The organism is Prevotella amnii CRIS 21A-A, assembly GCF_000177355.1.
In the GTDB taxonomy this organism is placed as follows: domain Bacteria; phylum Bacteroidota; class Bacteroidia; order Bacteroidales; family Bacteroidaceae; genus Prevotella; species Prevotella amnii.
This window is the reverse complement of sequence record NZ_ADFQ01000098.1, coordinates 1-57,532: the sequence shown is the minus strand read 5'-3', so window position 1 is coordinate 57,532 and position 57,532 is coordinate 1. Positions and strand designations below refer to the sequence as shown.

Below are 57,532 nucleotides of genomic sequence, written 5' to 3'. Positions count from 1 at the left end.
ATTTTATATACTTTACAGCACTATAAAAAGCAAACAGGAGAAAGAACAATATAAAAAAAAGAGACAATATCAAATTGTCTCTTTGATGCGCTCCAGGATGGGCTTGAACCAACGACCCCCTGATTAACAGTCAGGTGCTCTAACCAACTGAGCTACTGAAGCAGAATACTTATATCCTTTAAGCGATTGCAAAGGTACAGAGTTTTCTACTTTCTACCAAACTTTTTAGCAAAAAAATATCCTTTTAATGTGTTTTTTTCTAAAATGGATAATCAAAAGGTAGGTATCACAATATATATATGTACTTTTGCAGTACATATACCTATCACAATACACAATAACACAAAAATATGGTTTTGGTAAAGAAAAATATTAAATTATGAGAAAATATATTATATCATTAACATTATGCTTGCTTACACTCGGATTAGCAACTGCACAAACAAAAACAGACAAAGAGCACAACTTTAAAGTGGCTAAAAACATTGAAACATTTTCATCTATCTACAAATACTTAGATATGATGTATGTAGATACGCTAAATGCAGATGAGGTGGTAGGAAATAGTATTAACTATATGTTACGCTCACTCGACCCATACACTGTATATTACCCCGCTGAAAATGTTAAAGATCTTAACCTTATGATAACAGGAAAATATGCTGGAATAGGGGCTATAATACGATATGACTTAGCACTTAAACGCGTAACTATAGAAGAACCATATGAAAATATGCCTGCAGCAGAAGTAGGATTAAAGAAAGGAGATGTTTTGCTATCTATTGATAATATTGATATAAGAAACAAAGATACCAAGTTTGTTAGTGAACATCTGCGCGGAGACGCTGGCACAAGTTTTATTCTAAAGATTATAAGACCTACAAATAACAAAATAATAAAACTAAAAATTACACGTAAAATGATACAAATGCCAGCTGTACCATACTATGGATTACAGGAAAATGGTATAGGATATCTAAGCCTAAAACAATTTACTACCGAATGCTCTAAAGAGGTTAGAAGAGCTTTCATCGATATGAAAAACAAAGGAATGAAAAAGTTTGTACTCGATTTGCGTAACAATGGTGGTGGATCTTTACAAGAAGCTATAAACATCGTAAACATGTTTGTACCTAAAGGAATTACACTGGTTAAAAACTTAGGCAAACTAAAAAGTGCAAACAGAGAATATAAAACTACTGTAGAACCAATAGATACTGTTATGCCTATTGTTGTTTTAGTAAATGAAGAAACTGCCAGTTCAAGTGAAATTACAAGCGGCTGTCTACAAGATTTAGACCGAGCTGTAATATTAGGCACACGAACATACGGAAAAGGTTTGGTGCAAACTACTATAGACCTGCCTTATAATGGAAACTTAAAACTAACTACTGCTAAATATTACATACCAAGTGGCAGATGCATACAAGCCATTAACTATAAACATAATAAAGGAGGATACATGGAACACGTACCCGACTCACTTACAAGAGAGTTTCATACCCAAAAAGGACGTATAGTAAGAGATGGCGGAGGAATTAAGCCTGATATAGAAATAAAACCTGACTCACTACCTAACATCGCTTTTTATCTTGCATCTACAGGGCAAGATTCTACAGAGACTATGCATAACTGGGAAATGAAATACATTAAAAATCACCCTTATATAAGTGATGCAAAAACTTTCAATATTACAGATGCTGACTACAACGACTTCAAAGAAAGTGTTATAAAAAGTGGGTTTAAATATGATCGCGAAAGCAAAAAATATTTAGAACAGTTAGAAAAACTAACCAAATTTGAAGGCTATTACGAAGATGCAAAGCCTGAATTTGAAGCACTAAAGAAAAAGCTAAAGCACAACATAGCAAAAGACCTCGACTTTAATAGCAACATTTTAAGACAAATTTTAAGTGCTAACCTCGTGCGTGTGTACTATTATCAGCGAGGAGGAATAGAAAATTCTCTTCAGTGGGATAAGCAATGGAAAAAAGCTAAAGACATCTTAAACAACATCAAAGAGTACAACAACATTCTTAAAATAGCCAATTAACTATCATAAAAGACTTACTTTCATAGCATACTATAAAGCACCTCAAATGTGTAAATATAACCACATTTGAGGTGCTTTATTTGTCATAACAATAAACAAAAAAATATATATACAACACAAACGCTTACTCTTCACTGGCTTTTACAATAAAACATAATCCCTATACCACTTACATCATATAGGCTATTTGGTAAAATTACATGCTTTAGTAAGGCAGATTTTTTACTACCTTTACCAAGGGAAGCACCTTTTCCTTTAAGCACTATTATGGACTTCTCTTACAAATATCATAAACATCTACACCACAGCAACGTAGTTAACAGCTATACACCCATGAAATAATACCATAAAAATAGAGGCTTGCATCTAAAAATGCAAGCCTCCATAATATTATTTTAATATGAAGTTTTACTTCTGCTTTACAAAAGAATACTGCCCTGTAATATCATTGAAGTAAACAGTATAAGTACCTTTCTTGTACATTATATTATCATTACCTCCTGCTCCATAAGGGAATGTTTTACCACCCCAGTTATGAGCCCAGCTATTATCTGTAGCAAACTTTAATCCACCTTTATCAGGAGCATCTTCTTTAAGCTCTATGGTAGCCTTCCAATCATGGTTGTAATCTTTAGAACCTAAAGCTGTCATAGGAGTTTGGCTTTCTGGCTTCCATTGCTCTGCACCATAACTACCAGGAATAAACATCTTAGGATAAACAGATGTTGGAGCTGTACCCTTATACTCTTCTACTGTCAACTTCTCATTCTTAGTATCTAAAGTTACAGTATAATAGCCAGGTTTAGGTACCATTATATTACCACCATCTTTCTTCTTAAATTCACCAAAAGAACTACCCTGTCCAAACTGATCATCCCAATTGTTTAGATTCTTCTTTACTTTAAAACCTTTACCGTTCAAATATCCTGTCCAAGATATAACGCCTTTACCTGTCTTAGCATCATACTTATGATCGCCTAAAGGCAACAATGGGATATGATCACTCCAATTATGTTCACCAATACCATCACCTATCATATACCAAGTTTCAATAGGAGCTTTAGCAAGAGCTACATAATAAGGCTTAACCTTTATCATTATAGGCTTTGAAAATAAAGTATCACCTTCAAATACAGCAAAAGTACGAGCATAAAGGTCTAAGCTCCCAATAGGCTCCTTTTCAGAATAGCGCTTCAGTTCCTGAATAGCCTTAGCAAGCTCTTTCACTGCTACTGCATGATGTAATGAGTGAGTGTTTCCACCTACATTAGCATAATCGGCAATAACACTACCTTGATTATCTACCTTATCTGTAGCCAACTTCCATTTATTAGAAGCAGAAAACTGCATTCCATACTCTACTTCTGCCCTAAAACCATATTTTGGCTGCTCCCAAGTAAACTTTAAGCTGTCTTGAGTAGCTAAATCCACAACATAGTTAGCATATCCTGGAGTATTCAAAATAAACTCTTTAGGTGTTTGCAATGTAGGATTATCTTCCATATCCTTATCACAAGCAGAAAATAATGCAACACCTGCCAAAAGAGCTAAGGATGTTTTTAATATTGTCTTCATAATTAATTGTCTTTTAATGTTTAAAGTTATTTTATAAGCCATTATTAATAACCAGGATTCTGCTTAAGATTTTCAGCATTAGCATTTAGATCTGTAGTAGGTATTGCAAACAAATTTAAGTGTGCATCTATATTACGACCTTCCTTTACGCCGCCTTTCCATGCCCAGTTATAATTGTTATTACCACCATAGTATCCAAAACGAATAAGTGTTGTACGGCGTAACCCTTCAAAATAGAATTCTCTACTCCATTCATCACATATTTCTCTCATCGTATAACTATCCTTTTTCTCAGCATGAGCACGCTCACGCAAGTCGTTTAAATACTTAATACCATCAGCTGTAGGTGTATCATTATTAGCACGTGCTGTAGCTTCAGCATATATTAAATAAGCCTCAGCAGAACGCATTAAGAAGAAATCTGCATCTGAGAAAGTAGAACTAGATCCAGGAGTACCATCAGTTTTAAAGTTGTTAAATTTACAAACAGCATAACCATTAGTAAAGATTGCTACGCCATCTTTATTGTCTCCATTATCTAATTTTCTACCTTTTGCGTCGAAGATAGCACGGTCGTCTTTTGCTTTTTTAGGCATCTCACAAGCAGAAACTTCAGGTGCATTATCTTTTGGGAAAAACTTTTCTACAAGATCCTTACGCATACGGTTACCACCCCAACCTTGTGTTGTACCATTACCTGGTACTGATTCGCTCTTTACATGAACATTTGCATCGTTACAACCTGCTATTAAGAAAATAGTAGTAGCCCATGAAGTTGTCTTTAAACCATCTTGTAACACTGGTAATATGGCTTCTACAGATGAACCATTCTCGCCATTATCACCCATAAACAGTTGCTGATATGCCGTCCAACCATTCTTAGCTTCTCCAGTATAAAGTTTGTGAGGAGAATCAATTACTTTCTTAGCATACTCAGCTGCAGCATGCCAATCTGGTTTACCTGTATAAACTTCAGCATTTAGATATAAACGTGCTAACAATAACCATGCTGCTGTCTTATCTACTCTACCGTATTCAGGATCAGTAGATGTTTTTACTTTAGGCTCGCTTAGCTTTGGTTCTACCTCATTTTTGAGCTCTTCTAACAGCCATTTATAAAGCTCGGCACGCTCTACACGCTTTGGCTTTTCACTAGATATTTCTGTAGAAAATGGCACATTTCCCCAGCCATTTAGTAAATAAAAATATTCCAAAGCACGAATAAAACGTACTTCTGCTGTCATTGTAGCATCATGAGTTCCAAAATCTTTCAAATATTGATTACAGAAAGTAATACCTGTTGTCAATCGATAATAGAAACCACGGAGCATAGGGTGAGATGCATCATAGCTGTTAAAATTGAAGTTAGCAATACCTTCATCTCCCCATGCACATATAGCCTCATCAGTGGTAAGCTCTTCAGAATTGAATAGCTGACGTACAAATCCACTGGTACCACCATCAATACCATCTACATCGCAATCGCCAGTAGCACCACCATTACCAGCTAAGGCTAAGTTAGCATAACACTTATTGAAAGCTGCATCAGCACTAATCTTTTCTTTTGTTTTTAGGTTTGGATCTTTTGGTGTAACATTTAAATCACCTACACAACTAACCAATCCTACTGTCATCAACAAAAATGATGCAGAAAATATATGTTTAAAATTAATCTTCATAGTTATATTTATTTTTATTCTCTATTTTTTCTATAAGCTAATTAAAAATTCAAGTTAAGACCCATTATAATAGAGAATGGACGTGGATATAGATTGTTATCAATACCATTATAAACTTCAGGATCTATACCATCATATTGAGTTACAGTAAACACATTATTAGCTGTTAGATATACACGCCCTGATAGCTTATTACACTTTCTGCTTGGGAATAAGTTGCTAAAAGAATAGCCTAAAGTAATATTATCCAACTTTAAGAAAGATGCGTTTTGTACCCAACGATCTGACAAAATAGCTTTTGTATCATAAGACTGCCAGTTGAAAGGAACATTATAAGAAGGACGATTATAAAGAACTTTATCTTGGAAGAAGATGTTACTCTTAGCCATACTTTCTGCAGAAGAGAACATATCAGTATAAACATAATTACCAATACTTGCTCTAAGGGCAAACCCTAAGTCCCAGTTTTTATATTCTGCACGAGAAGCAAAACCCATAGTAACAGGAGCTGCAGGTGATTTATAATAATACTTATCATCATCAGTTATCTGCCCGTCTTTGTTACGATCGACAACCACACCTTCTATAGGCTTACCATTTTTATCATAAGCTTGTTGGAAAACATGGAAAGCATTGATAGTATTACCTACGTGTTGTCCTTGTATATTGTTAGCATTACCAGCCTTAATACCACCAGTAGGAACAAAATATTTAGGATCATTGCTACCATTAAGATTTAGTATTTTGTTATCGTTATATGTTATGTTGTAATCCATAGTCCAGTTAAAATCCTTCTGGCTTACAGCTAACCAATGTATAGTAGCCTCAATACCAGTATTACGCATAGACCCGATATTGCTCAACACAGTGTTTTTAAAGTTTTGTAAAGCAGCTACAGTAGTTACGTTTAGCAGATCGGTAGTTTTACGATAGTACCAATCAATAGTTCCTGTTAGGTGCTGTCCTAAGACACCCCAATCTAAACCAACATTATAAGAAGTAGTAGTTTCCCATTTCAAGTCTGGATTATAAGCTTCAGGACGAGCTAAAGATCCATCACCTGTTATTTTATAGAAAGAATCAGCACCTTTATTTAAACCATATACAGCAAAATAGCTATAATCTCCGATACCTTCTTGCTGACCTGTCTTACCCCAAGATAGACGTAGTTTTAAGTCGGATAACCATTTAGTATCCTTTAAGAAAGCCTCGTCTTTCATCTTCCAAGCAAAAGCGAAAGAAGGGAATAATGCCCAATGCTGTCTAAAGCGAGAAGATCCATCTTCACGAACAGTAGCAGTAAACATATAACGACCATCCATTAAAGAGTAGTTAGCACGTCCAAAGAAAGATACTAAGAAGTTTTCTGTTTCATATAATTTATTATTTTCATTTATCTTCTTCAATTCTGAGTCTTTAATATCTTTTGGATCTTTTCCACCATAAATTCTGTTTGTTCTTGGGTATATACCATAAAAAGAGCTTTTCTGATTATGCCAGAAATGTGCCCATTCATAACCACCCATAACATCAACATGTTGCTTTAGTTTATCATTGAAATCGTGGAAATACTGAGCATACATAGACAATTGAGAGTTAACTTTCTCTTGTTTTTCCCATCCATGTGAACCATAATAAACAGCCTGTGGAGAAGCAGGGTCAACATCTGTCCATTGCTTACCATACGCTTTATCTATACCTGCAGTAAGGTGTAAGCGCAAGTCTTCAAAGCCATGTACTTTATAGTCGATATCTGCACTACCTAAGAAGTCTCTACTAATAGCACGGTCGTTTTTAAGATCAAGAATAGACATTGGGTTTTTTGTACCCAAAAAATAACAAGTTTTAGCCCAAGTAGGATCATTTAAAGCATCACCATTATCTAACCATTGGAAATATCCTTTAAAGTTTTTATAATCATCAGCTTTTGACATTATAGCCTGTGTAGGATCAAACATACGTGCAGCGCCTATAGCATCACCATCAGCATAACGATTTCTTGTCCACATAACCTTTGCATTCAAGTTAACACGTAAATGGTCTTGAAAGAAAGAAGGGTTCAAATTAAGAGCCCCTGTAAAACGCTCAAAATTACTTGTCTTAATAACACCATCTTGATTAGTAAAACCTGTACTAACGCGGAAAGGTAAACGCGAAGCTATAGTGCCTGAAACAGCTACATTATGATCATGTCCTAATGCTGTGCGCTGTATTTCTCTCTGCCAGTCGGTATTAGCTTTACCTAAAACGCCATAAGCCTTGCTATCTTTACCAAAAAGCCCTTCAATGAACTTACGATATTCGTTGCCATCCATTACTTTAAGGTTATTATGTACCATACTAACCGTCATGCTACCATTATAAGATACCTTTAAGCCTTTACGTCCTTTCTTTGTTGTAATAATGATAACACCATTAGAACCACGCGAACCATAAATAGCTGTAGCAGATGCATCTTTTAACACATTGAACGACTCAATATCCTGTGGGTTAACCAAAGATAAAGGATTGCTAACACCCTTTATACCAGTTTGGTCCATTGCCACACCATCAATAACTATTAATGGATTGTTTGAAGCATTGAGCGAAGAGCCACCACGCACACGAATAGTAGCACCACTACCAGGTGCACCACCGTCACTAACGACATTCACACCAGCTACCTTACCTGCTAACATATCCTGTGGATTAACCACAAGACCTTTATTTTTAGCATCTGGTTTCAATGCAGCTACCGAACCTGTCAAATCACTCTTCTTAACAGCACCGTAACCGATAACCACAACTTCGTTCATCTGCTTAGCAACATCTTCTTTCATTACTAAATTAAGCCCATCAGAAGCATTTACATGCTGCTTTTTAAAGCCAATGTAAGAAATAGTAAGTGGCGTACCTGGAGCCACATTCAAAACAAAGTTACCATCGATATCGGTGGTTGTACCCTTAGAAGTACCATCAACAATAATTGATGCGCCTATGATAGGCTCACCAGAAGCATCTTTTACATGTCCCTTGATTGTTGATTGCGCAAAAGCGCTAGCAGAAATAACCAACCCCATTATTATGGAGGCTAATCTACTAGGAAAGTTAAACTTACCCTTTTTCATCTTGTTGTCTTTAAGTTATTGTTATTTTATTATTGTAGTAATCTTACTTAGACTGTAGTAGTAATAAGGATCATAAAAGATCTATATCTACTGCAAAGATATACAAGGGGGCAATATTAATATTCATTTTCATCTAACTATTTCTGTTTTTACATGTGCAATCGTTTGCATAGTTAAAATATAATAAAGCATTTGACATGCGTCAATGACTATAACTAATTTATGTATTTTTGTCATGGCTTTATGATAAAGCTCTAAATAACGCAGAACCGTATGACCAAACAGGCTAAAGTCACAATGAAAGATATTGCAAAGAACCTCGGAGTATCCGTGGCTACGGTATCGCGTGCTCTAAAAAACAATCCACGCATTTCAACGGAAAAGCGCGAAATGATAAAGCAATATGCTTACGAGCATAATTTCACTCCCAATATCTTAGCAGAAAACTTACGCAAAAACAGGCTTAAGACAATGCGTGTTATAGGTGTCATTCTGCCTCAATGTACGCATTATTATTTTTCTTCTATTCTTTCCGGCATAGAAGAAGTTTCCTTTCAACGTGGCTATTTGCTAATAGTAGCCCAAAGTAATGAAGACTTTGACAGGGAGGTTAGCATCTGCCAATCGTTTATAAAGATACAGGTATGTGGTGTTATCGTATCTCAATCGAAGCATACTACTAATGCTAATCATTTCAAACAATTATTAGCAAACGATATTCCTCTTGTGTTTTTCGACAGAATTAGTACCAGTATAAAGGCAAGTATGGTAGTAGTAGACGACTATATGGGGACGTTTACTGCTGTTACACACCTTATAAATACGGGTTGTAAACGCATAGCTTTTTATGGTACAACTGTAGATTTAGAAATAGGTAAGAATCGTTATAATGGTTATCACGATGCTTTGCGTAAGCATGGATTGTCTATAGATAAGGCTTATATTAAGCGATGCGACAATCGTGAAGATGCCGAAGCTATAACCCCTTCCTTGTTAAATCTTCCTTCTCCCCCTGATGCTTTCTTTGCAGTCAATGACGATACAGCCATAGGCATTCTTTACGTTTGTAAGCATTTGGGGTATAAGATTCCTGAAGATATTTCCATTTGCGGTTTCACCAATGGTCAGCGCGCTATAGCTTGCGACCCTATGCTCACGACAGTGGAGCAACGTGGAGTAAAAGTAGGTGAAGAGGCTGCTAACATCTTAATAGATAAAGTAGAAGGTATCATACCAAAAGACAGAGTAGAAAAGCGCATTATTCGTACTCGCTTAATACTTCGAGGAACGACAAAGCGTCTTAACGACTCTATTACAAACAAATAAGAAAACAAATATAATATAAAGAAAACAAATAAAACTATCATGAATCAGAAACCTAATCTTAGTTTTTGGCAATTATGGAACCTTAGCTTTGGCTTCTTTGGAGTGCAGATAGCATACTCTTTGCAGAGTGCTAATATCTCACGTATTTTTGCCACTCTTGGTGCCGATCCTCACAATCTTAGTTATTTTTGGGTACTTCCTCCTCTTATGGGTATCTTAGTGCAGCCCATAGTAGGTACTCTATCCGACAAGACGTGGACACGCTTTGGGCGTCGCATACCTTATTTATTTATTGGTGCAGCAGCCGCAGTTCTTGTGATGTGTCTGCTTCCTAATGCAGGTTCTTTTGGTATGGCTATAAGCACTGCGATGGTGTTTGGGCTTGTTGCGCTTATGTTTCTTGACACAAGTATTAATATGGCCATGCAACCATTTAAGATGTTAGTGGGCGATATGGTAAATGAAGAGCAAAAAGGGTTGGCATATTCCATTCAGAGCTTCCTTTGCAATGCAGGCTCTATAGTGGGCTTTGTGTTCCCTTTCTTCTTTACTTTTATAGGCATTGCTAACACTGCCCCAAACGGTATAGTTCCCGATTCGGTAGTCTATTCCTTTTATATAGGTGCAGCTATTCTTATACTTTGTGTATTATATACCACTGCGAAGGTTAAAGAAATGCCCCCTAAGGAATATGCTAAATACCATAATATAAATACAGAAGAGAATGAAAATAAGACTAATTGGATTACTTTACTAAAAAATGCTCCTGCCACTTTTTGGAAAGTGGGATTAGTACAATTCTTTAGCTGGTTTGCTTTTATGTATATGTGGACTTATACTAACGGTACTGTAGCTGCCAACTGCTGGGGTGTAAACATGTTAGCAAAAAACGCAACCAGTACTATTGGATATCAGGAAGCAGGCAACTGGGTAGGCATTCTCTTTGCCATTCAGTCTATAGGTTCGGTAGCTTGGGCTATGGTACTACCACAGTTTAAAAACCGCAAAACAGCTTATGGGCTATCTTTACTTATTGGGGCTGTGGGCTTTGCTATGACTGCATTTGTAAATAATCAATATTTTATGTTCGTTCCTTTTATCCTTATAGGTTGCGCTTGGGCTGCAATTCTTGCAATGCCTTTTACTTTCGTTACAAACGCCTTGGAAGGTTACGGACATATGGGTGCTTACCTTGGTTTGTTTAATGGAACAATATGCATACCACAAATCATTGCTGCACTAATGGGAGGTGTTCTCTTGTCAGCTGTAGGATCAAGACAAGACTATATGATGATAGTTGCAGGAGTAGCGTTAGCACTGGGAGCATTAAGCGTTAGCATAATAAAAGAACATAAAACAAAGAAATAAACTAAAACAACAGCTCATTTCTTATATGGCAAAAGATTATATTTTTTACATAAAGAAATATAGTTTACAACATAAAAAGATAAGCTCTTTAAAATAAAAATAGATTAAAAATAAAGGAAAAATAGATTAAAAATGAAAAGAAAATAAATTATTTTTCTTGTAGCATAAATATCTTTTATATATTTAAAAGGGTATTAAGCTTTACCTTAAAGGTAATATTTTACCAACAGGTATATAATCTCTTTAGAAACAACATTCTACTAACAACATAACTTAACAGCACAAGTAAAAAGAATATGAAGATACAATTTAATATAGAGTATAGCACTTTTTACGGGCAGGATATTATTCTCAACCTTGTTACTAACAAGCATAAAGGAGAATTAGAAACAGCCCAATACAGAATGCACACCACAGATGGATATCATTGGAGCGTAGAGATAAATAAAGACTTAACTCCTGATACCACCTTAGAATATTTTTATAGCTTAGAGGAAGGTGATAGAGAAACACGTCGTGAATGGGCAGTATTACTGCATCGTGTGGAATTTTCTGCAGAACAAGCCAACACCTATCACGTTTACGATCATTGGAATGTTATACCAGAGAATGCTTTCCTTTATAGCTCTGCAGTTACCAATTGCGTGTTTAACAAAGAGCAGGAAAAGGTTAAGAAGCAAAAGTATAACAAAACTATTACATTAAAAGTGCGTGCCCCACAGCTTGGGACAGGAGATGTGCTAAACATATCTGGCTCTAATCCTTTACTTGGAGCATGGAATGTTAAGAAGGCTTTGCCTATGACACAACATAATATCAACGAATGGGTTATAGACATTAATGCCACTACTCTGCTACCTGGCAGCTTAGACTTTAAGTTCTTTGTAAGTAACAAAGAAAAGAAAAACTATACTCTTTGGGAAAATCGCAACAACCGAACCATAGACGTGATGCCTATGGAAGATGGTCATACTGTTGTTATAGAACTGGAAGAGGCTGATTTTTCTATGCCTCCTGTTCGTGTTGCAGGCACGTTAGTACCCGTATTCTCACTACGTTCTAACAATAGCTTTGGTATAGGCGACTTTGGCGACCTAAAGAAAATGATAGATTGGGTAAGCCTTACAAAACAACGTGCCTTACAAATACTACCTATCAACGACACTACTATTACTCATACATGGACAGACTCTTACCCATACTCATGTATATCTATCTTTGCACTTCATCCACAATATGCTGACCTTACACAACTTCCAGCACTCAAAGACGCAAAGAAAAAGAAACAATACGAAACCGTGCGCAAAGAGCTTAACGCACTTTCACAAATAGACTATGAGCGTGTAAACAACACCAAAACTGCTTATCTACACGATATCTTTGAGCAAGAAGGCAAAAAGACTTTAGAAAGCAAAAAGTTTAAAGATTTCTTTAAAGAAGAACAAGAGTGGTTAGTACCTTATGCACAATACTGCTCGTTAAGAGAAAAGTTTGGCACTGCCGATTTTTCTAAATGGGAAACTAACAAACAATGGAACGAAGCAGATCGCAACGCACTTACCTCTCCAAAAGAAGAAGCTTTCAAAGAGGTATGTTTCTATTATTACGTACAGTTTGTATTAAGCACACAGCTAAAAGAAGTACATGAGTATGCACAAGCACATAACGTAATACTCAAAGGAGATATTCCTATTGGCGTAAACCGCTATGGTTGCGATGTATGGACAGAACCACGCTACTTTAATTTAAACGGACAAGCAGGTGCTCCACCTGACGATTTTTCTATAAACGGACAAAACTGGGGCTTCCCAACCTATAACTGGGACGAAATGATAAAAGATAATTGCAGATGGTGGGTAAGACGTTTTCAAAATATGTCAAAATACTTTGATGCTTATCGCATAGATCATGTACTTGGCTTTTTCCGTATTTGGGAAATACCTATACACTCCGTACACGGATTATTAGGACAATTCTCACCTGCATTAGGTATGAGCCGTGAGGAAGTGGAAGGATATGGACTAAAATGGCAAGAAGAATTCTTCACCGAGCCTTTTATAACCGACTGGATTTTAGATCGTATCTTTGGCGAACACGCTAACGAAGTGCGTAATAAATATATAGAGCCATTATGGGGCGACAGATATAAAATGCGCGAAGCATTTAACACACAACGTAAAGTGGAGGAAGCATTTAAAGGCAAAGAAACCCCTACAGATATATGGATTAGAGATGGGCTCTATGCCCTTATAAGCAACGTCCTTTTTGTACGTGACCACAAAAACTGGCATTTGTTCCACCCACGCATTACAGCACAGCTATCACTAATATATGAGAGCTTATACGACTGCGATAAAGATACCTTTAACCGATTATACAACGATTACTACTATCGCCGTAACAATCAGTTCTGGTATCAAGAAGCTATGAAGAAGCTACCAAAACTAATAAACGCTACACGTATGTTAGTATGTGCAGAAGATTTAGGAATGGTACCAGACTGTGTGGCATGGGTAATGAACGAATTAAAAATACTAAGTTTAGAAATTCAGAGCATGCCAAAAGACCCTAAGGTAAGATTTGGATATTTAGCACAAAACCCATACCGTAGCGTAAGCACTATTTCTACACACGATATGTCTACCTTAAGACAATGGTGGGACGAAGATTGGGATCGTGCACAGGCTTATTTTAATGGTATGTTACAACAAGGAGGACCTGCTCCACACCCACTACCAGGCTGGTTAGCACGAGATATAGTAAGCCGACACCTCAACTCACCTTCTATGCTTTGCATCTTAGGAATACAAGACTGGATGAGTATAGACGAACAGCTTAGGCTTAAAGATGCCAATGCCGAACGCATCAATGTCCCTGCTAATCCTAAACATTATTGGCGATACAGAATGCATATAAGTATAGAAGAACTAATGAATAGACACGATTTCACCAGTAACATAGTAGACTTAGTATGCTCGTCATATAGATAATAACAAAGAAGATTTCGGTACCTTTAAAGGTATCGAAATCTTTAGCAAATAAAAAACATGAAAATAAAACATTACTTTACTGCTGCATTAATTGCATTTTTACTATCAACAGAAGTAAAAGCGCAAACAGTTTTCAACGAGGTAAATTATACTAAAGAAGCTACTACCTTCTGTCTTAACGCACCTTCTAAACCTGTAATACGTCTTTACAAAGACGGGCTATCAGGTAAAGCATATAAAAAGATAAAGATGACAAAGGCAGGAAAAGACCGCTGGACAGCCACCGTAAAAGGCGATCTGAATGGTGTTTTCTACACTTTCAATATAGGCAAAGGAGAAACACCTGGAGTTTTCGCTAAAGCTGTGGGTGTTAATGGGGTACGTGGAGCTATAATTGACCTTAAGAACACTAATCCCATAGGCTGGGAACAAGATAAAAGAGTAACCACAAACAACTTTGCCGACTTAATAATCTACGAAATGCATCATAGAGATTTTTCTATAGATGCCTCATCAGGATTAGTTCATAAAGGAAAATATCTTGCCTTAACAGAAAAGAAAGCTATTAACTATCTAAAGGAATTAGGTATTAACGCCGTACACATATTACCATCGTTCGACTATGCTTCTGTAGACGAAACAAAGCCTAACATTCCACAATATAACTGGGGATACGACCCTCTAAACTACAATGTGCCAGAAGGAAGCTACTCATACGATGCCACACAGCCTGCAAGGCGTATCATAGAATTTAAACAAATGGTACAAGCTCTACATAAAGCTGGCATACGCGTAATCTTAGATGTTGTATATAACCACACCATGGACATTGATAATAGCAATTTTGAACGTACATATCCTAAAGCTTATTATCGCTATAATGAAAACGGAACTCCATGCAATGGCTCTGGCTGCGGTAACGAAACAGCGAGCGAAAAGCCACTCATGCACCAATTTATCTTAGAAAGCGTAAAATACTGGGCTAAAGAATATCACATCGATGGATTCAGATTCGACCTCATGGGAGTACATGATATCAACACTATGAACGAAGTACGCAAACAATTATCAGCTATAGATCCTCAAATATTTATTTATGGCGAAGGCTGGAGTGCTGGTAAATGTGGACTTCCTACAGAACAATTGGCTGTAAAGGCTAACATGACCAAACTTCCTAACATTGCTGCCTTCTCTGACGAATTAAGAGATGCCTTACGTGGACCATTCTCCGATGATCATCAAGCAGGATTTCTTGGAAGAATAAAAGGCTTGGAAGAAAGCATCAAAGCAGGTATAGCAGGCTTTATAAGTCACCCTCAAATAGACTACTCTAAGGTAAATTACACTAAACGTCCATGGGCTATTCAGCCTACACAAATGATATCTTATGTAAGTTGCCACGATGATATGTGCCTTGTAGATCGTATCAAATCATCAATACCTGAAGCACAATATGACCAAGAAGAACTAATAAGATTAGACAAATTGGCTCAAACAGCAGTCTTCACTTCGCAAGGAATACCTTTCATGTTATCCGGAGAAGAAATGTTAAGAGATAAGAAAGGTGTACACAATTCGTATAATTCACCCGACTCTATAAATCACCTTAATTGGAATAACCTGAAAACTTATCCTGATGTTTTCAATTATTATAAAGGACTAATAGCACTTAGAAAGGCTCATAAAGCTTTCCGTTTAGGTGATGCTAACTTAGTACGTAAGCACTTAGAATTCCTACCTTCACAAGACTGTTTAGTGGCTTTCCACTTAAAAAATCATGCAGGTGGCGATAAATGGAAAGACATTTACGTTATACTAAATGGTAGTAACGATCTGAAATCGGTACAGATTCCTGATGGTACTTACACCATTGTGTGTGCAAATGGACAAATAAACGAAAAAGGATTAGGAGAGATGCAAGGAGGAGAAGTAATGATTGACAGACAATCAGCACTGATTTTACACAACTAAATAAATAAAAAAGTAACAATTTGTATAAAGTATACTAATAGTTAAAGTAAAAATAACATTATCATTACTTATATATGCGAAATAACAACTTTAACGACTAACGAAAAAAAGAAATAACATTTAAAACAACACTTTATTATTATAATTATGAAAAAAAGACTATTCATAATCGCAATAACAAGTATGATATTGCTAACTAACAACTCTATGGCGCAGAAAAAAGCCTACATAGACAAGATAGAGCCTACTAACTGGTATGCTGGAATGAACGATCCTTCATTACAACTTATGGTTTATGGCAAGGGAATAAAAACTGCAAATGTTAAAATAGATGGTTGCAACGCACAGCTCGACTCTATTGTTCGTTTAGACTCACCAAACTATCTCTTCCTATACCTAAACCTTTCACAGGCTAAGGCAGGAATGATAAAACTACACTTTAACAACAAAGGAAAGAAAATAACCATTCCTTACGAGCTGAAAACACGTCAAATGGCAGGTGCAGACCACAAGGGGTTTGATAATAGCGATGTGCTTTATATGCTTATGCCAGATAGGTTCGCTAACGGAAATCCTAAAAACGATATTGTAAAAGGTATGCGAGACCAGTTCTGCGACAGAAAAGCTCCAAGCCTAAGGCATGGAGGTGATCTCGCAGGTATTCGCCAACACCTCGATTACTTCAAACAATTAGGCGTAACTGCACTATGGTTTACCCCTGTGCTGGAAAATGATATGCCTGCAGATAACGGCACTAACAGTTCGTATCACGGATATGCTACAACAAACTACTATAAAGTAGATCCTCGCTTTGGAACAAACGAAGAATACCGTAGCCTCATAGAAGAAGCTCATAAAAAAGGCTTAAAGGTAGTTATGGACATGATATTTAACCATTGTGGAAGCTATCACCCTTGGAACGAAGATGCACCTTCAAAAGATTGGTTTAACAACCCTCATTACGGACTTCAAACATCTTACAAACTCAATTCTATATTAGATCCTTACGCAAGTAAAGTGGATTTTGAAGAAACTACTAATGGCTGGTTTGTACAAAATATGCCAGATCTTAATCAAAAAAATCCACATGTCATGAAATATCTTACACAAAACTCGCAATGGTGGATAGAGTATGCTGGTATTGATGGCATAAGAATGGATACATATCCATATGCAGATCGTGATGCAATGGCTCAGTGGATGAAATCTATTAACACTGAATATCCTAATTTCAACACCGTTGGAGAAACTTGGTGTATAGAACCTGCATACACTGCTTCATGGCAAAAAGACAGCAAATTAAATAATAAAAACAGCTATCTTAAAACTGTTATGGACTTCGCTTTCTTCGATCGCATAAACAAAATAAAGCACGAAGAAACCAACCAATGGGAAAGTGGATTCGCGGGAATATACAATACCTTAGGACTCGACTTTCTATACGCTAACCCAAGTAACGTACTTGCGTTCATAGAAAATCATGATACTGACCGTTTCTTAGGTAATGGAAAAGATTCTACAGCCTTAAAACAAGCATATGCCTTGCTACTAACCATGAAACGCATTCCACAGCTTTATTATGGCACAGAAATACTTATGAACGGTACAAAGAACATTACTGATGGATATGTTCGTTGCGATTTCCCCGGTGGTTTTGCAGGAGATGCTAAAAACAAATTTACCAAAGAAGGACGAACTGATGCAGAAAACGCTATGTTTGACTGGACTTCAAGATTACTTCACTGGAGAAAAGGCAACGAGATCATAAGCAAAGGTACACAAACCCAGTTTGTTCCTCTGAACGGAATATATGTTTTAGTGCGTCAATATGGTGGAAAAACTGCTATGACCATAGAAAATGGTAACAGAAAAGAAGCTCAACTTCAAGTTAAACACTATGCTGAAATAATAAAGAAAGCTACTACTGCTACAGATATTCTTACAGGACAAAAAGTGGATCTTACAAAAAATATCACACTTCCACAAAGAGGTGTTATGGTGTTAGCTTTCTAAACAAAGAAAAAAAACTTTATCTCTTTAAAATAAAGAAGAAATATATAAAACTAATAAAATAAGATTTTCCTTTTATATTTCTATTAGTTAAAACTAAAATATCACACAAACATTGCTCGAAGCCCTTACAAAAGAATAGGACTTCGAGCTTTATTTCCAAGCATAAAGATAAATAAAATACAATCTTTTACTACTATTCTTGCAGCATAAAAAAAGGCTAAGCATACGTTAATTATCAATGCTCAGCCTTTTGCTATATAATTATTTATGTAGTTTTTGTTTTATAATTCTAATTCCAATCCTATCATAAGCTCTTCAGGTGCAAAACGTAACCCAAAACCGCTTTCACCTATATTAGGCTCTTCCCCACTATGATAGTTATCACGAAAGCCTGCAAATCCCATTCTTAAGCAAAGGCATAAACCTTCTGTTAGATCTATACAAGCACCCGGACGCAACCCTATTTCAAAGCCTTTGCGTTTAGTTTTATCCCAATCTAATGCTACACCACCATCTAAAAACAGGTTAAACGGACCTTTATGGACATAATACCAACGTGCAAAGGGAGATAGCTTAAAAGATGTAGATGTGGTATTAGTATTATATTCTTTTTCATGTTGATAACCCAAGAGTAATCCTATACCCCATGTCTCATTAAATTGATAACCCATTTCAGGACATAAATCAAGCTTAACCGTCTTATCATTAGCCCAAAAAGTTATAGCACCACCTAAAAACATTTTAGCAGAATCCTCTTTTTCATGCTTTTTTAATGTATTAGGAAAATACTCTTGCGCATAAGAACTCATTGTAAGACACAATAGTATTGCAAAAAACTATTCTTTTCGTTTTGATTTTATTCTTATTTTATTCTTATATTGTAAAATTCTGTGCAAAGTTATCTTTATATAATAAGTGCTGCAATACTGAAAAATAGGTATTTTTAAGTATTGATAAATAGTACTTTTATAAAAAAAAAGAACTGAAAGTATATCGTTTTTATCTGCCGATATAACTTCCAGCTCCTCTTTCTTTTCCTTATTTCGTTATTTCCTTGTCTTTATTGCCTCTTTTATTAATCTTTCTAACTCCTCTGATAACTCCGGATTATCTTTTAACATATTCTTTACACCATCTCTTCCTTGAGCTAATTTTGTATCACCATAGCTAAACCAAGAACCACTCTTTTTAATAATATCATATTCTACACCTAAATCGATAATCTCACCTAATTTAGAAATACCTTCACCAAAAATAATATCAAATTCACATTTACGGAAAGGAGGAGCTACCTTGTTCTTTACAATCTTCACCTTTGTAAGGTTTCCTAAAACATTATCTCCATCTTTTATTTGTGTACTCTTACGCACATCTACACGTACAGATGCATAAAACTTTAAGGCGTTACCTCCTGTAGTAGTTTCAGGATTACCAAATGTCATACCTATCTTTTCGCGTAACTGATTAATGAAAATACAACAGGTGTTTGTCTTTGAAATAGTAGATGTAAGCTTTCGTAAAGCTTGACTCATTAATCGTGCATGAAGCCCTACAACAGAATCGCCCATTTCGCCTTCAATTTCTTTTTTAGGGGTAAGCGCTGCTACAGAATCGACTACTAATAAGTCGACTGCAGACGAACTTATAAGCTGATCTGCTATCTGTAATGCCTGCTCACCATTATCGGGTTGAGAGATCCAAAGATTATCAATATCTACACCTAAGGCTGCTGCATATGTTGGGTCGAATGCGTGTTCTGCATCTATAAAAGCTGCTACACCTCCTTGTTTTTGTGCTTCTGCAATAGCATGAAGAGCAAGTGTTGTTTTACCAGAACTCTCAGGACCAAAGATTTCTACTATGCGCCCTCGCGGAAAACCTCCTACTCCAAGAGCAACATCTAAGCCTAAACTACCTGTAGGGATTACATCTATCTTTTCTGTAATTCTATCCCCCATTTTCATGATAGCACCTTTACCAAAATCTTTCTCTATTTTCGCCATAGCAGCTTGTAAAGCTTTTAGTTTGCCTTCAGCTGCAGAGTTCTCTTTTTCGTTATTTTCTTTTGCCATTTCTTTTTTTTTTAGAAGCTGAAAGATATAGAAGACTTGTATCGTTCGATTTATTTCATCTATTATAAAATCTATTACTTCTTATCTAAAAGCTATATGTTATGATTTTCTATTATATTCTTTTATATAGTTTTCATAAGACATTTACAACAAAGAGCTTAGAGGTTAATTTTAGTTCTCATTTTATTTTGCATATCATAATTATAAAACAAAACAGATATATACCTAAAATTAGTTTTTCTAAGAATATGCTTATAAGTATTATTTTACATAATTATAGAGCATTATACCTCTAAATCTTTTCCAAACTCCTCACACCAAGGCAGCCCTTGCTTATTTAACTGTTCCATAAAAGGATCTGGATCGAAATCTTCAAGATTCCATACACCGGGCTTACTCCATATTCCTTTCACAAACATCATAGCTCCTATCATGGCAGGAACACCTGTGGTATAACTAACCCCTTGCATACCTGTTTCGTTATAAGCATCTTGATGCTTACAATTATTATAAATATAATATGTTTGCTCTTTGCCATTTTTAACACCTCTAATACGACACCCTATAGATGTTTCTCCATCATAATTCTCTCCAAGGTCTTGTGGATTAGGAAGTACAGCTTTTAAAAATTGTAAAGGAATTATCTTAACTCTTTCTGTTTTTCCTGTCCCATCAGCTAAAGGAGCCTCAAACACTATCTCATCAATACGACTCATTCCTATATTCTGAATAACGTCTAAGTAATTAAGGTATTGTTTTCCAAAAGTCATCCAAAAACGAGCGCGTTTAATAGAAGGGAAATTCTTTACTAACGACTCTAATTCTTCATGATGCATTAAATATGAATCGCGTGGCCCTATATTAGGATATGTAATATCCTGATGTATTGATAAAGGAGCGGTTTCTATCCACTTTCCATTTTCATAATATAGACCTTTTTGTGTAATTTCTCGAATATTTATTTCTGGATTAAAATTAGTAGCAAATGCTTTGTGATGATTTCCTGCATTACAATCTACTATATCTAAATAATGAATTTCATCAAAATAATGTTTAGCAGCATACGCTGTAAACACTTGTGATACTCCCGGATCAAATCCACAACCTAAGATAGCTGTTAAACCTGCCTTCTCAAATTTATCTTTATATGCCCATTGCCAACTATACTCAAAATGTGCTTCATCTTTTGGCTCATAATTAGCAGTATCAAGATAATTGCATTTACAAGCTAAACAAGCCTCCATAATAGTAAGATCTTGATATGGTAAAGCAAGATTTATTACAAGATGAGGCTTAAAATCAGAAAAAAGTACTTTTAATTGTTCTATATCGTCAGCGTCTACCTGCGCCGTTTTTATATCTATATTATAGCCTTTTGCATGTATAGCATCAACGAGCTTATCGCATTTTTCCTTACGTCTACTGGCTATCATAAGTTTTCCGAATATATCTATATTCTTAACTATCTTAAATGCTGCTACTGTAGCAACACCACCAGCACCAATCATTAAAATTCGTGGATTAGCTATTGGAATATTATTCATTTTTATTTCCCTTTTATTTATACTTTTTTAAATTCTTCTGCCCTAATCCCCATAGCATTCATTAATGAATAACCAAGGATCTCTTGTCTAAAATGTCCTCCTGTCATTGGTTGCATCGTAAAAACAGTAATATGTTTTTCGTCTTCATCTACCTTTTTGAGGATATTTTTAATTTCATTATATGTCGTTTCGTCTTCTGTATTTGATATTATCATAATACGTTTCACTTCTTCATGTACAATAAACGTTTGCAACAAATCATAAAGAACTACCTCTTTCGAATTGTTTTCATCACCAGTAGGAATGGAGTTTATAACAAATTCTCCTAACAGATTATCTTTAAAAGCCTTATTATTAAGATCCTTTTCATACGACGAAGGCTTAAAGTTTTCAAGAATAGCTTTATTTTTATCATGTAACAATATTACTAAGATTTCATTCTTGCTTGGCTTTACTTTCCCATCTAATGCTACGTTTACAGCCCACTGACTAAAGTCAGCAGGTGGTATCTTACGGTTTAGCATTCTTTCAAAATTCACAATAAGATCGAATGCTACACTATCTATATAATCACCATCGGCAATAATAATATTTTCACTCCATTTTATTTTATCTGCTTGTAGTGCTTTCATAGGTACAAAGATACTCGAAAATAGACAATAGACAAAATAAATTATTATTTTTTGCTAACTCATTATATATCTAATAATTCCTTTTCCTTTTAAAACTTTTATATTATAGCTTATTTTTATTCTTTTCATTATTTACTAAGAATTGTTGCCATTGCGCTTTTACCTCTTCCTCAGTTATGCCCAATAGTTGCATTTCATGAAAAAGATTAGGAAGCATTTTTGACATAAATTCGCGTTTACGCACTTTCATTATTTGTTTACGAGCACCTGTGGAAACAAAATATCCTAATCCTCTTTTGTTGTATATAACTTCTTCTCTTGATAGCAATTCATAGGCCTTTACGGCTGTATTTGTATTCACTTGTAGTGTAATAGCATATTCTCTAACTGAAGGTATACGATAGTTTTCTTTATATTTTCCTGCTATTATTTCGTTACAAAGCCTATCTGCTATTTGCTCGTAAATTGCTTTTGTTTCGTCAAATATCATAGTTTCATTCCTTTCTGACATTAATAAAAAGCCAATAAGATATAAGATTTTTTATATCTTTATTATTTATAAGTTTACCCATCGATTGTTTATTACTTGCATCTTGTTATAAATCTTATATGCTAACCAATATAAAACAAAACTTACAACAACTAATATAACATCAACAATAGCCTTTAATTGCTCTTTAGAAAAAGGAGAATAAATTTCATAATTGGTCTTTGTATATATATAAGTAATAAATAAAAATATAACAAACAAAGCAATCGTCATAATTATTCCTACAGCTATCCACGTTTTTAGCCAAGCTGCTTTACGAAAAATTACTCCTCCTAATATCGCAACAGAATTAATAAAAGGATATATAAAAAGAAGTGTCCAAATATCATTATTTCTACTAAATTCATCATAATATATTCCTATTATAGATACTCTCACACCTCTATGTACAATCATAGTGATACTTTGTTGTAAAAAATCAGCACAACCTAAAGCAAGTACTACTATAATCATAAATACTACTGAACAATAGATAATACGCGCAATATATTTTTCTAACCTTGACCCTGGCAACATTAATTCACTTATACGTGCTTGTTTTTTCTCTAAATCATGAGTTATATAACAACCAAAGTTTAACGTTAATATAAGAAGAATTGATGCAATAGGACTAAGTGGTGGTAAATAATGAGAAAACAATTCTGTCTTTGTATAAGAAGAGAAATCCCAAACATGAGCTGATACCAGTAATATAAATAGCATAATGCCACTCATAGTAAGAAACCACTTTGTCATTTCGCGTCTGCGCACTAACAAAAGACGCGTAAATACTTTCCAAAATCTGTTTATTTTAAATGTATTCATTTTCTATTCCTCCTTTTTATTTATTGTCTCTAAGATTGTTAACCTTGTTTTGGATACTGCTATTTCCTGACATGAAAGTCTTTATACCTTGCTTTACTTTACCATTTAAAATAGCAGAAGCATTGTCTGATGTTGATATTATAGAAGTTTCAGCATCAATATATTTAATATCAATATCAGCATTACTTGTTACTTTTATATCAGAATTAATAACATTAAAGCGTTCGAAATAAGCATCTGCATTATCCGTAACACTTACTTTTACTTCCTTAGCATAAAGCTGTTTTACATTACATGTTGCATTATCTAATACTTTAAATTCTATTTTTTTAGCATTAAAATGATTGTTAATATTAAAATCAGCATTATCATATATATCAATATTTGTTAATGAAGGTACTATAACAAAAACTTTTGTTAATGTAATAGGGTTTGTATTACGATTAAAAATTATAGGATTTTTGTTAGGTAAATCGTTTACTTTTACAAACAACTTCCCTTTTGTCGCACTTACATTTACTAAATTTTGCACTTTCTTCGGAGCTTTTACTACTACTTTATATTCTTTCCCTTGAAATAAAGTAACTGAAGCGTTGCCAAATACTTCCATACTATCAAAAGCATTTACATTCATAGTATGAGTAACAACTTTTCCATAAGTAATTCTTTTTCTCAGACAAGAACTATTACTTATAGTTATAACTAATAGAAATATACTTAATCTTATAGCATGTGAGATATATTGTTTCATATATTTAAACTTTATAGATCGTTAGCATTTATATTTTCCTGACTTCTTATATTAACTTTATCATATTGATCGTTTATATAAGATGTTAACAGAACATTATCTTTTAAACAAGTAGCAAGAAGACTATTATTATCTTTATCTATCATAGTAATATTCATAAAACTGTTGTTTCCTATATGAATAAAAACATTTCCGGCGTCAGCAAACTTTAATTTGTTGAAAGAATTTGTTTCTATTATATAAGTTTTTTTTATCATTAGTTTTATTATTTTTTACACATTATACCATAGTTAAAGTAATAAGAGCTAATCCTACAAATAAGATTATATTCCAAAAGCAAAAATTTTTCATGAGAATAACTTATTTTATTTTATCTTTCCTTGTGTTACTGCATTAAATAACAATTCCAGATTAATCTGTGTTTCTGCCTTTCCTTGCTCACGAATAGATATGTAGGCATTACCTTGAAGTGATGGTTCTGCATATACTACATTACTATTCATATCGCTTGGTTGACAATAACCAAAACTATATTTCTGTGTAATTTCATCTATCGCAGCATTTAAACTCACTTCAGAGTGATTTATTATAATAACATGATCAAGTAATTGTTCTATATCATGTACTTGATGAGTGGATATTATAAGTGAAGAATCGTCAGAAAGATTACCTGCTATTACCTTTCTAAATGAAGCCTTTGAAGGAATATCAAGCCCATTAGTAGGCTCATCCATAAGAAGTAGGCTACAACATGATGCCAAAGCAAAGCTCATATAAACCTTTTTCTTTTGTCCCATAGATAATTGCTTAAAATTAATCTCACCAGTAATATCAAAGTCTTTTAGGCAATTATTAAGAACTTCTTTATCAAACTTAGGATAAAAGTCTTGATGAATCCTTATATAAGATTCTAAAGACATATTGGGTAAGTCGTACTCCTCTGGCACAATATAGATATCTTGCAAAAACTCAGGATCACGATTTTTTGTTATATATCCATTTACTTTCACACTACCATTCTTAGGTTTTAGCAACCCTGCTATGAGGTAAAGCAAAGTGCTCTTACCTGTTCCGTTCTTACCCAATAGACCATAAATACGGTTATTAGCCAATTGCAAACTAAAGTCAGAAAACACCTTGTGTTTACTTCCTGAGTAGTTAAATGTTAAATTAGATACTTCTATCATAAGCCTCTTATGTTTTAGAAATTTAAAAATATTAGTGTACCAGATAAATAGTACACTGCAAATGTAAGATAAATAATAGTATCCTCCAAACTTTTCTACAATAATTTTCAAAAAAAAAGAAAATAGTTTAGAACATTATAGCTCCATTTTATATGTAAAAAAGGGAAATTATTGTGTTTTATATAGTTTGGTTATTTCTATTATTAAAGTTATGTAGGGAAAAATTATCTACAACAAAATGCTTTATAAATAGAAAGAGCTACACCTATCTTTATATATAGATAGATATAGCTCTTTAATATACAATTATTATTATTAATCTACTTACTTAAATGCTTTTATAACTTTTCTGTTATAATCTTTTCATTTTTTATTCAGATAGAGGATTCTGTTTTATTAGTTCTTTATTTGCCTTTATTTCTTGATATGGTATAGCAAATTGCCAATAAACACTTTCTTTAGTCTTAGGAATATTAAGAGCATTAGCTCCTCTATTACGATTTAGTGCAGCTTCTCTATTACTTTCTTTCAAATAACTAAAGTTTTTTGCTTTAGAACGGTCGAAAACAATACCGAGCCTCTTGATATCAAAGAAGCGTTGTCCTTCCATCCATAAGTCTATTCGCTTATTCCTCATAATCTCTTCTATAAGTTCTTCACCAGATGCTTTTGTGTTATAATCAGGATCACGAGTCTTCATTATAGTGTTAAGTGTCTCACGTGCAGCGTCATCTTCATGCAAACGAGCTTCTGCTTCTGCCTTTATATAATATAATTCTGCCAAGCGCATAATCAGAGCATCTCCCATACCATTATTTGCAGACTTAGCTTTAAACTTAATAGATTGCCCCGTTATCTCCCATTTACCATTCTTAGGGAAATATTGAGGATTAGCATCCTTAGGAATAGAGTTGCCTTGATCTAAAGCTACCCACCAACCTCTACGAGCATCATTCTTTCCCATCTTATCGTAAATATCTCTATTTACAGCATAACGTAAGATTTGGTTATAACCTATAAAGTTATATGAATAGTTAGCATAGAAGCTAAAATAGCCATTATCTTGATCGGATGCTTGCCTATATCCCCATATCCACTCAGAAGCATTTAAGTTGTTAAACCCATCTAAGAGAGCTTTTCCACTTTGCAAGGTAGCAGAGGTATGCTTTATAGCTTCATCTGCATGCTCCTTAGCCTTCTCCCAGTCTGACTTACTTAGGTCTATACGAGCAGCTATACCTAAAGCTGCAGAATATGAAATTACATTTTTAACACCACGATCAGGAACATTCTTTAGATAACTTAGCGACTTTGTTATATCCTTATCTATCTGAGCATAAACCTCTGCAACTGTGTTACGAGCCATTGGAGCAATACTGTCGGTAGAAAGACGTAATGGTACACCCAAATAATCATTAGCCCCTCCTGCTACATAGCGATGTCCAAAGAGCTGAACTAATATATGATAGCTCATAGCTCTAAATGCATATCCTTCACCAAGAAGAACATTTTTATCTTCCTCTGATATGTTTTTATTCGACTCAGTACCATATATCAAAAGATTAGCATGATGGATCAAAGTATAATACATATCCCATACCTTAGCGTTAATATCACCATTAGGATTAATATGATCTTGATAACGATAAATAGACATCCAACCTGCCGGATTAGTATTAATCATATCATCTCCCATCATATCAAGCTGTGCACATAGACTACGATGCCCTACACCGCAAAAATGTGTATCATCTCTCCAATCATACATATACATCATATTATGTAATCCATTGAGAAGACCATGCAGGCTTCTGGCATCTTTTATCACTGACTCTTTGTTCACAGATTTACTCGATGCTGTATTAAGAAAATCATCAGAACATGATATAGAGCTAACTGTTAACAGCAAAGTTCCTAATACTGTATATAATATTTTTTTCATAACCATTCTTTTATAATGTTATAGTTAGAGTTGCTGTAAGTGTACGTGCGTAAGCATATCCTGCTGCACCTACTATTCCAGAGAACTGTCCCATAGGATTAAGTCCTTTTCGAGCAGATAATAAGAATAAATTTTCTGCAGCTATACTAATATTTCCTCCTTTAAGATTAACTGCACTTAGCCAACTCTTTGGTAAATTATAACCTAAGCTAATATTCTTCAGCATAAGAGCAGAGCTTGATACTAAGAAACGATCGCTTTGTGTAGCATCATATCGTCCTCCATTCCCTGCATCTAAGCGAGGTACATCTGTTATATCTCCTTTTTGTTTCCATGCTTTAAGCATATCTACATGCATAGCAGAGCCTGCTTGTAGCTTGCGTCCCATCAAATTAGCATAACCAGAGTCGTATGTTTTGCCACCAAGCTGATAAGAGAAGTTAACCCCCAGCTCGAAATTCTTCCAAGTAAGAGTAGTACCAAATCCACCATACAAGTCTGGAATAGATGTACCACAAAAATGCTTTTTAGCTAATTCTCCGTTCTTAGTTAAAGTAGCCTTCTCACCCTCTGCTGCTAATGGTTTAGCATTAGGATAAAGCTCTTTGTCTAAACGATACATAGCCATACCGTCATCAGGATCTACACCAACATATTCATTTAGATAATAGTCGTATATACTACCACCTTCCATATATTTTTGATAATCTAACTCTATACCGTTTTCGCGGTTTTCTTTAGGAAGTCTTAATATAGTATTAGTAAAGTGTGTTCCATTAAGATTTATCTTCCATGACAAATCATTAGTCTTGACAAGTATAGCATTGATATCAAACTCAAAACCACTGTTACGTATCTTACCTATATTCTTATTTATTTCAGTAACTCCAGTCGAATTGGCTAAAGGATAAGGGAATATCAAGTCAGAAGACTCTTTGTTAAAGTATTCAAAAGTACCATATACTCTACTAAATAAGCTATATTCTACAGCCACATCAAAACTTGTTTGAGCCTCCCAGCGAAGTGTTGGGTCGGCATAAGAATAAAGCCTTAAGCCACCTTCATCAAGGTTATTTGATCCAAAGCTATACAAAGTCTGATAAGCATAGTAATTTTTCTCTAAGTTATCATTACCTGTCTGACCAATAGATGCTCTAAGCTTTAAGTCGTCTAACCATTTAGAAGTACTTTTCATGAAAGCCTCTCTTCCTATGTGCCAGCCTGCACCAACAGCCCAAAAGTCGCCCCAACGGCAATCAGGAGCAAAGCGTGAAGAGCCGTCTCTACGATAAGAAGCTGAGAAATTATATTTCTGTTTATAATCCCAGTTTAATCTACCGAAATAACCTTCCTTCCTATAATTATCAGTATATGAATCTAATCCAACTATATTAGTAAGGTTAGAGAACTCATCAAGACCCAATACCATCATGTTCCTTTTTGCACCATTAAGATCGGTAGCAGTATACTTATAAGACTCATGTCCTAACAGAACTGTAATATCATGTTCGCCAAAGGTTTTTGAGTATTCTAAAAGCTGATTAAAAGTAAGCGTGCTGGTAGCAAAATCTTCTATTGAAAGTAATCCTGAAGGCTGGTCGCCCATAATATTATTATATCTAACCTTCTTTTTTATCATACTAAGATCGTATGCAGCATTAATCGTATACTTTAGTTCTGGCATTATTTTAAAAGTAGCGTGCCCACGAGAGCTTAACATATCTCGAGTAGTAGTAGAATGGTCTAACTCTCCTTCATAAACGGGATTAAAACGAGCGCTATACGGACGCCCATTATTATAGTCAAACACCTTCTTACCTGTTTGTGGATCTAATACATATTCGCCTGTTATAGGATCGTGCTTATGTATAGGATAGAAAGGAGCTATACCTTGTAAGAAATGAAAAGAGTTAGCATTAAAATAACCAGATGACTGCTTTGGTGCTACGCTTGCTGCATGTACAAACGACACATTACCACCTAAATCAAACCATTTGGTTACATTATAGTCTAAATTAAGACGACCTGACGTGCGTTCATATTCAGTATTTCTGCGGTAACCTTGCTCTTTAATATGCCCCAAAGACATAAACGTAGACACCTTATCATTACTATACGAACCACTTAGGTTATACTCTCCTCTGTAACCTGTTCTGAAAAGAGCTTTCTCCCAATCTAAATCATCACCCCATTTAAGACCTGTTATTTCTTTATTAAGAGTTCCGTCTGGCATTACTATTTGAGGTACTCCGTCTACCCATTTTGTTTTATCTTGCGTAGTACCAAAAGTGTTTGTTCTTTCATCATAACTAATTCCTGTCTTAATGCCTGCAAAAGGATTAAAAACATCACCACGGAAATCAAAAAACATATCATAGTTAGCCAATAATGCAGCTTGCTCTTTAGACATGCCTTCTTCGAATTGATGCTGATTATACCACTGCTGCCAAAGTACAGGAAAATACTGATTGACACTAAGCGTTTTGTAACGCTCTTGACCACGCTGAGTAATACCTTGACTCGTAGTAAAAGTCAACGTAGGAGCACTACCCTTACGCTTACCTTGCTTAGTGGTTATAAGCACTACACCGTTACCTGCTGACGAACCGTAAAGAGCTGTTGCTGAAGCATCTTTAAGAATAGATACGCTTGCTATGTCTTGTGGATTAATATCAGCCAAAGAGCCATTATAAACAGAACCATCTACTATATATAATGGATCACTTGAAGCATTGATAGAACCAAAACCACGAATCATAACACCTGAAGATGATCCAGGCTGACCTAAAGCTGTTGTTACTTGCACACCAGGAGCAGCACCTGCAAGAGCTGTAGACACATTAGTAATAGGACGATTCTCTAACTGCTTAGCAGAGATATTCGACTGAGCACCTACTAAAGATTGTTTCTTAGCCGTACCATACGCCACAACTACCACCTCGTCAATCTCTTTATCATAACTCTGTAAAACTACTCTTATGTTAGATCCTGCTTTTACCTTTGTAGGATGCATACCTACATAAGTAACCTCTAACTGTGCATTAGCAGGAGCAGACACAGCAAACTTACCATCTAAGTCAGTTACAGAACCTGTTTGAGTACCAGATACTCGCACAGAGGCACCTATGACAGGATTACCCTTATCATCTACAACTGTACCTGTAACCTGCGATTGTGCAAAGGCTATACCCGTACTTAGGGCAATACCTGCAAAAATCATATAAAGTCTTTTGGCCATAAGATTTTTGATAAAAATTAAACATTAAACATTTACTGCTCGCAAAAATATATAGTTATCTTTAAATTGCAAAATTTTATTACCTATTTTTTCACTTTTATATGCAAAAAAGTACATTTAATGAAAATTTCATGTCTTATATCATCTTTTATAAAGCCATTTTTAACTTTTTACCCTTCATTAAAGAGCTTACATATCGTTACATTTTCATACAAATCTATTCAATAAAAAATAATAAAGAGAAAACTATAATATAAAAAAAACGTCTAAATATAATCTTTCTTTCATGAAAATATCATTTTTAATAAAAAGTATCTCTACATGCTTTTTCACATTTTTGATAAAAAAAACATGTACAAAAACAAATATATAACCACACACAAAAACACTTTATATTAAAGCAAAACAACATTATTTATTAAGACAAAAAACATGTTTTTATGACTAAAACATACTCTTTTTACCATTAATAAGAGGTTATAGTATGGTAAAAATAAGCTATTTTTCTTATAAAAATAGATTAAAAATGAATCAAAAATAAGTTATTTTTATTCCTGAAACATTACCTTTTCATCTTTAATAGATGACGTTTTATGTTCTGAAAATTTAACTTTTACAGTTTTTTTAACCAACTATTCTTTCTTATCTCTCACCTTAACACTACAAATAGTTATTATTAAAACTGTTAGTTTTTTACTTACTAAAGATAATTTATTAGTAATTTTGCAACTAATATTTTTACACAAGGTAAGAAAACATGGCAAATTTAAGATTTAACGTAGTAGAACGTGCTTTTAAGAAGCGTCCCCTCCCTGTAGAAGTACCAGAAATGCGTCCAGCAGAGTATTATGGTAAGCTTGTTTTCAATCGCGAAAAGATGTACAAGTATCTATCTTTGGAGGTTTATGAGAAGTTAGTAGATGTCATCGATAATGGTACACGGCTCGACCGCTCCATAGCCGATGCAGTGGCACAAGGTATGAAGCAATGGGCTTTAGATAATGGTGCTACTCATTATACTCACTGGTTTCAACCCTTAACTGAAGGTACTGCCGAAAAGCACGATGCTTTTGTAGTCCATGATGGCAAAGGAGGTATGATGGAAGATTTCTCTGGCAAGCTCCTTGTACAGCAAGAACCTGATGCCAGCTCGTTCCCAAATGGCGGTATACGTAATACTTTCGAGGCAAGAGGATATTCTGCATGGGATCCTACAAGTCCGGTTTTTATCATTGATGACACTCTTTGTATACCAACAATTTTTATTTCTTATACTGGTGAGGCTTTAGATTATAAAGCACCATTACTAAAATCACTTCGAGCAATAAATAAAGCTGCTACAGAAGTATGTCAATATTTCGATCCAAATGTAAAACAAGTACATGCCAATCTTGGCTGGGAACAGGAATATTTCCTTGTAGATGAAGATCTTTTCTTTGCTCGTCCAGACTTAGTACTTACTGGTAGAACCTTAATGGGGCATGATTCTGCTAAAAACCAACAGATGGACGACCACTATTTCGGTACAATACCTGAACGTGTACAGGCATATATGAAAGACCTTGAGATAGAAGCCTTACAACTTGGCATTCCCGTTAAGACACGTCATAACGAAGTAGCACCGGGACAATTTGAATTAGCACCTATCTTCGAGGAATGTAATTTAGCTGTAGATCACAACATGCTGCTTATGTCGCTAATGAAAAAGATAGCACATAAGCATAGCTTTCGTGTGCTTTTACATGAAAAACCCTTTAATGGTATAAATGGTAGTGGTAAGCATAACAACTGGAGCTTAACTACAGATACCGGAGTTTTATTACATCGTAACGGTAAAACCCCAGAAGACAATTTGCGCTTTGTAGTATTTATTGTAGAAACATTGATGGCTGTTTATAAGCATAATGGGTTATTAAAAGCATCGGTTATGAGTGCTACTAACGACCATCGTTTAGGTGCTAACGAAGCTCCTCCTGCTATCATCTCCTCCTTTTTAGGTACTCAGCTTACAGAGTTGCTTGATCATATAGAGCTGGCTGATAAAGAAGAATTATTCACTTTTGAAGGTAAACAAGGAATGAAACTGGACATTCCTGAAATACCTGAGCTTCTAATAGATAACACAGATCGTAACCGTACCTCACCATTTGCCTTCACAGGTAACCGCTTCGAGTTTAGAGCTGTTGGTTCTGAAGCTAACTGCGCGTCGGCTATGATAGTACTAAACACTGCAGTAGCTGAAGCCTTAATACACTTTAAAAAACGCGTAGATACACTCATAGCAAAAGGAGAGAATAAAACTTCTGCCATCATTGATATTATTCGTGAAGACATTAAGACATGTAAACCAATACGATTTGACGGCAATGGATATAGCGAAGAGTGGAAGCAAGAAGCATATAAACGAGGATTAGACTGCGAACCAAGCTGCCCTATATGTTTCGATCGTTACCTTGATAAAGAAAGTGTTAAAATGTTTGAGCTTACAAACGTAATGACGAAAAACGAATTATTAGCACGTAACGAGGTGAAATGGGAAACTTACACAAAGCGCATTCAGATAGAAGCACGTGTCATAGGAGATATTGCCATGAACCATATAATACCTGTAGCCACTGAATATCAAACGCTATTAGCTAAGAACGTTAAAAGCATGATGGATATATTTGGAGGAGAAGAAGGGAAAAAACTTACTGAGAGCAATATTAGTATAATAAAAGATATTGCTAATCGTATTAAAACTATCGAAATAGATGTAGAAGAACTTGTCAATACACGCAAGATTGCTAACAAAATAGAAAGTCAACGCAAAAAAGCCATTGCATATCATGACACTATAGCACCTAAGATGGAAGAAATACGCTATCAAATAGATAAGTTAGAACTTATAGTAAGCAATGAGCTTTGGACACTTCCCAAATATCGAGAACTACTTTTTATAAGATAATAATTTTATATATAATAAAACTTCTATCAACTTCTATAAATCAGGACTGATACTTCTCTCGAAGTATCAGTCCTTTTTGTTATTCCCATTTGGGAAAATATTACAACAAATAAAGATAATTTGTCGGGATAACCAGACTCGAACTGGCGACCCCTACGTCCCGAACGTAGTGCGCTACCAACTGCGCCACATCCCGAATTGATAAGGCAAAGGTAGTAAGATTAGTTGGAAAAGAAAAGATAAGATGCAAGAAATAAGCTAAAAACATACATACGGTTCAAGCCGTAAGATAGCATCTTGCGGAAAATCTTTAAGCAAACGCAACTGAGAAAGCGATGTTAGTCTTCCCTTTAGACGACGATAATCGCATATAGCACGAGCCTGATAAAAGTTAATATAAGGGTGTTTGCGTAGCTGAGACAAAGTTAACTTATTTAGATTTAACCTTTCTGTATGCACTCCTTTTACCTCAAAGAAAGGTAATGCCTCTTCTGGAAAGTTATCAATCTCCTTCAATTGACCCACAGCAACATATCCTCCTAAACGTTTTCCGTATGAAACGATAGCCTTAGCCCAACCAGATCCTATACACGGAACTTTCTTTAATAAGGTTGTATCTGCATTAGCAAGATTAATTTTCTGCCCCAACTTAATCTTAATAGGATAACGTATCGTGTCGCGATCATACTCTTTATAGGCATGATACTTATCATTAGCTTTAAAAGCTCTAAGAGCTTCCATTGTCTGATGTTGCCGTTCGGCCTTACGCTCTTGATAAGCACGCACAGAAGCTAATGTTGATGCAGGAAGAAAGTCGTCGCTTATACGTATAAAAGGAGCAAGCTCTTGATATTGTTTTCTGGTCATACCATAAATCTTAGCAAACTCTTCAGGTGCATGATATACTCCACCCTTAGCTCTATAACGGTATATGTTACGTATTTGGAAGGGAGATAGTCCTAATTTTCGTAACGTTACGCTGTCTGCTGTATTAGGATCAAACGTAAAATGTTTAGTGTTTGCTAATCGTTCTAACTGATAATTATTAGAATGTATATCTGTACCTGAAGCAGATATACCTACAATAGAATCGCTCTTTCTATCATCGGAAGTATAAGAATATCTATTACCAATAAAATAAATAATAACACCTGATAGCAAAAATAATGCTACCAAGAAAATTACAGCTCTACGATCAGAGCGATGAAGGTAAAAAAAAGGATTTTATTTTCAAATGCTTCTTAAAGAAAAAAATAAAAAAAACTTATTTGCAAACAGCTTTTCTTGCTTTATTGATACTCTTCTTCTAAACTATCTTTCCATAACTTAAAAGGATTTCTACGCATGTGCGAATTATAAAAACGATGATCTCCTGTAACCTCTAAGCCTATAAAAGATGGTTTATCAAAATATTCTTTCTCGTTACTTAGTTCTACTTCTGCCATTACTAACCCTTCATTATCTCCATGAAACTCATCTACTTCAAATGTATGTCCTGCATAATTTATTAGATAACGATGCTTATCTATTATACCTACATCACAAAGATACAATAAGTTTTTAGCCTCTTCCATGGATATTTCTTTCTCAAACTCATAACGAGATAAGCCTCCATTACGTGATGGACCCTTAATGGTGAGGAAAGCTTTATTATCACATACTCGCACACGCACTGTGTTTACAGAAGCAAAATAACCTTGCTTAATATGCATACAGCTATGTGCTAAAGCTTTCCAGTCATAATTTTTATGCACTAAAAACTTGCGTTCTATCTCTATCCCACTCATAAATCAACACTAAAATGTTTATCTAAAAGAGATTAATAAGATAATAATACATAATAACAACAATACTATAGCAATACCTAATATTACCGTTTTACCTTGCTTTTCCTGTTGTTTAGCACGCTGTTTTTTTCTTAAATTCTTGGAATTATTCATAGTTACATGGTTTAAAAGATTGTTATACTATATGTTTTGCTCTTCTGTTGGAAACTCCATCAGATATGCTTTTATAAAATCGTCTATCTTTCCGTTCATCACTCCTTCAACATCAGAAGTTTGATAATTAGTACGATGATCTTTAACACGCCTATCATCAAAGACATAACTACGTATTTGGCTACCCCATTCTATCTTCTTCTTTGCTGCCTCTACTTTAGCTTGTGCCTCCATACGCTTCTTCATCTCACGATTATATAGCTGCGATTTAAGAAGTTGCATTGCCTTTGCACGATTCTTTGGCTGATCGCGTGTTTCTGTGTTTTCTATTAATATCTCTTCCTTTTCTCCTGTATCTGGATCTTCATATTGATAGCGCAACCTTACTCCGGACTCCACTTTATTAACATTTTGTCCTCCTGCACCACTTGAACGGAAAGTATCCCAACTCACACGAGCAGGATCAACATATACCTCTATGGTATCATCGACTAATGGTGTAACGAAAACAGATGCAAAACTGGTCATTCTCTTACCTTGAGCGTTAAACGGACTTACTCTAACCAATCTATGTACTCCATTCTCACTCTTCAAATAACCATACGCATACTCACCCGATTCAAATTTCATTGTAACGCTCTTAATACCTGCCTCATCTCCTGAAAGAATATCAGATATTGTTACTTTATAACCATGAGCTTCTCCCCATCGCATATACATACGCATAAGCATCTCTGCCCAGTCTTGACTTTCTGTACCTCCAGCACCAGAATTAATCTTCATAACACACTCCATAGGATCCTCTTCCTGACGAAGCATATTCTTTAACTCTAAATCTTCAATGGTTGAAACTACTTTATTATACATAGTATCAACCTCGTCTTCAGTAACAAGTTTGTCTTTATAGAAATCGAAAGCTAATTGCAACTCCTCTGCTTGTGCTTTAGCTTTATCATAACCTTTCACCCATCGCTCTATCTCCTTTACCTTTTTCATCTGCTGACGAGCATAATCTGGACTCTCCCAGAAATCAGGAGCTTGTGTGCGAAGCTGTTCTTCTTCAAACTCTATACGTTTCTTATCAATACCTAAATAACGTTTTAAAGACTCGACACGCGAAAGTATATCTTTTAATTGATCGGATGTTATCATATAACTTTTATATTAACTCCGTTATATTTATACTAATGAAGAGGTAGTGTTGGTAAGATCTGTTTCTTCATACATAGCATTAATAATATTGGAGAAATTCTTTATCACTACAGAACGCTTTAATTTTAATGTATTTGTAAGCTCACCACTCTCCATAGAAAAATGATGTGCTAACAAAGTAAAACGCTTTATTTGTTCATACTGTGCCAGATGTTGCTGAAGAGTTTCTATACGATCGCGCATCATATCATTGACACGTTTGTCTGCACAAAGCTCCTCTCTGCTAGAAAAACTAATATTATGCTCCTTTGCCCACTGCTCCAACAAGCGAAAATCTGGTACAATAAGTGCAGAAACAAACTTACGCTGATCGGCTATTATTGCCACTTGCTCTACAAACTTATCTACAAGCAACATTCCCTCTACCATTTGCGGAGCTATATATTTACCGTTTGAGGTCTTGAATAAGTCCTTTATACGTTCTGTTAAAAATAATTCGCCATCTTTTAAATATCCTGCATCTCCTGTATGAAAAAATCCATCTTTATCGTAAGCTGCTGCTGTTATAGCATCGCGATGGTAATAACCCGGGGTTATTGTAGGACCTTTCAATAACACTTCGCTATCCTTACCTATACGTATCTCAATGCTATGGATAGGACGCCCCACAGAACCTATAGTATAAGGTTTACCTTTATGGTCGCAACTCACAGTAGCTAAGCTCTCTGTTAAGCCATAGCCCACGATCATATCTATACCAATACTATGCACAAACTCTTCTATCTCTGGAGATACATACGCGCCTGCTGTTGGAAAAATATTTGGATTAAGAAGTCCTAATTGCTTTCGAACTAAACTTAATACAGTGGAATTATAGAACCTATATTTAAGCTCCAAGCCTAAAGGAACTCTCTTTCCCTTAGACTTATAAAAGACATTACGACTACGACCTATATGCAAAGCCTTATAAAACAACCTACGTTGTAAGATGTTAGAACTATCCATACGATCCTTTACTGCAATATATACCTTCTCCCAAAAACGTGGCACTGCTGCCATACATGTAGGGTTTGTTTGCCTCATTGATGTGAGAATATCCTTAGGATCGGTATTCACTATTAGCTCCGTACCAAAAGTTAGAGCAAGATAAGCCCAACCGCGCTCAAAGACATGAGTAAAAGGTAAAAAATTAATAACCTTATCATGCTCTGTAAGAGGCACACAACGGCCATTAGCTTCCATAGCTGCATCAAACATCTTATACGTTAGAATAACACCCTTACTATCACCTGTTGTGCCACTTGTATATAAAATACAACAAATATCATCTAAAGAAGCCTCTCGCCATAAGTTCTCTACCTCTGACTGTCTTGGCAAATTAGCACCTATTTTTAGGAAGTCTTCAAAATAAAGCGCATTAGGATCGTGTGTACTAATACGCACATTTTTATCAAAAACAATAATACGCTCAAGTGTTGGGCATAGTGGAAAGATACGGTGTGCCTTATCATATTGCTCCTGTTCACCTACAAAAAGATATTTTATAGATGCATCTTGTATCATATATTGTATCTGTTGCTCAGAGCTGGTAGCATAAAACGGAATACTTATTGCACGTATACCATACGCCCCAAACTCTGTATATAGATACTCTACACAGTTCTGCGCAAACACACCTATAGTTTCTTGTGGCTTAACATTCAGATTAAGTAGTGCATTAGACACCTCTTTCACACGGGTAGAAAACTGATTCCAATCTACCGTTTTCCAGTCAGTCCCACCAAATTCTTTAAATTTAAGAACTGGCTTCTCACCAAATTTCTTTGCCTGCTCGTGAATAAGAACAGATAGGTGACATCTTGCTTGCATTGTTTTATAACGTTTATGTGATACTTATTTTTAATCAAGACCTTTTATGCAATAGATAAAAAAATATAATATTTATAACCTATAGCTTTTGCAAAAATAAGAAATATTAGTCAGAATAAGAAATAAATTAGCTTTAAAGTTATAAGAGAATATCATTATCTAATTAGCTACAATCTTAATAAGTTTTTAAGAATTATCCGTTCACAACTAACTTTCTTGTATTAATAGATAATGTTTTAGAAAGAAAAAGGTAAGAGTAAGTATAAGAAAAGTATATGTTTGAAAAAAGAAAAATAGGTTATTTTTACCTCAAAAATAAATTAAAAATATAATAAAAATAAATTATTTTTCCGTTTAATGGTTTATGTTTTCGTTTCTAAAATGATATACTTTTATATATTAAAAGACATGTATGACAAAAAAAAAACAAAAACTAAAGTCTAAAAAAAAAACATTAATTTAAGACTACTTTCTACCAAAGTCGGCAGGTATTTCGCCCCAACTTCTTGTTTCCCACTTCACTATAGGCACACGAAAAGTATGATCTCTAAGCCACAATTCAGCTCTTTTTACCATATTAAGCACCTCTTCGGTTTCAGAGCTACGTAATAAAGTAGTTTTGCATCGCTTTTTATTTACCCAAAGAATGGCATTATACGAATCGCTATATATAATCTTATCTGCTATTTTATGCTTCTCCATTAAGGCTAAAGCATGTACTATGGCTAGAAATTCACCTATATTATTAGTCCCCTTTATTGGTCCGAAATGAAAGAGTTGCTGCCCTGTAGCAAGGTCTATCCCGCGATATTCCATCTTACCAGGATTACCCGAGCAAGCTGCATCTACAGCCCACGCCGCCGCCTTTACCTCTATTGGTAAAGGCAACACCGTGTCATGTCTATAATCAGGAGGATTTATAATAACGCTCATATAAATTTTATTTTCCGCTAATTATCCTTATTCATTTTATCCTACATACGTTCTGGCACCTCAATGCCAAGCAAAGACATACCATTCTTAATAATCTTAGCCACATTATTTGCTATAACTAAGCGTGTAATCTTTTCCGCATCTGTATCGGCTCCAAGAATGCTATAATCGTGATAAAACTGGTTAAACTCCTTTGTAAGCTCATAGCAATAATTAGCTATACCACTAGGACTATAGTCTACACCTGCTTGTGCTACTGTAGAACCAAACTCATTTAGCTTCTGCACAAGGGCTATCTCCTTTTCATTTAAAGGAGATTTATCGGAAAGCATCTTTGGTATAGATATATGTTGTGCTTCTGCCTTACGCAATATACTACGAATACGCGCATAAGTATATTGTATGAAAGGACCCGTATTACCATTAAAATCTATCGATTCTTCAGGATTAAACAACATATTCTTACGTGCATCTACCTTTAATATGAAATATTTCAAAGCTCCCAAGCCTACGATACGAGCTATTTCGTTTTTCTCCTCTTCAGTAATACCTTCAAGCTTATTTACCTTATCCTCACTTAACTTTTTAGCATTCGCTATCATCGACTCTATCAAGTCATCGGCATCAACCACAGTCCCTTCACGGCTTTTCATCTTACCATTAGGCAACTCTACCATGCCATATGAGAAATGAACAAGATCTTTACCCCATTTAAAACCTAAACGATCCAAAAGTATTGAAAGCACCTGAAAATGATAGTTCTGCTCATTACCTACAACATAAATCATCTTATCTATAGGATAATCAGTAAAACGCATCTGAGCCGTTCCTATATCTTGTGTCATATATACAGATGTACCATCTGCACGAAGCAATAATTTCTGATCTAAACCTTCATTTGTTAAATCTGCCCAGACAGAATTATCATCTTTGCGGATAAAAAGCCCCTTGGCTAAGCCTTCTTCTACCTTCTTCTTACCAGCAAGATAAGTATTACTCTCATAATATATTTTATCAAAACTTACGCCTAAAGCTTTATAAGTTTCATCAAAGCCAGCATATACCCAACTGTTCATCTTAGCCCAAAGGCTACGCACTTCAGGGTCATTAGCTTCCCATTTAACAAGCATTTCGTGAGCCTCTTTCATCAATGGCGACTCCTTCTCTGCTCTCAACTTAGCCTCTTCTTCAGATAACCCATCAGCAAGAAACTTCTCTGTAAGCTCTTTTAGCTCCATACGATAATGCTTATCGAAAGCTACATAGAAATCGCCTATAAGATGATCGCCTTTCTTACCTGACTCTTCCGGAGTAATTCCATTACCCCACTTTAACCAAGCAAGCATAGATTTGCATATATGAATACCCCTATCATTAACAATATTAGTCTTTATAACCTTATTACCATTAGCTTCCATTATCCTTGCTAACGACCAACCTAAAAGATTATTACGAACATGGCCTAAATGAAGAGGCTTATTTGTGTTTGGAGAAGAATATTCTACCATTACAAGAGGACTCTCTTTTGTAATTTCCTTTTCGCCAAACTTATCTTTAGAACTAATATCATTAAGCAAACTTATCCATGCCTTCGAAGATATTACAAGGTTTAAAAAACCCTTTACCACATTATAAGAAGCAACAGCCGTACAGTTTGCCAAAAGATACTCGCCTATTTCCTGACCTGTTTGCTCTACACTCTTCTTAGATATTCTAAGCAATGGAAAAGTTACAAGAGTAAGATTACCCTCAAAATTAGTACGAGTCTTCTGTAGCTGCACCATGCTATCTGGCACTTCTACACCATATAAAAATTTAATGGCTGACAATGCAGCAACTGTTATCTGATGTTCTATATTCATATCTATATGTATATTTATGATATTTCAATACTGCAAAGGTATAGAAATTCAGCTAAATATAAAAGCAAATACAAAGGATATGCCCCCTTATTCATTATAATAGCATATAAATATAATTACCAATCTTTACGAAAAGGCTTATTATCATACACTATGTCATCATTATAAAAACTACGGGCAATAGTCTGCATCGCATTTATATTCATACGATAAAGACTGGGATCAAATCCAAACCACATAGTTCCACCATATCCCTTAGATACAATATCTTGAGCATAATAATTGGAAGTATAATAATTCCTTGAGCATTCATTAGAAGCTTGTATCATGCCTCTTCTACTTAAACCAGGATAATTATAACTCAAATCACTATATCTGCCATAATCTTGTATAGCAAAATCGATAAATTCACCTGGCTTTTTACCATTAACTGGCACCAATGAACCTGTACGACTATATACATAAACCTCAACTAAGCGATTATGACCTAAATACTCCTTTAAATAATAACATAAACGTGAAGTTGCATAAACATTAGACCGCTCAAAGCCAGGATAATCTCCCTCGTTACCATATTCATCATCCAGAAACACGCCATCTAAATCATAAGCATCACACATAGCCTTCATATTGCGAGCAAAGGCTTTAGCACCTTCTTCTGATAAATTAGTTATGCCTGCACGATCATGGTTAGGCAAAATACCCATAATAACCTTTATTCCTTTTTCACGTAAAGGATCTATATACTTCTCCTTATAATCAAGTAAATGTTGTACATTCTCATTATTCTTATTATAAACCTCCCCAGTCTCTTCATTATAATTGATATTGCCAGAAAAAAGCACTACCTGATCAAAAAAATATTTCTTACTATTTTTTAAAGTAAAACAAAGAGCATTAAGAGGATTAGAATCATTTACCTCAGGCATTGATATATTAATAAAAGGCTGTGCCTTATGACAATTAGGCATCTTAGAAATATCGCGAACCAAAAGAATAAAATTACCTCTTTCTGATATACCTATACCGTTATCACTGTTAATAGACAACGGTATAGCATAAGTGCTATTTTCTTTCAAATGCTCTGAAGTCTTATAAGCAACTGATATTGCCGTAGACTTATCTTCACCCTTTAGAATCTTAGCCGTTGTAGCAATAGACACCAATTCCTTAGGCATTATTTCATATTTAGTTCCATGCTTCTTATTATACTGCTCAAGTACAGAAGCATTATAAACTATAGTAAACTTCGCAACATCTGTAGCAGAACTATTAAGATTAACATACATATCTGTTTTACCTTTATTATTAAAGATAATTGAGTCTACTTCAGAAGCCCCATACTTATCCGTTATAAAACTTAAAGGTCTTTCAGAACTAACATATCGTTTCTCATCTAATCTAGGTAATTCAACACTATTCGAACAAGATGTTGCAAAAACTCCTATAAAAGAAGATAATATAATAATTTTTATAATATTTGCTTTCATGTTTTTTTTATTTTTATCTTTATGATAATGAATGATTTTATAAATTAGTAATACGTCTTTCACGTTTATTTCTCAGGAAGAGAAACATTTAACCATGACAGATTACTATTAGCAATAGCATCATTACCATTACCTGTAACATCTTTTACTATATTTCCTGAAGGCTCATCAAACTTCCAATAAGCAACAAGCCCATCAGTTTTAGGATCTACTGAATAAATATGAGATGATATTTCTTCTTTTGTACGAATAACTTTCCATACACGTACCTCCGAGATCCAACCATCTAAATAGCGTCCATTATCATAAGACTTTCCTATAAAAAAAGCACGATCACCAAAGCCATTAAGATTAACGTTTATAATACCAGCGTTTACCTTAGATTGTTCTTTTCCATCAACATAAATAATCATTTCTTGAGACTGTTTATCATAAGTCATCGCAACATGTATCCATTTGTTAATAGGTAATCCCTTAGAAGCATCTGGGGCTGGGAAATTCCCAGAATTAGTAGCTATCTGAATTTGATTACCTTTCCTATCAGCATCTCCTATACGAAATAAAAACTGACCTTCAATACCCATTACAGTTGTTATTAAACGACTAAAATCACGCACTTTTATAAGAGCCTCTAAAGTTACTTTCTGCATTTGTTCTACATCAGATGCAGTTTTCCAATTTACTGTTAGATAATTCTTATTAATATCAGCTACTACATTAATTAATGCTCCTGCTCGGAATACATAGTAATAATGCTTACTTGATGACAACAAAGCTATATCGTCAGTTTTTACTGTTATTGGTAATACATAAATTAAATCACGATTTAAAGAACTTAAATTCTTAAATTTAAATATCGCATCTGTCGATTTTACCGAATTAACTCCTACGGTTACTTTCCCTTTAACTACTTCATAACATTTATTTGGCAATATAACGGCATTAGCATAATAAGATTTATTATAAGTATTTACTATAGAAGGATCTACCACAAACTCTGCATTAACTTTATATTCAGCAGGACGAGCTAATGATAAATTCAAAGTCTTTGCCACATCTCCAATTGTACCCTTTATGATAGTCTCATTAATCATTGATTTTGCATCAATAAAACACTTATTGGTAAAGTATTCCTCTTTGTCATTCTGACAAGCTACAAACAACAATACTATCAAAGGTAAATATTTAATAAACTTCTTCATAATCTTTAGTTTTTAATAGAAGGATTCAATATGTTAATAGCTTTTCTCACAACAGGATAAGTAAAACTCGGGTGATAGTAATCTGAATTTATGTTTATCATAGCTAATCCTGCTATATCATATAATTCATGCTGAGCAGAAGCCCACTTTGCAGCACCTAATACGGCATATTTTTTCCCTACCCAATAACCTGTTTTACTATCTGTAGCATCAAAAGTATACATCATTACAGCAGGTAAAAATTTATTCAAAGGAACTCCTTCAACTACTGCGCTATTAATACACTTCATTACACCTGCTTCTGAAACTTCCTCAAAACACGGAATAATAATGTATTTAGATAACTTGAATATTTCTTTATTTATAACATTTTGAGGTTTGCCTTGAAAGATTAAAGTTTTATCGATATGTTTCTTAGCCCAATTCATAGCCATACCAATAAAGTTATTTTCCCATTCTGATAAAAGTTTTTTATCAGAATCCTCCATATAAAGTTTAAACTTACCATTATAACTTATAACAATCCCATCATAATTATACTTGCTACAGATGTCAAACGATATTTTTACAGAATCAGTTAGATAATCATTAAAACTTTTATATTTTTTATTTTTATTTCCAGGGACCTCAAAAAAGGCTTTTTTTTGAAGTGTATAAACAGCTTTTATCTTTTCAAAACTAATCTCATATAAAAACTTCATTGATTTTTTTTCACGCAGTTTTATCATATTTTCTAAATTATCCTTATTTATAGAATAAGGATTTGTAAGAACAATATAATCTATACTATCTGGAATAGCTTTAATTTGCTGTCCTTGTGAGTTAGGATATAAATGACTATTATCAAACCAAGCCATTGCTATTTTATGCTTACTTGCTTTATAATCACGTAGCTTAGTAAGATAATTATCATATAATTTAGCGTTTTGCGTTGATATCTCTGGCTCATTTATCTTTATCGTTTCAACATCTGTATTACAAGAACAAAAAGTAAAAGTAATAGCAATAGACAAACAAACCATGGAAAATGTAATATATTTCATATTTTTATTCTTAATTTTTATTTGTTTTTATAGCACAAATACCATATATAAACTTTAATTTTTCTTAGCCCACCAGACATCTATACCTTGTGAGTTAGCTCCTCCAAGTAATTGTAAAGCTTTCTCATAGTTTTGCTTATTATTGCTGTTTTCAGACTTAGGGTACATCATGCGACGTGCTCCTCTATTGCTATCAACAGTTCCCGCACTAAGATTTACTACTGCTGGCATTAACTTAGGGTATCCTGTACGACGAAATTCAGACCAAGCTTCATGCCCTAAAGGGAAATTAGCTATCCACTTTTGTGTAATAATACGCTCTAAACTCTTCTTAAAATTTCCATCTTCCCATTTTATTGTTATATCAGAAGGTACTTTACTAAAACTATAAGTACCTGCTGGATCAATGTAAGAAGCTGGCGTATTTTCGCTATCGTTCATATAACTCTCTGCGCCTGATACCTGCCATTGCTCAAATGACAATTTTATTCCTTTATTATAAAGCTCTTTAGCAGTAGCACTTCCCATTTTCCACCCGCGCAAAGCACCTTCTGCTTTCAAGAAAGCTACTTCTGCTGCATTCATCCACATTATGGGTGTATTGACCTTAACTTTATAATTAGAATAAGCATGTGCCACATCTGCATCTGGAATAGTAATACCGCTACGCAAACCTATATATTCATTATTAGCACCATCTAATGTTGATTTTGTAAACATAGCTTCACGTCTAGGATCTTTATACCCATTCATAAAGGTTATAATATTAGCATTCACACGTGAATCTCCACCATTATATTCATACATTACTACATAAAAAGGATTTTTACCTGCTTGTTTATAAAACGCATTATCACTATTATCTTGCATCACTCCTATAGAATGATTGACAGCACTTTCTGCCATTTCCTTCGCTTTTTTAGGCTCCACGTTTACAATACGCATAGCCATTCTTAGCTTTAATGAGTTTGCTAAACGAATCCATTTTATCACCTTACCTTCATAAACATGATCAGCTTTTGGTGAAAAATCCTCTGTTTGATGTTTTGTCAATACTTCTATATCAGAATTTAGCTGCTCAAACATTTTATTATATATATCTTTCTGTGTATCATAAGGTGCCTTAATCTCTCCATTTTGACCTATCTTTGAATAAGGTATAGGTCCATAAGCATCTGTGATACGTTGCATAGCCAACACCTTAACAATGTCTGCTACAGCTATTGGTACAGGATTGATAGTATCTTTTGTTACAGGATCTATCATCTGCTCACTTACTTTTTTAACATTAACAAAAACTTTAGGTATAATATCTTTAAACAAAGATGCGCTCCAACCATCTTCTGGAACAAATGTAGAAAAGTTTTTATTATTAAATCCCGAATTACTATCAGACAAATACCCTCCCATAGTACCACCACCTAAACAATCTGTAAATTGTAAAGTATTAATATCAGCAGGAATAGCCCAATCAGATAAATTGACCATAGCAGAACTTAAGCTATACCCTTCGCGCTGCATCTCTTTACTATCTACCCCATAAGGGTTTCTGTTCATTGCTTCATATCCATCTGTACATGCAGTTATAAAAACCCCAGTGGCTACGGTTAATAAATATACTATAATATGTTTCATTTTCATAATTAAAATTTAAGTTTCACATTAAAACCTATATTTCTTGTACTTGGCGTCATAAAACGGTCAATACCTTGATAATAGTTGCCTGTTGTAGCAATAGATTCAGGATCAAAAGGAGCCTTACAATATAAAAACAACAAGTTACGCCCCACTATAGACAAAGATAACTCTCCTAATCCAAAGAGTTGTTTCTTCTTAAATGTATATCCAAAGATAGCTTCTTGTAAACGAATATTTGTAGCACTATAAGTATAATATTGTGGAATGCCATCAGCTTGTCCGATTGCCGAATACCAAGCCTCTGGAGAGATTCTATCTTCACCATTTACTAACACATAACCCTTATCACGTGCTGCTGCAGAAGATTCTGATACACCATACTTATCTAAAGTAGCTTGTGTAGCTGAATAAACAATACCTCCGAAACGCGAAGTTATCATAAAGCCAAAATTAAAACCTTTATAACTGAAATCGTTGCGCCAAGCCATATTGCTCTTAGGTAATACTGACCCGAGGTATATCTCTCCTACATTATTATCACGGTAAACAGTACCATTATTATCTACATACACTTTCCCTTCACTATCGCGTTTGATATCTACAGTAGAATAAAGATCGCCTAAAGTTCCTCCTTCTTTTAATATAAATTTAGCATTACCTAAACCACCCATAACCAAACGGTCTTTATTTATTATAACTCCTGTCTCTGGATGTACATAATTACGTACCAGCTCATTTATCTTATTCTTATTAGCTGATAAAGTATAGTTAGTAGACCATACGAAATTTCCCCATTTCTTATTATATCCTAAAGACAGTTCTATACCTTTATTAGACACGTCTCCAGTCTGTATATATAAGGCACTATATCCTGACGACACAGAAATATCTGGATTAAAGGTTTGATTATAAGTGCGTGTTACATAATAAGTAACATCGAGATTGAAATGATTAAACAACTTTGTTTGCAAACCAAACTCCAAAGAGTTTGTTGTTTCTGGTTTTAAATTATAAATAGGATAAATGGTCTGTGTTTTCCATTGTTTATTATTATTATCCCATTCATATACAGGGTTAGCATACCATCTTGGAAAAGGAATACCTACTTTTGCAAAAGACCCACGCACCTTTAAATAATTTATCTGTTTTGGCAATTTAAAAGTCTCTGAAACTATCCATGATGTTCCTACAGAAGGATAAAAGAAAGAAGAGGTATTAGAGTGTGGACCTGCCAACATTGATGGCCAATCATTACGTCCTGTAATTGTAAGGTAAAGCTGATTAGCCAAACCTATTTCCATACTTCCAAATAACGATTTTGTTTGGTCATGATAACCTTCTTGTATTTTCTTTTCTGTCTTACCATCTAACTGGTAAATATTAAAGACATTTGGAATAAGATCCTCTCGAATGGAACCATCATTACCAAAACCACATTGCTTAATATCTGAAATAGATGCACCTAAAAAGGCTGATAAAGATAACTTGTCATGTAAAAAACTTTTGTTGGCATTTATCATCATATCGCCATAAGTCTGCTTATTATCTGTATTACGCAAGGCATACGAGCCATTAACCCCTGCTAAAGTACGATTAGTTGTTGCATAATTTTTTACTTCATAAGAGTTCGTAGCATTATCTATACGTATTCGAGCACTGGCACTTAACCAATCATTTAACATGTAGCTAATACCTGCATTAAACATATAACGATATTTTTTATTAGTACGAACATTACGATACGCTACCCAATAAGGATTCTGACCAACATATTCACTAAGAAGATTACCCCAATTCTGTACATATATACCACGCTGACTATCCCAACGTTCATACATCTTCATGCTCTCATTTGAGTTACCTCGTGGATATAGGTAAGCTGTTAGCAAAGGATTACCATAAACACCCTGATTAGTCATATTGCGATCGTTTTGTATAATATAACTTGCTCCTAAGTCTAATGTCATTTTATTATCAAGCAATTTGCTTGTATTACGAATAGAAAAGTTATAGCGATTATAATGATTGTTTGGGATTATTCCACTACTATTTAAAGCATTAGCCGAAAAAAACGTTTGGTTAGTCTTAGTTCCTGTAGAAAGTGTAAAGCCTTCTGTTGTTATAATACCTGTTTTTAAGAAATCCTTTAAAGGGTCATATCCCTGATAATTAGCTTCATTAAGCAGCTTTCCCCAGCTATAAGAATCTGTACCATTATCATGAATACTACTACCAGTACCATAACGATTTTGAAATTTTGGTAAACGAAAAGCTGTTGCTACCTCTGTTGTCTGACTTACTGTAAATTCGGTCTTTCCTACATTTCCTTTCTTTGTTGTAATGATAATAGCACCATTTGATGCACGATTACCATATAAAGCTGCAGCTGCAGCACCTGTAAGCACTGACATCGACTCAATATCTGCTGGATTAATGTCCGCAATTGCTTCTGTAACACCTTTAGAATCGAACTCAGAACCACCTTCTTCTCCTTGGTTAAACATAGGAATACCATCAACTACATATAAGACATTACTACTTTGCTCTATACTTCGTGTTCCTCGCATCACCACCTTTGACGCTCCGCCTATACCTGAAGAAGATGTATTAATATTTACACCTGCAACCTTACCATTCAAAGAATTAATAAAATTAGCATCTTTGTTTTTCAACATATCATCTCCTTTGACCTGCTGCACATTATAGCTTAAAGCTTTCTGCTCACGCTTTATACCAAGAGCCGTAACAACTACCTCATTAAGCTCTTTGGTATCCGCTTTCAGCAATATGCTCTGTGTACCTGCCACTACTTTTTGCTCCTTTGACAGATAACCAATATAAGAACACTCTAATATGTCCCCATTATTAGCTTTTATGGAAAACATACCATCTAAATCGGTAACGGCAACTTTATTTGTTCCCTTTACCTTAACAGTTACACCAATGAGCGGCTCGCCAGAGGTATCGATAACCTTACCTGTAACATTGTTTGTCTGCGCATTAGCCGACATTGACAAAGAAAACATTACAGCAAAAGCTATGAAAACTTTCTTTATCCTCCGAACTTTTGAATACGAAAAATTGAATAGATCTTTAATCATACTACTATTTTAGGATTAAACTAATAAAATATCGTTTGTAAAATTGTATAATTTAAATATATTAATGGAACCGCAATAACAAGACATATCTATATACGCCTCATACTACTTTATCCCATAAAGTAACATTCTTTTTATTTAGGTAAAAGGGTTTTTAATTATAATGTTTCTAATTCGATGCAAAGATAATTATTTATACCCAAACGAAGTAAAAAAATATTATATTTTTAAAACTATTTTTTTTTTACACTATTCCATAATACTGCTATAAGCATTTTTAATGGTATCTAAAGATTATTTTTCTTGCTTTGCCTTTTTATTATAAGACAAAACAACTATAAAAAACACTTTCTTACATACTAAAAATAATGTTTATAACGGCATAAGATAAGATATTAAACATAAAAACAATATCTATTATTATTAAAATTAGGTTATTTTTAGTATGTTTTTAATTTATTTTTTGTCTATTTTTAATTTATTTTTCTATAAATAAAAACCCATTTCCTCACACTAAGCATCAGCTTTTGCAAGGAAACAGGTCATAGTTTGCTATGTGAAATACTATTATTTATATTAAATCAAACAACGGTATATACATTTTATCATTACATATACGATACAGTATTATATCATATCTAAAAAATATTGATGTATTCGTGTGTCGCTATTAAGCTCTGGGTGAAACGAAGTAACAAGCATATTGCGCTCACGCGCAGCTACTATATTACCATTAACTACAGAAAGAACCTTTACTTTACTGCCCACCTTTTTTATAAAAGGAGCACGTATAAAAGTCATAGGAACATCTTTATCTATTCCCTCAAATGGTGCCATGGTATAAAAACTACCCAACTGACGACCATAAGCGTTACGCATGGCAGTTATGTCCATTACAGCAAGCTGAGACTGTGTGTGCGTATTTTCGCTATCGCCTTCAACGTTTTTAGCTAACAAGATTAATCCTGCACAAGTGCCAAAGACAGGTAAGCCTTCTTCTATCGACTTTCGGATAGGAGTTTGCAAACCTAAGTCGACAAGAAGTTTTCCTATAGTAGTGCTTTCTCCACCCGGAATAATTAAAGCATCTTTAGATTGCTGCCAATCTGATAGTTTACGTATTTCAAAAAAATCTACACCTAAACGTTGTAGCATCTCTTCATGCTCAAGAAAAGCTCCCTGAAGTGCTAATATTGCTACTCTCATTGCCCACGTTCTGCCATGATTACCTCTATTTCTTGCTCATTGATACCAACCATAGCTTCACCTAAGTCTTCCGAAATTTCTGCCAATACATTAGGATCGTTATAATTAGTAACAGCTTTAACTATAGCTGCTGCACGTTTTTCAGGATTACCACTCTTAAAAATACCAGAACCTACAAACACACCCTCTGCACCTAACTGCATCATAAGAGCAGCATCGGCAGGTGTAGCCACACCACCAGCAGCAAAATTGACAACAGGCAATTTACCATTTTCATGAACCCACTTTACCAATTCATAAGGAGCCTGTAGCTGCTTAGCGGCTTCAAAAAGCTCATCACCACACATACTTACTAAGCGGCGTATCTCTGCTTGCATCAAGCGCATATGTGATACTGCTTGCACAACATCTCCTGTGCCCGGCTCACCCTTAGTACGAATCATAGTAGCTCCTTCCTGTATTCGGCGTAAAGCTTCACTAAGATTACGAGCACCGCAAACAAAAGGCACATCAAACTGTGTCTTATCTATATGGTAAACATTATCAGCTGGCGAAAGCACTTCGCTTTCGTCTATATAATCTATCTCTATAGCCTGTAGAATTTGCGCTTCAGCTATATGACCTATACGACATTTTGCCATTACCGGAATGGTAACTGCCGCTTGTATACCTTTAATCATTTTAGGATCGCTCATACGGCTAACACCGCCAGCAGCACGAATATCTGCAGGTATACGTTCCAATGCCATTACGGCACAAGCACCAGCGGCCTCTGCTATACGTGCTTGTTCAGGAGTTGTTACGTCCATAATAACACCACCTTTTAGCATTTGTGCTAAATTGCGGTTTAATGTTTGTCTTTCGTTACTCATCTTATTAAATATTTTAAATTGTTATTCTGTCTTTCTAAAGTGTATAAATGTAAGCGATAATAAAGCACACAAAAAGCATTAACGCTTACTATTTCTCCTTCTAAACTCACTTGGTGTAAGTCCGGTTTGCTTCTTAAAATACTTTGTAAACTGTGCTTGCGAACCAAACTTAAAGTTATACGCTACCTCTTGTATAGTAAGCATAGTAGATAATAGCCTGTTTGAAATAGTTTCTGTCAAAGCTTTATCTATTATATTCTTAGGATTCTTACCTGACACCTTATGAGTTACCTGCGAAAGATAAGTGGGAGAAACGTTTAAGCAATCAGCATAAAAAGCAACATCTCTATTAGTAGCATTATGCTGCTGTACTGCTGTTAAGAACTCGTTATAAAGTTGCGCACTGCGTCCTATCAGGCTTTCTTCATGTTTTACAAAAGTATTAGCATAGTCCATAGCTTTAGCAATGGCATTATTTACTAACTTTTCTGTATTAAGATATACTGCCAATGCCGATGAAAAAACATTAGAAAAGCCATGACCATGCGGATTATCAAGCACAATAACACGCGTATCTTCAAAGAAATCCCTTTCAGTAAACTTTTCTTTATCTCGTTCTCTTAACACTACAATAGAGCATAAAGGTAACAACTTGCAGCGTATTAATGCTACAACATCATCTGATAATAATTCGTCTCCATTACTTGCTGTTATAACAGGGTCATAAACAACAAATTTAGGACGATACTTCTGCAACGTTTCTACAACGACATCTAAGGTTTCGGCATTACGAACCAACCCTATACGCATCGTATCTGGTTGTACATCATTGATAATTGCCTCTATTTGTCCACGAACAGCAGCTGCAGGCAAGTCGTACACCGACTGAATACCTAAAGTGTTCTGCATCGTTATAGAAGTAATAGCCGATACAGCACGGCCTCCTAAGGACGATATAGTTTTTATATCTGCCTGAATACCTGAACCACCAGTACCATCAGATCCTGTTATGGATAATATAATAGCCATATATATTAAGCTCTTTTACTATACTTACAAAGTAAAAATAAATATTTTATATGTGCAAGTAACGTTTGTAAACTGACAAAAAAAACTAAAGTTTTACTAAACATTCATATCTATAACCCCATAATTTAATGTAAGCTCGACTAATTCACATTAAATTATCAAACAAATAATAAATCTCAAAATAAAATATGACGCACCTTATCTATTAGGTGCGCCATATCTATATTAAAACATACAATGTTACAATTACCCCACTTGGCTACCTGGTTTTACCTTGCTAAGTGTAGTAGTTACAGCAAGCGAACCATCAAAATTGACCGCAGAAAGTATCATACCCTGACTCTCTATGCCCATCATCTTGCGTGGAGGGAAGTTAGCTACAAACAAAACATCTTTACCTATAAGCTGTTCTGGCTCATAATAAGCAGCTATACCACTAAGGATAGTACGTTCCGTACCAGAGCCATCATCAATGCTGAACTTTAATAGTTTCTTGCTTTTTTTTACTTTTTCGCAATTAACAATGTGTCCTACACGAATATCGAGCTTCTCAAACTCATCAAACAAAACACTTTCCTTAATTGGTGCAGCTTTACTATTAGCTTCCTCGTTTGCCTTTTTTGTAGCTTCAAGCTTCTTTAGCTGTGCCTCTATAACATCATCTTCTATCTTTTCAAAGAGCAAATGCGGCTCTGCTAACTGATGACCTGCTTTAAGAAGATCGGTAGAACCTAACTCGCTCCAGTCGTATGTTGTCATATTAATAAGCTTACGTAGCTCTGCAGAACTAAATGGCAAGAAAGGTTCGAAGGCTATACTTAGATTAGCAACCAATTGCAGTGAAATATTCAATACCGTTTCCACTCGCTTAGGATCGGTCTTCCACACTTTCCAAGGCTCACATTCTGTTATATAACGATTACCTATTCGGGCTAAGTTCATTGCCTCTTTTTGTGCTTCACGAAACTTAAATGCGTCTAAAGATGCCTCTACCTTTTCCTTTACATCTTTAAATTCGGCAATAACCTGCTTATCTATATCCTTTAATTCGCCACAAGGAGGCACTATACCGTTCCAATACTTTTTGGTTAATTGTAAAGCACGATTAACGAAATTCCCATAAATAGACACCAGTTCCGAGTTGTTACGTTCCTGAAAATCCTTCCATGTGAAGTTATTATCCTTTGTCTCTGGTGCGTTAGCTGTTAATACATAACGTAAGACATCTTGCTTACCCGGAAAATCAACTAAATACTCATGTAACCAAACAGCCCAATTTTTGCTGGTAGATATTTTGTCATTCTCAAGATTTAAAAACTCATTAGCAGGTACGTTATCTGGTAAAATATATCCACCATGTGCCTTTAACATTATAGGAAAAATTATGCAATGGAACACAATATTATCTTTTCCTATAAAATGTATCAAACGTGTTTCTGGATCTTTCCACCACTTTTCCCAATTTCCAAATCGTTCTGGCTCTTTATCGCACAGCTCTTTAGTGTTAGAAATATAACCTATGGGAGCATCAAACCAAACGTAGAGCACCTTACCCTCTGCCCCCTTTACAGGCACAGGTATACCCCAGTCTAAGTCGCGCGTCATCGCACGTGGCTGCAAATCCATATCCAGCCAACTCTTACACTGACCATATACATTAGAACGCCACTCCTTATGCTCTTTTAATATCCATTCTTTGAGCCACTCCTGATAATTATTTAGTGGTAAATACCAGTTTTTTGTATTCTTCAACACAGGCTTCGAGCCAGATATTGTAGAACGAGGATTCTTCAATTCCAAAGGACTAAGATCCGAACCACACTTCTCGCACTGATCTCCATATGCATTAGGATTACCACAATGTGGGCATTCGCCCATCACATATCTATCAGCCAAAAACTGTTTTGCACTTTCATCGTATAGCTGCTCACCTTCTTTTTCTATCAGCTTACCGTCCTCATAAAGCTTTTTAAAGAAATCGCTTGCAAACTTATTATGAACATTGCTTGTAGTACGGCTATATACATCAAACGAAATACCAAACTCATTAAATGAATCTTTTATCATCTTATGGTATCTATCGCACACATCTTGAGGGGTTATACCTTCCTTTCTTGCACGAATAGTAATAGGCACTCCATGCTCATCAGATCCACCTATAAAAATTACTTCTTGCTTTTTAAGACGAAGATAACGCACATAAATGTCTGAAGGAACATATACACCAGCAAGATGACCGATATGAACACCACCATTAGCATAAGGCAATGCGGCTGTAACAGTGGTACGTTTAAATTTCTTTTCTTCCATATATGGTTTACTATTGTTTCTATTGCAAAGTTACTTCAATTTAAATAAATAGCAAAGCTTATTGTATTCTAATACTTTTACCTGCCTGATAGCAAGCTATAGTACGCTCACCTTTCTTATAAATATCTTCACTGCCTTGCATATCAAGTACAAAACCATTAGCTTTTACTTGTGCCACAAGATTATTATAAGCAGGTAAGTTAAATACTGCTATAATTATAGCACCATCTTTAAACGCAATATAACTCGACACACCTTTAGCTAAAGGTTTAGGATAATCGGCATAAGCAGTCTTGGTAAGTAGCTTAGAAAGTACACAATTCTTATAATACATCTTAGAAAAATTGTCTAAACGATATACCTCATACCCTTTCTTTAGCTTATATCCATACTTCTTTGTTATAACAGGTATGAGGTTAGGCGTTTCATACATCTCTACAGCTTCTGCTACAGATATTACATCACTAATAGGAAGTACACTCTCCACTGTATCATGGGGTATATCCTTGACACTTGTAGTAATAACTTTTTGCTTTGTACCACAACTCACCAACACCAGCATAAAACCTATTATGAAGGCTATTTGTAATCTTTTATTTTTCATCTTCTTTGTTTTTATTGTTCTTTTTACTATCTATTTTTATTTTAATGCACGTCTATTTTCTTCATTAAACAAGTAAGTTCTTAACATAATCTTGAGTTTCCTTTCTTGATACAGTTCTTATTCCTGTCTTTGATACATATAATATTATATCAGCAAAGTGTGTAGCAAGATCTATATCATGAGTAGAAAGCAATATTATCTTATCTAACTTATGTGCTACTTTGGTAAGTAACTTATAACAATCTACCTTTGAAGGAAAATCAAGAAAAGCAGTAGGCTCATCTAAAAGAATAATAGGAGTTTCCTGTGCTAATGCTTTTGCTATCATTACCTTTTGCATCTCTCCATCTGATAAAGTATTTATCAACCTGCCCTTTAAACTGTTTATACCTACTCTATTAATAGAATCTTCTATTACCTGTTTATCTTCCTTGCATAATATCCCCCAAAAACCTGTATAAGGAGATCTGCCCATACCTATCACCTCTTCCACTGTTACATTCTGAATATCTGGCTTTGTGGTAAGTACTACACTTATTTTATGTGCTAATTCTTTACAAGACAATACTGATAAACTAATATTATTAATAAAAATATCACCCTTTAGCTTTGGCAAAAAGCCTGAAAGAGTTTTTAAAAAGGTAGACTTACCTACTCCATTAGCACCTATCAAGCAAGTCAATTTGCCACTATTTATCTCAATATTAATATCAGATATTATATTATAATGTCTTTGATAGCCTATATCAAGATGTGAAACAGTAAATTGCATACAACCTTTATATTTTTAAAAACTTATTTATCCTATAATAAAGAATCCTCTTTTAAAGGAATTAAAACTGCGAAATTAATCATATTCTTTTATTTTCGCAAATATGACTATTACTTTTTAATTTAATAAATATAAAAATAATCCAACATCAACAGCTTTACCAAATTTTTATATTTACATACTTCCACACCTGCATACATGCTATCCCATGTATAAGACTGTTCCTGTTTTTTGTACCATTCAATATATATTAACACTTCAAAATAGCACAACCTTTCCTACATAAGCCACCTTTAGTTATATAACAACTCTTACTTTTTTAATATATAATTCATACTACTATAACTTATTAACCCAAGTTTAACCGGCAAAATTATTTTTCATAAATTTTCGGGATATTTTGTGTAGTATTAATTTGATAAATGATTGATAATCAAGTGTAGGGTATTGTAACGAGGGGCAAAAACCGATTTGTAGGACACAGTCATATCAAAATTATTTTGTTACTTTGCACTAATGCACGCAAATGTACAGACACGATTCAATCCTGCCACAGGCGACATGGCTCCTTATTATCGCATCAAGGAGTCATATCATGACGTGCAGGGTCATGTACATTCGCTAATTTTGTTGAACATCGGGTTCGAACCTTCACTTACTGCTGTAGAGGTTCGAAAAATTGTATACGCTCTTACCGAACGCTTCAAAAATAGAAGTACACCCTCGCTTTTTAAGGAACGTCTTGACGAACTTACTCCTA

The 57,532-nt window shown here is 34.7% G+C and carries 37 protein-coding genes, 2 tRNA genes and 1 pseudogene; 8 read left to right on the top strand and 32 right to left on the bottom strand.

Going from position 1 to position 57,532, the window contains the following annotated elements:
* Window positions 1-88 precede the first annotated feature (88 nt).
* Window positions 89-162: transfer RNA gene (locus tag HMPREF9018_RS09235), tRNA-Asn, on the bottom strand.
* Between the two features lie 217 nt (window positions 163-379).
* Between HMPREF9018_RS09235 and HMPREF9018_RS09230 the strand changes: the two genes are divergently transcribed.
* Window positions 380-2,053, top strand: coding sequence for a S41 family peptidase (locus HMPREF9018_RS09230; protein WP_008450845.1), 1,674 nt, complete (start codon window positions 380-382; stop codon window positions 2,051-2,053).
* A 408-nt stretch (window positions 2,054-2,461) separates the two neighbouring features.
* Here the strand turns inward: HMPREF9018_RS09230 and HMPREF9018_RS09225 are convergent, their stop codons facing one another.
* From HMPREF9018_RS09225 to HMPREF9018_RS09215, 3 genes are read right to left on the bottom strand one after another with little or no spacing between them, the layout of a single operon-like run.
* Window positions 2,462-3,628 carry a SusE domain-containing protein gene (locus HMPREF9018_RS09225; RefSeq protein WP_008450834.1) on the bottom strand — a complete coding sequence of 389 codons (1,167 nt, stop codon included), beginning with the start codon at window positions 3,626-3,628 and terminating at the stop codon, window positions 2,462-2,464.
* A gap of 44 nt (window positions 3,629-3,672) precedes the next feature.
* The gene (locus tag HMPREF9018_RS09220; protein WP_008450859.1) at window positions 3,673-5,307 is read right to left on the bottom strand and encodes a RagB/SusD family nutrient uptake outer membrane protein; all 1,635 of its coding nucleotides are present in this window, start codon (window positions 5,305-5,307) and stop codon (window positions 3,673-3,675) included.
* Between the two features lie 41 nt (window positions 5,308-5,348).
* Complete coding sequence (locus tag HMPREF9018_RS09215) at window positions 5,349-8,414, bottom strand: SusC/RagA family TonB-linked outer membrane protein (RefSeq protein ID WP_008450783.1); 3,066 nt, start codon at window positions 8,412-8,414, stop codon at window positions 5,349-5,351.
* A 273-nt stretch (window positions 8,415-8,687) separates the two neighbouring features.
* Here HMPREF9018_RS09215 and HMPREF9018_RS09210 point away from each other — a divergent pair, with 273 nt between their 5' ends.
* From HMPREF9018_RS09210 to HMPREF9018_RS09190, 5 genes are all read left to right on the top strand, one after another.
* Window positions 8,688-9,740, top strand: coding sequence for a LacI family DNA-binding transcriptional regulator (locus HMPREF9018_RS09210; protein ID WP_008450829.1), 1,053 nt, complete (start codon window positions 8,688-8,690; stop codon window positions 9,738-9,740).
* A gap of 39 nt (window positions 9,741-9,779) precedes the next feature.
* Complete coding sequence (locus HMPREF9018_RS09205; RefSeq protein WP_008450816.1) at window positions 9,780-11,108, top strand: SLC45 family MFS transporter; 1,329 nt, start codon at window positions 9,780-9,782, stop codon at window positions 11,106-11,108.
* A gap of 296 nt (window positions 11,109-11,404) precedes the next feature.
* Window positions 11,405-14,098 carry a 4-alpha-glucanotransferase gene (locus HMPREF9018_RS09200; protein WP_008450798.1) on the top strand — a complete coding sequence of 898 codons (2,694 nt, stop codon included), beginning with the start codon at window positions 11,405-11,407 and terminating at the stop codon, window positions 14,096-14,098.
* Between the two features lie 57 nt (window positions 14,099-14,155).
* Complete coding sequence (pulA, locus tag HMPREF9018_RS09195) at window positions 14,156-16,069, top strand: type I pullulanase (RefSeq protein WP_008450824.1); 1,914 nt, start codon at window positions 14,156-14,158, stop codon at window positions 16,067-16,069.
* Window positions 16,070-16,252: 183 nt separating this feature from the next.
* Window positions 16,253-18,082 (top strand): glycoside hydrolase family 13 protein, encoded by a 1,830-nt coding sequence (locus HMPREF9018_RS09190; RefSeq protein ID WP_008450788.1) that lies wholly within the window; start codon window positions 16,253-16,255, stop codon window positions 18,080-18,082.
* 281 nt (window positions 18,083-18,363) lie between these two features.
* Here the strand turns inward: HMPREF9018_RS09190 and HMPREF9018_RS09185 are convergent, their stop codons facing one another.
* The 10 genes from HMPREF9018_RS09185 to HMPREF9018_RS09135 all read right to left on the bottom strand — a co-directional run bounded on the left by HMPREF9018_RS09185 (window position 18,364) and on the right by HMPREF9018_RS09135 (window position 30,802).
* Complete coding sequence (locus tag HMPREF9018_RS09185) at window positions 18,364-18,891, bottom strand: membrane protein (RefSeq protein WP_008450781.1); 528 nt, start codon at window positions 18,889-18,891, stop codon at window positions 18,364-18,366.
* 237 nt (window positions 18,892-19,128) lie between these two features.
* Window positions 19,129-20,154, bottom strand: coding sequence for a recombinase RecA (gene recA / locus HMPREF9018_RS09180; RefSeq protein WP_008450821.1), 1,026 nt, complete (start codon window positions 20,152-20,154; stop codon window positions 19,129-19,131).
* 284 nt (window positions 20,155-20,438) lie between these two features.
* Entirely contained in the window at window positions 20,439-21,662 is a 1,224-nt protein-coding gene (locus HMPREF9018_RS09175) for a saccharopine dehydrogenase family protein (RefSeq protein WP_039864819.1), read from the bottom strand.
* Window positions 21,663-21,715: 53 nt separating this feature from the next.
* Window positions 21,716-22,330: a DUF6621 family protein gene (locus HMPREF9018_RS09170; RefSeq protein ID WP_008450818.1), complete on the bottom strand. Its 615-nt coding sequence runs from the start codon at window positions 22,328-22,330 to the stop codon at window positions 21,716-21,718.
* 103 nt (window positions 22,331-22,433) lie between these two features.
* On the bottom strand, window positions 22,434-22,820 hold the full coding sequence (locus HMPREF9018_RS09165; RefSeq protein ID WP_008450809.1) for a GntR family transcriptional regulator: 387 nt from the start codon (window positions 22,818-22,820) through the stop codon (window positions 22,434-22,436).
* Window positions 22,821-22,886: 66 nt separating this feature from the next.
* Window positions 22,887-23,684: a hypothetical protein gene (locus tag HMPREF9018_RS09160; protein WP_008450853.1), complete on the bottom strand. Its 798-nt coding sequence runs from the start codon at window positions 23,682-23,684 to the stop codon at window positions 22,887-22,889.
* 16 nt (window positions 23,685-23,700) lie between these two features.
* A complete protein-coding gene (locus HMPREF9018_RS09155) occupies window positions 23,701-24,435 on the bottom strand; it encodes a GIN domain-containing protein (RefSeq protein ID WP_008450839.1) in 735 nt (244 codons plus the stop codon).
* 365 nt (window positions 24,436-24,800) lie between these two features.
* Complete coding sequence (locus HMPREF9018_RS09145) at window positions 24,801-25,622, bottom strand: ABC transporter ATP-binding protein (protein ID WP_008450847.1); 822 nt, start codon at window positions 25,620-25,622, stop codon at window positions 24,801-24,803.
* Window positions 25,623-25,992: 370 nt separating this feature from the next.
* Window positions 25,993-27,564, bottom strand: a complete 1,572-nt coding sequence (locus HMPREF9018_RS09140; RefSeq protein ID WP_008450823.1) for a RagB/SusD family nutrient uptake outer membrane protein — start codon at window positions 27,562-27,564, stop codon at window positions 25,993-25,995.
* 10 nt (window positions 27,565-27,574) lie between these two features.
* Window positions 27,575-30,802, bottom strand: a complete 3,228-nt coding sequence (locus tag HMPREF9018_RS09135; protein ID WP_232724675.1) for a SusC/RagA family TonB-linked outer membrane protein — start codon at window positions 30,800-30,802, stop codon at window positions 27,575-27,577.
* A 757-nt stretch (window positions 30,803-31,559) separates the two neighbouring features.
* Here HMPREF9018_RS09135 and HMPREF9018_RS09130 point away from each other — a divergent pair.
* Complete coding sequence (locus tag HMPREF9018_RS09130) at window positions 31,560-33,749, top strand: glutamine synthetase III family protein (protein WP_008450838.1); 2,190 nt, start codon at window positions 31,560-31,562, stop codon at window positions 33,747-33,749.
* Between the two features lie 123 nt (window positions 33,750-33,872).
* Here the strand turns inward: HMPREF9018_RS09130 and HMPREF9018_RS09125 are convergent.
* The 18 genes from HMPREF9018_RS09125 to HMPREF9018_RS09040 all read right to left on the bottom strand — a co-directional run bounded on the left by HMPREF9018_RS09125 (window position 33,873) and on the right by HMPREF9018_RS09040 (window position 56,772).
* Window positions 33,873-33,945 (bottom strand) — tRNA-Pro (locus HMPREF9018_RS09125).
* Window positions 33,946-34,007: 62 nt separating this feature from the next.
* On the bottom strand, window positions 34,008-34,925 hold the full coding sequence (locus HMPREF9018_RS09120) for a ComEA family DNA-binding protein (protein ID WP_008450785.1): 918 nt from the start codon (window positions 34,923-34,925) through the stop codon (window positions 34,008-34,010).
* A gap of 113 nt (window positions 34,926-35,038) precedes the next feature.
* Window positions 35,039-35,536 carry a CYTH domain-containing protein gene (locus HMPREF9018_RS09115; protein WP_008450812.1) on the bottom strand — a complete coding sequence of 166 codons (498 nt, stop codon included), beginning with the start codon at window positions 35,534-35,536 and terminating at the stop codon, window positions 35,039-35,041.
* A 180-nt stretch (window positions 35,537-35,716) separates the two neighbouring features.
* On the bottom strand, window positions 35,717-36,841 hold the full coding sequence (gene prfB / locus HMPREF9018_RS09110) for a peptide chain release factor 2 (RefSeq protein ID WP_008450807.1): 1,125 nt from the start codon (window positions 36,839-36,841) through the stop codon (window positions 35,717-35,719).
* A 27-nt stretch (window positions 36,842-36,868) separates the two neighbouring features.
* Complete coding sequence (locus tag HMPREF9018_RS09105) at window positions 36,869-38,710, bottom strand: AMP-dependent synthetase/ligase (RefSeq protein WP_008450805.1); 1,842 nt, start codon at window positions 38,708-38,710, stop codon at window positions 36,869-36,871.
* Between the two features lie 465 nt (window positions 38,711-39,175).
* A complete protein-coding gene (locus tag HMPREF9018_RS09100) occupies window positions 39,176-39,643 on the bottom strand; it encodes an RNase H family protein (protein WP_008450789.1) in 468 nt (155 codons plus the stop codon).
* Window positions 39,644-39,684: 41 nt separating this feature from the next.
* Window positions 39,685-41,505 (bottom strand): arginine--tRNA ligase, encoded by a 1,821-nt coding sequence (argS, locus tag HMPREF9018_RS09095; RefSeq protein ID WP_008450827.1) that lies wholly within the window; start codon window positions 41,503-41,505, stop codon window positions 39,685-39,687.
* 116 nt (window positions 41,506-41,621) lie between these two features.
* Complete coding sequence (locus tag HMPREF9018_RS09090) at window positions 41,622-42,995, bottom strand: BT_3987 domain-containing protein (RefSeq protein WP_039864815.1); 1,374 nt, start codon at window positions 42,993-42,995, stop codon at window positions 41,622-41,624.
* A gap of 65 nt (window positions 42,996-43,060) precedes the next feature.
* Window positions 43,061-44,197 carry a DUF1735 and LamG domain-containing protein gene (locus tag HMPREF9018_RS09085; RefSeq protein WP_008450850.1) on the bottom strand — a complete coding sequence of 379 codons (1,137 nt, stop codon included), beginning with the start codon at window positions 44,195-44,197 and terminating at the stop codon, window positions 43,061-43,063.
* 5 nt (window positions 44,198-44,202) lie between these two features.
* Window positions 44,203-45,240, bottom strand: a complete 1,038-nt coding sequence (locus HMPREF9018_RS09080) for a glycoside hydrolase family 18 (protein ID WP_008450795.1) — start codon at window positions 45,238-45,240, stop codon at window positions 44,203-44,205.
* Window positions 45,241-45,294: 54 nt separating this feature from the next.
* A complete protein-coding gene (locus tag HMPREF9018_RS09075) occupies window positions 45,295-46,881 on the bottom strand; it encodes a RagB/SusD family nutrient uptake outer membrane protein (protein ID WP_008450826.1) in 1,587 nt (528 codons plus the stop codon).
* Window positions 46,882-46,883: 2 nt separating this feature from the next.
* Window positions 46,884-49,889, bottom strand: a complete 3,006-nt coding sequence (locus HMPREF9018_RS09070; protein WP_039864813.1) for a SusC/RagA family TonB-linked outer membrane protein — start codon at window positions 49,887-49,889, stop codon at window positions 46,884-46,886.
* 717 nt (window positions 49,890-50,606) lie between these two features.
* Entirely contained in the window at window positions 50,607-51,185 is a 579-nt protein-coding gene (gene pdxT / locus HMPREF9018_RS09065) for a pyridoxal 5'-phosphate synthase glutaminase subunit PdxT (RefSeq protein ID WP_008450814.1), read from the bottom strand.
* A complete protein-coding gene (gene pdxS / locus HMPREF9018_RS09060; protein WP_008450803.1) occupies window positions 51,182-52,057 on the bottom strand; it encodes a pyridoxal 5'-phosphate synthase lyase subunit PdxS in 876 nt (291 codons plus the stop codon). The genes pdxT and pdxS overlap by 4 nt, the downstream gene beginning before the upstream one ends.
* A 78-nt stretch (window positions 52,058-52,135) precedes the next feature.
* The gene (locus tag HMPREF9018_RS09055) at window positions 52,136-53,086 is read right to left on the bottom strand and encodes a bifunctional hydroxymethylpyrimidine kinase/phosphomethylpyrimidine kinase (protein ID WP_008450855.1); all 951 of its coding nucleotides are present in this window, start codon (window positions 53,084-53,086) and stop codon (window positions 52,136-52,138) included.
* Window positions 53,087-53,332: 246 nt separating this feature from the next.
* Window positions 53,333-55,396 carry a methionine--tRNA ligase gene (gene metG, locus HMPREF9018_RS09050; protein WP_008450820.1) on the bottom strand — a complete coding sequence of 688 codons (2,064 nt, stop codon included), beginning with the start codon at window positions 55,394-55,396 and terminating at the stop codon, window positions 53,333-53,335.
* Between the two features lie 58 nt (window positions 55,397-55,454).
* Window positions 55,455-56,000 carry a hypothetical protein gene (locus tag HMPREF9018_RS09045; RefSeq protein ID WP_008450791.1) on the bottom strand — a complete coding sequence of 182 codons (546 nt, stop codon included), beginning with the start codon at window positions 55,998-56,000 and terminating at the stop codon, window positions 55,455-55,457.
* Window positions 56,001-56,064: 64 nt separating this feature from the next.
* Entirely contained in the window at window positions 56,065-56,772 is a 708-nt protein-coding gene (locus HMPREF9018_RS09040; protein WP_008450852.1) for an ABC transporter ATP-binding protein, read from the bottom strand.
* Between the two features lie 516 nt (window positions 56,773-57,288).
* Here HMPREF9018_RS09040 and HMPREF9018_RS09035 point away from each other — a divergent pair.
* Window positions 57,289-57,532: pseudogene (locus HMPREF9018_RS09035) on the top strand (IS1634 family transposase); the annotation flags it as partial.

Excerpts from the sequence above, each read along its gene's own strand:
- HMPREF9018_RS09230 (WP_008450845.1), top strand. The coding sequence starts at position 380 with ATGAGAAAATATATTATATCATTAACATTATGCTTGCTTACACTCGGA.
- HMPREF9018_RS09225 (WP_008450834.1), bottom strand. The coding sequence starts at position 3,628 with ATGAAGACAATATTAAAAACATCCTTAGCTCTTTTGGCAGGTGTTGCA.
- HMPREF9018_RS09220 (WP_008450859.1), bottom strand. The coding sequence starts at position 5,307 with ATGAAGATTAATTTTAAACATATATTTTCTGCATCATTTTTGTTGATG.
- HMPREF9018_RS09215 (WP_008450783.1), bottom strand. The coding sequence starts at position 8,414 with ATGAAAAAGGGTAAGTTTAACTTTCCTAGTAGATTAGCCTCCATAATA.
- HMPREF9018_RS09210 (WP_008450829.1), top strand. The coding sequence starts at position 8,688 with ATGACCAAACAGGCTAAAGTCACAATGAAAGATATTGCAAAGAACCTC.
- HMPREF9018_RS09205 (WP_008450816.1), top strand. The coding sequence starts at position 9,780 with ATGAATCAGAAACCTAATCTTAGTTTTTGGCAATTATGGAACCTTAGC.
- HMPREF9018_RS09200 (WP_008450798.1), top strand. The coding sequence starts at position 11,405 with ATGAAGATACAATTTAATATAGAGTATAGCACTTTTTACGGGCAGGAT.
- pulA (WP_008450824.1), top strand. The coding sequence starts at position 14,156 with ATGAAAATAAAACATTACTTTACTGCTGCATTAATTGCATTTTTACTA.
- HMPREF9018_RS09190 (WP_008450788.1), top strand. The coding sequence starts at position 16,253 with ATGATATTGCTAACTAACAACTCTATGGCGCAGAAAAAAGCCTACATA.
- HMPREF9018_RS09185 (WP_008450781.1), bottom strand. The coding sequence starts at position 18,891 with ATGAGTTCTTATGCGCAAGAGTATTTTCCTAATACATTAAAAAAGCAT.
- recA (WP_008450821.1), bottom strand. The coding sequence starts at position 20,154 with ATGGCAAAAGAAAATAACGAAAAAGAGAACTCTGCAGCTGAAGGCAAA.
- HMPREF9018_RS09175 (WP_039864819.1), bottom strand. The coding sequence starts at position 21,662 with ATGATTGGTGCTGGTGGTGTTGCTACAGTAGCAGCATTTAAGATAGTT.
- HMPREF9018_RS09170 (WP_008450818.1), bottom strand. The coding sequence starts at position 22,330 with ATGAAAGCACTACAAGCAGATAAAATAAAATGGAGTGAAAATATTATT.
- HMPREF9018_RS09165 (WP_008450809.1), bottom strand. The coding sequence starts at position 22,820 with ATGATATTTGACGAAACAAAAGCAATTTACGAGCAAATAGCAGATAGG.
- HMPREF9018_RS09160 (WP_008450853.1), bottom strand. The coding sequence starts at position 23,684 with ATGAATACATTTAAAATAAACAGATTTTGGAAAGTATTTACGCGTCTT.
- HMPREF9018_RS09155 (WP_008450839.1), bottom strand. The coding sequence starts at position 24,435 with ATGAAACAATATATCTCACATGCTATAAGATTAAGTATATTTCTATTA.
- HMPREF9018_RS09145 (WP_008450847.1), bottom strand. The coding sequence starts at position 25,622 with ATGATAGAAGTATCTAATTTAACATTTAACTACTCAGGAAGTAAACAC.
- HMPREF9018_RS09140 (WP_008450823.1), bottom strand. The coding sequence starts at position 27,564 with ATGAAAAAAATATTATATACAGTATTAGGAACTTTGCTGTTAACAGTT.
- HMPREF9018_RS09135 (WP_232724675.1), bottom strand. The coding sequence starts at position 30,802 with ATGGCCAAAAGACTTTATATGATTTTTGCAGGTATTGCCCTAAGTACG.
- HMPREF9018_RS09130 (WP_008450838.1), top strand. The coding sequence starts at position 31,560 with ATGGCAAATTTAAGATTTAACGTAGTAGAACGTGCTTTTAAGAAGCGT.
- HMPREF9018_RS09115 (WP_008450812.1), bottom strand. The coding sequence starts at position 35,536 with ATGAGTGGGATAGAGATAGAACGCAAGTTTTTAGTGCATAAAAATTAT.
- prfB (WP_008450807.1), bottom strand. The coding sequence starts at position 36,841 with ATGATAACATCCGATCAATTAAAAGATATACTTTCGCGTGTCGAGTCT.
- HMPREF9018_RS09105 (WP_008450805.1), bottom strand. The coding sequence starts at position 38,710 with ATGCAAGCAAGATGTCACCTATCTGTTCTTATTCACGAGCAGGCAAAG.
- HMPREF9018_RS09100 (WP_008450789.1), bottom strand. The coding sequence starts at position 39,643 with ATGAGCGTTATTATAAATCCTCCTGATTATAGACATGACACGGTGTTG.
- argS (WP_008450827.1), bottom strand. The coding sequence starts at position 41,505 with ATGAATATAGAACATCAGATAACAGTTGCTGCATTGTCAGCCATTAAA.
- HMPREF9018_RS09090 (WP_039864815.1), bottom strand. The coding sequence starts at position 42,995 with ATGAAAGCAAATATTATAAAAATTATTATATTATCTTCTTTTATAGGA.
- HMPREF9018_RS09085 (WP_008450850.1), bottom strand. The coding sequence starts at position 44,197 with ATGAAGAAGTTTATTAAATATTTACCTTTGATAGTATTGTTGTTTGTA.
- HMPREF9018_RS09080 (WP_008450795.1), bottom strand. The coding sequence starts at position 45,240 with ATGAAATATATTACATTTTCCATGGTTTGTTTGTCTATTGCTATTACT.
- HMPREF9018_RS09075 (WP_008450826.1), bottom strand. The coding sequence starts at position 46,881 with ATGAAAATGAAACATATTATAGTATATTTATTAACCGTAGCCACTGGG.
- HMPREF9018_RS09070 (WP_039864813.1), bottom strand. The coding sequence starts at position 49,889 with ATGTCGGCTAATGCGCAGACAAACAATGTTACAGGTAAGGTTATCGAT.
- pdxT (WP_008450814.1), bottom strand. The coding sequence starts at position 51,185 with ATGAGAGTAGCAATATTAGCACTTCAGGGAGCTTTTCTTGAGCATGAA.
- pdxS (WP_008450803.1), bottom strand. The coding sequence starts at position 52,057 with ATGAGTAACGAAAGACAAACATTAAACCGCAATTTAGCACAAATGCTA.
- HMPREF9018_RS09055 (WP_008450855.1), bottom strand. The coding sequence starts at position 53,086 with ATGGCTATTATATTATCCATAACAGGATCTGATGGTACTGGTGGTTCA.
- metG (WP_008450820.1), bottom strand. The coding sequence starts at position 55,396 with ATGGAAGAAAAGAAATTTAAACGTACCACTGTTACAGCCGCATTGCCT.
- HMPREF9018_RS09045 (WP_008450791.1), bottom strand. The coding sequence starts at position 56,000 with ATGAAAAATAAAAGATTACAAATAGCCTTCATAATAGGTTTTATGCTG.
- HMPREF9018_RS09040 (WP_008450852.1), bottom strand. The coding sequence starts at position 56,772 with ATGCAATTTACTGTTTCACATCTTGATATAGGCTATCAAAGACATTAT.